Source organism: Occultella kanbiaonis, from assembly GCF_009708215.1.
Lineage (GTDB): Bacteria > Actinomycetota > Actinomycetes > Actinomycetales > Beutenbergiaceae > Occultella > Occultella kanbiaonis.
The window spans coordinates 3,254,716-3,309,119 of the sequence record NZ_CP046175.1; the positions used below are offsets into that span (position 1 = coordinate 3,254,716).

Below are 54,404 nucleotides of genomic sequence, written 5' to 3' on the forward strand. Positions count from 1 at the left end.
GTCGTTGGGGAACGGGTCGTCGGTCAGCTGGGTGTCCTCGCCACCCGCGGCCGGCAGCGTGAACACGTTCGTGGTGACGGCGCCGTCCTCCGCGACGAGCATGCCGATGTACGCGAGGGTCGAACCGTCCGGGGATACGCCATGCAGGTAGTGGCGGAAGTCGGTGCCGTGGTCGTTGGAGACCCGGCGTGGCAGACCGGTCGCGAACGGGATCGCGTAGAGGTGGCCGTCGTTGGCCGAGACGTACACGGTCTCGCCGTCGGGGCTGAGCACGTGGTCGTTGTTGATCGGCGGGATCTCGCCGAGCGGGACCTCCGCGAGGTCGCCGCCCTCGACCGGGATCCGGTACAGCCAACCGTCTCCGTTGACGAGCAGGTGCATGCCATCGGGTGTCCAGTTCGGTGCCTCGAACAGCACCGTGGGGCTCTCGTGCACGAGTGTCCGTTCGCCGGTGTCGACATCGACGATGTACAGCTCGGCGTGCTGGCCCGGGCGCAGCGCGCGGGAGGGACTTCGCATGGGTGATCACTCCTGGTGACGGAAGGCGGGTACCGGCGTCCTACTGTCCACGACGTCCCGACGCGTCACAACCCGTCGGCCGTCCGAACCAGAGCCACAGGACGCGCATCGTGACGAGGATGAACGCGGCGAACGCGGTCTGGCTCACGACTCCGAAGAGGGCAAGGCCGCCAACGGTGGCGAACACGGTCCAGTTCACCGCGATGGCGGCGAGGATCACCGCAGCGCCGAGAACGATGCCGGCGCGCAGCCGCAGCACGATCAGAACGGCGGTGACCGCATCCAGCACCGTCAGGGACGTCCAGAACAGGCGGACCCCGGTCGGAAAGCCCTCGTAGGCGCCCGTCCCGCCGGCCACGAGGTCCGCCACGTGGGTGCCGGTGCCGATCAGGAATCCGACGATCCACACGCCCTGCACGACTCTGAGCACCAGTACGGACGGGGTACGGATGCTCACCCGCTCATCCTATGAAGGCGGGTCGCCTCGGATCAGCCGACGGCGGTTCCCTCGAGCTCGACCACCTGGCCGGGGATCGCCAACCTCGTGACACCGAGCATCGTCGTGGTGGGTGCCACCCGGGCGGCGCCCAACCGTGCCGCCAGGACGCCGTAGTGCGGGAACAGCGCGTCGACGTCGGTGGTGTAGACGTTGAGCCGGACGAGGTTCGCGAGGGTCATGCCGGCCTCGCCGAGCACGGCCTCGAGGTTGTCCAGGCTCAGCGCCAGCTGCGCCGCCACATCACCATCATGCTGGGGCCGGCCGTCGGCACTCATCGCCGTCTGCCCCGAGATGTACAGGGTCCGGGTGTGCCCGGAGACGACCTCGCCCTGGTTGAACCCCAGCTCCAGCGACCACGTCACCGGGTTGACTGCCGTTCGTTCGATTGCCATATCTGCTCCATCCGATCGTTGGGTGCGTGCGTCCATCGGGCCAGAACTGCCTGCTCTGACGCGGTGAGACGAGCCTGGCGACTAATCACGACATCCTTGGTCATGTATTCGGATACGGTTCACGCATGCGCGCCGACCGGTTGGTCTCGCTGGTGCTGCTGCTGCGCCAGCGCGGGCGGCTGACGGCGGACACGCTCGCCCGCGAGCTGGAGGTCTCCACCCGCACCGTGCTACGGGACATCGAGGCGCTGTCCGCGGCCGGGGTCCCGGTCTACGCCGAACGTGGCCGGCACGGCGGGTTCGCTCTGCTGCCGGGGTTCCGCACCGAGCTCACCGGGCTGAACCACGACGAGGCGCTGGCGTTGCTGACCGCCGGTACGGGTCATGCCGAGCAGGTCTTCGGCCTCGGCTCGGCCCTTGCCTCGGCCATGCGCAAGGTGGTCGACGCGCTGCCCGAGGGCCATCGGGCCACCGTGAGCGACGCGACCCAGCGATTCCTCGTCGAGCCGCAGACGGACCTTCTCTCCCGGCGGCAGGTCACCGAGGACGTGCCCGATGCCACGATGAGCGAGGTTCGGCGGGCCGTGCTCGCCGGGCACAAGCTCCGGATCCACTATGCGGCCACCGGCCATGCACCGACCTGGCGCACGGTGGACCCCGTCGGCCTGGTCACGGTGCGCGACCGGGCGTACCTGCTGGCCACGAGATCGGGAGCGGACCGCACCTACCGGCTGTCGCGGATGCTGGCCGTCGAGGAACTTCCCGAGCGGGCGCAGCGACAAGATCAGGTCGATCTCGACCGGATCTGGCGGGAGCGCTGCGCGCAGTTCCTGTCCGACGGCCACCTCAGCGTGCTGGTCCGCGTGAGGCCGGCCAGGCGGGAGGACCTGCTGACGACCGCAGTCGCCGTCCGGGCTGAGGAACCCGAGCCGGACGGCTGGCTGCGGCTCGAGGTCACCTACCAGGACCAGTGGCACGCGGAGTGGGCGCTGTGGCAGCTCGGCACGGACGCGGAAGCCCTTGGCCCGGCGTCGTTGCGCACGTCACTGCGCGAGCGCGCCGCAGCCGTTGCCGCGCGTTACGCCGAATCCTCCTGAAGCCGTGCCCGGGTGCTTCCGCGGAAGCGCCGTCCGCTCACCCCTGGAACAGACTCGTGACAGACCGCGGCAGGCGCTTCCGCGGAAGCTCCGCCCGCCTGTTCAGGTGCTTGCCCGGGCCGATCACGGCCCGGAACCGGTGCAGATGGCTGTCGAAGCAGCGCCGCATCCAGGAGTGCCTGTCGCTGCTCCGGGGTCGCATGCACCCACCGTGGCCGCCAACGCGCGCCCGCCCTCAGCGGCTGAGCACCGCCCGCAGCGACGCGACCGCGCCCGTCTCGGCGTCGTGGATCGCGGCCAGCTGCGTGCTCATCGTGGTGCGGATCGAGGCCAGCCGCTCCTCGTCCAGCGGCGACGCGTCCGCGTGCTCGGCCCGCAGTCGCCACAGCCGATCGGCGGCCGCTTCCCGCTCCGCGGATGCGGCGTCCCCCGCGGCGACGGCGCCGGTCACCGTCGCGGTCAGCTCCCGGAGCCGGACGATCGCCGGCACGTCGTCCGGCAGCGCGGTCTCGGCGAGCAGATGCCACCGCTGCCCGATCTCCCGCCACCGCTGCGCCTCGTCCGCGAGCGCCGGCTCATCGAGGACGGCAGCGGCCTGCGCGAGTCCGTCCGCGAACAGGCCGCGAAGGTGCCCACCGTCCATCCCGGCGGGCTCGACCGCCTCCCACACTCCGGCCAGTGCCCGCAGCAGACCACGCCGGTCGGCGAACACGGTCGGCCAGCCCTTCGCCGCACGCTGGTCGACCAGCATCCGCGACCACTTGCGCCACGCGGGCAGAGCGAACGACGTCGACGAGCCGGCCAGGTGGTCGCCCGTCGCGGCCAGCCCGTCCCGCACGGCGGCGCGCAGCCGGTCGGCCGGAACCACGGTGTCCGAGGACTGCACGACGAGCATCGTGTTCTTGTAACTGCCCACCCGGGCGCGCGCCCGGTCCAACACGGCGGTGGGCACAGTCAGCGGTGCCAGCGTGCGGTCGTCGACGTGCACGCGGTCGTCCGAGCCGGCATAGGCGACGACGGGGTGGCCGCCCTGGCCGTCGAGGAACTCGGGCAGGTTCCAGTAGCCGACCTGGTAGCGGTCCGGCCAGACGATGGCCGGGTCGCCCGCCTCCAGCGTCGAGGCCAGCGCCCGGGCCGCGGCGACGGACCCACCGGTCCGGGACCACCTCACGTCCAGCCCGAGCCGGTCGACCGTCGCGGCCAGCCGCCGGTCGAAGTACTGCCAGGAGTGCGTGAAGCCGAGGGTGACGACGCGGCTGTCGTCGTGCGTGAACTCCCACAGGATGTAGCCGGCACCGAGTCCGCCGCCGACGACGAGCAACAGCGGCTCGGTCAGCGGCCCGTCCGGGCCGACGACCCCGCGGTGCGCGAGCACGTTGGCCAGCGCGGCGGTGTCCGGATCGGTACCTCCACGCAGCGTCCACCCGGCGTCGACGACGGGCCCTCCCCCGCCGCTCGCTCCCCGGACCTGCCCCTGCTCACCAGTTGCCATGTCGGACCCTCCGGATTCTCAATCCCCACGCGCGCGGGTGACTCCAGGCTAGGTCGCCCCAGCCCGACGCGGACCCGGGCCGGGAACCAGGTTCAGCGCACCAGCGTGATCGCCTCGAGCAGCTGCGCGAACGCCGCCCGGCGGGGCAGATGGGTCAGGAGGTGCGTGACGCTGCGCGCGGTGAAGTCGCGCTCCGCCGCTTCGGTGCGCCCCGCCGTCGTCATCGCCGCACTGTGGGCGTCGAGGGCGGCGTCCACCTGACCGCCCACGTAGTTGCACATGCTCATCGCGAACCCGCGGAACGCGGCCTCGTCGAGGTTCGGGACGCCGTCGGCCACCGCGGCGTACCCCTCGACCAGCGCCCGCGCACCCGCAACGTTGACCGCACCGCTCGGGTCGATCGTCCAGTTCGCGAGCACGTCGGCCAGCTCCCACGCAGGCGGCTGCCCACCGGCATGCTCCCAGCCGACGACGACGAGGCTCCCGTCGCGCTCGCGCCGCACCTTCGCCGGGCCCATCGAGTTGTGCGTGAGGACCGCGGTCGAGGCGTCGACCGGTGCCGAGCCGAGGTCCGCGAGCCGCTCGAGTTCGCCGACGGCGGCGTCGAAGGCATCCGCCCACGGCACGCCGGCCTCGCGGGCCCGAACGGCGACCTGCGCCCACGGTTCGTCCGAGAACCGGGCCGCGTGCCACGGGCTGATGCGGTCGACCTCGAAGCGGAGGCCGTGGACCGTCGCCAGGATGGCGCCGACCTTGGCCGTGATCCGCGCCGCCACCGGCGCGGCGAGCGGCGGACCGGAGTGCCGCCACTGGGTCACCCGCCACGGCGCGCCGTCGATCTCCTCGACGACGGCGCCGGTCCGGCTCCGCACCGGGCGCGGGAGCTGCACGCCGGCCGCCGCGGCGGCCTCCTGGAGCTCGACATCGCGGTCGGCCTCGACGATCGGCCACCAGTTCTCGACCGAGCTCGCCGACCAGCGTCCTCGGTCGGTGTCGAGCAACCAGCGGCGCCCGAGGTCGTCGGATCGTTGCACCGAACGCAACTGCCCGGTCACGGCGCCGAGGTCGTAGCGCTGCGCGATCGCCGCCGCCAGGGAGGACGGTGCGACGTCCTCCGCGCCGCGGCGGGCCTCGACCTCCGCCTTCAGGGCCGGCCAGGTGCGGAACCCGTACTGCTGCGCGAGCGCGGCCTGGGCGTCGGCGAGCGACGTCGTCGGTTCGCCATCGCGCAGACCCGCCAGCAGGTCCTTCGCCTGGCGGCGCAGGTGGTCGAGGTTCGGGGAGTCGGGAAGGATCTTCATGTCGGAAACACCTCGCTCGTGGCCCGGACTCGCACGGGCTGAGCATCGGTAGGTGTCCGCAAACAGTTCACCCACGGCATCGGGGTGGCTTCGAGCCTTCCGGCGAGTCTCGGCGCGATCCCGCTCGCGCTATTCGCGACAGTAGACCCGCGCGAGAAGGTCGTCAACGGAACGCTGACGGTTCGAGCCGGCGCCGCGAGCGCGCGGGCGGCACGCGCTCGAAGCCACCCCCGCTGTCGGGCGTTGCCGCACAAGGGCCTCGCAGCCCCAGGGCGTGTCTCCTTAGTCGCACGGCCGCGATGTTGCAGCGTGCGGGTGTGGATCGTGGACGGGAGTTGCCGGTGGTGCTCGCCGCTCTCCTCCACTGGGTCGAGAACTGACGCGAGTACCTTTCCCTCATGGACTCGGTCGATGATCCGCTCGCGCCTTGGAGAACACTGGAGGCACAGCGCGCAGCTCTACCGCTCGAGGACCAGGCAATCTTCATCCTCGTCTGCGTCGAGAGCATCTTGTCGATGCGCCCGGCACGAGGTGCCGCGGGCCAGGAATATCTCCACGCCATCTGGGACGCGATCGGCGCAGACCGTTCGAAGCTGTCGACGATCGCCGAGGCCCTCGATCAGCGCCCAGACATCGACGACCATGATGAACTGGCCGCCCTTCTTCATGCGGTCGAGACCCTTCGCGGATCCCACGACGCCGCGGCATGGGGCGCCCGCCGCCTTCTCGCCGACGCCTATGAACGCATTCCCAGAGACGGCAGCGACGACTTCTTCCCACCGCTTGCCGATGACACGGCGCACGAAACCGTTCAGGACGAGCTCCGCTGGCAACGCTCAGTCCTCGCATCACTGAGCGCCAACGACCACGCAGCGCGAATCGCGCACCTGCGCGAGCAAGCACGCACTCGCGGCGAAGCCAGTCACTAGGGAGACACGCCCAATCCTAGGCAGGATCGCCGGACGGGTTGCTGATCCCGCGCCGCCGGCTAGGCAGGACGGCGACGTGAGGCCGCGAGCAGGACCGCGCCGACGAGGGCGAGCACGGCCCCGAGGACCAGCACACCCAGCGGCTGCGCGCCGGTTGCCGGCAGGTCCGGACCGGCACCGGGCCCGGGGCCAGGTCCCGGTGCGGGCCCGGGCGCAGGTCCCGGACCCGGCCCCGGTCCGGGTGGCTCCTGCTGCACCGTGACCTCGACCGACGCCGTGTTGTTCTCCACGATCTCCTCGGGGGACGTCGTGGACACGGTCGCGACGTTCGTGTGCGGACCCGGCACCTCACCCACGGCGCTCACCTGCACGACGACCTCGTCGCCGACCACGAGATCGCCGAGGTCACACGTCAGGTCCTGCCCGCCGAGAGTGCAGCCGTCGCCCAGGTCGGGCGACGCCGACGCGGAGACCGGCCGGACGCCGTCGGGGAACGCGTCGGTGAGAACCACGCCGTCAGCGTCGCCCGGTCCACCGACCGTAACGACGATCGTGAAAACGAACTCACCGCCGACCGGCACGGACGACGGCGTCGCCTCCTTGGTCACGGCCACGTCCGTCGGGGGGAACTGGGCCACCACGACCGCGGTGGCGGCGTTGTTGGTCGGATCGGGGTCGAACGGGAACGACTCCGCGCGGTCGGATGCGGCGGTGTTCTCCCAGGTGCCGGCCTCCGCGACGAGCGCCACGATCGTCAGCGTCGCCTGCGCTCCGACCGTCCTCGGCTGTCGGTCATGGGGCACCAGATCACCGACCGTCCACACCCCGGTGACCGCGTCGTAGGTGCCGATGGACGCCACGGACGAGACGTACGTCAATCCGGCCGGAAGCAGGTCGTCCACCGTCACGTCGGTGGCGAGGTCGGGGCCGTCGTTGGTGACCGCGACCGTGAAGGTGACCTCGTCGCCCACGTACGGGGCGCCGTCGCTCACCGCCTTCTCGACGACGATGTCCGCGACCGGGACGAACAGGGTGGCGAACGCACGGTTGTTGTCGAGGTTCGGGTCCGGCAGGCGCGCCTGGGAGATGAGTACTTCGTTGCGGAACGTGCCACCGGCGTCGCTGACCAGCACCTCGACCGTGAGCGTCTCCACCTGCCCCTCGGCCAGTTGCCCGACCGTCCAACGACGGGCCTCGACGTCGAACGTGGTGGCCCCGGACGCGGTCGATCCGGTGATGTTCGCCGTGATCGGCAACGGATCCACGACTTCGATGTTCTCGTCGTCGTTCGGCCCGAGGTTCGTGATCGTGATCGTGTAGGTCACCGTGTCACCGGGCTGGGCGACTGGCTGGTCGACGACCTTCGTGACCTCGAGGTCCGCTTCCTCGACGACGGTGATGCTCGCGGTCGCGTTGTTGTTCGTCGGGTTGGAGTCGCGCTGGTCGAGGGATACCAGGGAAACGCTGTTGGTCTGGAGCCCGACGGCGTCGGCGCGCGCCTGGATCTCGCACGTCACGGTGGCGAGGGCCACGATCTCCGGCACCGTCCAGCGACCGGTCGCCTCGTCGAAGCTGCCGTCGCAAGCTCCCGTGCTCACCCAGGTGAGTCCGGTCGGCAGGATGTCGGTCAGGATGACGTTGGTCGCGAGCGCACCGGGGGCCGCAGGATCGTCGAAGTTCGTCGCGGAGAGCGTGAACGTCACGGTCTCCCCGAGCGGGACGGCGTCATCGGGCTCGCCGCTGTCCACGACGACGCTCTTCTCCACACCGATGTCCAGCGGTGCGACATCGGTGACGACGGTCGCGGAGTCGACGTTGTTCTCGGGCGTCGGATCGAGGAGGCTCGGCGAGTCGACCGTGGCGGTATTGACGTGCGTGCCCGGGGCGTCAACGGTCGCGGTGATGATGGCGATCGCAGTGGCGCCCGGGGCCAGGGTCCCGATGTCCCACCGGGTGGCCCCGGCATCGATCGTGCCCTGATCTGCCTCCGCGTCCACGACGGTGATGCCGTCCGGGCCGGAGTCGGTCACGAAGACGTCGTGCACCGTCTCGGGTCCGAGGTTCGTCACGGTTGCGCTGTACGTCACCGTGTCACCGACGAACGCCTCCTCGGGGAGCACACCCTTGGCGATCGCCAGGTCGGCGATCGGGGCACGCACCGTCACGGTGGCATCGGCCTGGTTGTTGCCCGGGTTCGTGTCACCTGGGCTGACCGTGTCGAGTGAGGCGATGTTGGTGTAGCGCCCGAGTTCCTGCGGCTGCACAAGCATCTCGAGGGTGACGACGCCATCGACCGGCAGCGCCCCGATGGTCCAGATCCCGGTCGCGGCGTCGAAGGTTCCCTGGCTCGGTGTGGCCGAGACCAGCGTGACGCTCGTGGGTAGGGTGTCCCGCAGTGTCAGTCCGGTCGCCGGATACGGCCCGTTGTTCGTCGCGGTCACCGTGTAGGAGGTCGTGGACCCGAGCGGGACGTCGGCGTCGGCCGCCGACTTCTGTACGGCGATGTCCGTGGACGGCGTGATCGGGTTGAGCGTGACGGACGCGCTGTCGTTCGCGGCGTTGATGTCCGTCTGCGTCATGGTCGTCCGGGTGGCGCTGTTCGCCACCTCGCTGTTCGTGTCCACGGTAGCGACCAGGGTGAGTGTCGCGGAACTGCCGACGGCGAGCTCCGGGATCCGCCACAGCCCGTCCTCCTGCGTGTAGGTGCCCGAGGTGGTGGCGGCACTCACGAACGTCAGGCGGCCGGCGGGGAGCCGGTCGGAGAGGACGACGTTCGTCGCGAGGCTCGGGCCGTTGTTGGTCGCGGTCACCGTGAACGTGACGTTCTGGCCGACGAGCGGGGCCTGGTCGTTCACCGTCTTCGTCACGCCGACGTCCGTGAACACCGGGATCTGCGCCTGCGCCTGGTTCGAGACCACGGTCTGCCCGATCGGCGTGGTGCCGCGCGCGGTCGCGACGTTGCGGACGTACCCATCCGGATCGACGTGGCCAGACTGCACGGTGTACTGGGCGGTGCAGGTGGTCGATTCGTCCGGTGCGAGGACGTCCGTCGCGCAGACCACGGTCGGGACCCGGTTGTCGATGACGTTCACGGTGCTCAGCGTCGTGCCGCCGGTGTTGGTGACCGTGTACCCGTAGGTCACCTGCTGGCCCACGGCATAGGGCCCGGGTGTCGTCACGGTCTTGGTGAGCGCGAGCTCGGAGACGAGCGGAACCGTGACCGTCGCCTCGTTGGACACGACGTCACCGGCGATCGGCGTGGTGCCCGACGCCGTGGCGACGTTGGTGATGGCCTCCGCCGCGACGTCGTCGGCGGTCACGGTGTATGTGGCACGGCAGACGGTGGTCGACCCGGGCGCCGGCGCCGGTTGCAACGTCGTCGCCTCGCAGGTGATCGGACCGGTGATGGTGTCATCGGCGATCTCGAGCGCGGAGACCACCTCCTCGCCGGCGTTCGTCACGGTGTACAGGTACGGGATCGGCGTGCCGGCGGTGATCACCGGGGGCAGCGGCGCGCCGGCGCGATCGATCTGCTTCTCGAGCTGGAGCGCGGCCAGCGGGACGATCGTGTCGGTGACGTTGCGAACCAGGTGCACGTCGTTGCTGCCACCGGTCGACGCGGACAGCCCGAACTTGTAGGTGCTCGGCGTGCCCGGAGGCGCCGCGACGTCCAGTTCGGTGATCCACGGCCCGGTGGCGGAGTACCGGACCTGGACGATGATGCGCGGGTTCGGGGCCGGCGTGACCTGGACGTTGACCCTGCGCACCGCAGTCGCCGGGTTCTGCGTGTTCACGCGGAGCTGTCCGTCCAGGGTGGACACCGGCTGCGCCACCACGGACACGACGGTCGCGCCCTGCCAGCAGTAACCCCGCAGCCCGACACCCGGACCGCGCACCGTGATGATGTTCGGAGCGTTCGCTCCCGACGCGCGCTGCGGCGACTGCTGGTCGGCCGGGCACCCGGAGCCCCGGCTCTCCCCGTCACCGTAGAAGTTGCCGAACGCGTCCAGCCCGACACCGACGTAGCCGCCCTCGACCCCCGGCTCCGCATCCCGCTGGGCGTACCCGAGGCTGCCGCCGAGCCCGCCCGTCGCGTTGAGGTTGGTCGAGCCGTCGACCAGGAAGAACCCGATGCCGTCGGCGCCGTTGCCGCCGTACTGGTACTGGTCGAACGTGATCGAGACGCCGGCGGTCGCCGGGATCGGCCGGTTGTAGAGCAGGCTGCCGGCCCTGTTCCCGGCGGTGTCCGTGAGCTGGAGATAGCCCGGTGTGACACCCATGGCGGGCACCGGGCCGCTGCGATGGGCGGCACAGCTAGGGATGACGCCCGTTCCGCCGGTGGCGGGCCGACCCGTGAGGCAACCGTCCCCGAGTGGCTGCCACGCCGCGTCCGTCACCGAGGCGCCCGTGAACGTCTCGCTGACGATCGTCGTGCCGGTGGTCGGCGGGTCCGCGAACGCTTCCTGCGCTGTCGGCGTCGCGAACGTGACTCCCAGGGCGCACAGCACCGTCACAAGCGCCGCACCCAGGACACGCTTCGCACGCACGAAATGCTCCCTTGCTCCTCCGTGGTCCTCGCGGGCCCACTATCGAGGATGCCTACCGACCTTGGCAAGGGTGCGGAGCCAACCCGATGCGCCCGGAGCAGCCCCGCCGTCGGGCATTCGCACTACGACTGCGGGCTGTGCGGCCCGGACCAGTCGAGCACGCCGTCCACGAGCGCGTCCGCGTACTGCTGCCGGCCCGCCTCGCTGCTCATCAGCTCGGACTCGGCCGGGTTGCGCATCTCCCCCAGCTCCAGCATCACCGTCGGCCGGCGCGAGAAGTTCAGGGTGGCGAGGTCGGCGCGCTGGGACAGCGCCTCCTCGTAGATCGTGCTCGGGGTGAAACCACCGTCGGTGAGCGCGGTGATCATCGTCTCGGCGAGCTCGAGGCTCGGCAGCCCCTGGGACTCCGAGAGCGGCGGGTCCGCGATGATCGCGAAGAACCCGGCGATCGCGGGGTCGGTGGAGCCGTTCGCGTGGATCGAGAGCATCAGGTCCACGTCGCTATCCTCGGCGAACGTGCCGCGCACGTCCACGCACGGGCCGACGCCGTCGTTGTTCTCGCGCGTCATCACCACGGTGGCGCCGAGGGCCTCGAGTGCCTCCCGCGTGCGCAGCGAGACGTCCAGGGTGAACTCGTGCTCCGGGTAGCCGGTGAGCGCCGTGGTGCCGGTGGTGTTGCACTGCTTCCAGCCGCCACGGCCGTCCGCGACCTGCTGATTGATTGCGATCACATTGGTGGCGTTGCCGCCGTTGTGACCGGGGTCGAGGCCGATCGTCCACCCGGCCAGGGGCTGGCTGGTGGTGTGCGCCTTGACCTTGGCGGCGACGTCGTCCTCATCGTCGCGGGGGACGGCGGAAGTCGGGGCCGGGCCTGCGGCCGCGGGGCCGACGGCGGGGATCACCAGGGCGAGGGCCGTCACCAGGGCGGCGCCGGCCAGGGTCCCCCGTCGTCGGGGTGATCGCTTGGCCATCTCGCCTCTTCCGATGTGTCGTGTCACCGCCCCGCTCGCGCGCGGCTGACGTTGCGGACCGGCCTGCCCAACCGGTCCTTCTCGTTTCGTCCTGTGTTCTGCTGTGGTGCCTGCTCAGTCCTCGTCCTTGCGGCTGCCGGGATCGTCGCTCTCGTTCCAGGCCCGATCCTCGTCCTCCCACTTCGCGTTCCGGTTCCGCGCCGTCTCCAGCGCCTTCGCAGCTTCCTCGCGGGTGGCGTAGGGGCCCATCCGGGACGTCCAGTCGCTGACGAGACCTTCCTCGACCGCTCCGGTTTCGAGATTGTAGTAGAAGGACTTTGGCTGCGGGGAGGTCTCAGACATTGTCGGTTCCTTTCGCTGACTCCTCGATTGTGGCACGTCGCACCGGGCGCAGTGTCGGCCTCTAGACTCTTCCCGATGCCGTCGCTCCGCACGCGCGGGGCCAGGCGCCGACACACCTCGAAGCGGAGATTCCGACAGCCATGGCCAAGAACGTGAGTGATCTGACCCTCGCCGACGTGCACGAGAACGACGTCGGGTTCGGCATCGACATCGGTGGCTCCGGCATCAAGGCAGCCCCGGTGCACCTGCGCACCGGCGAGCTCCTGGGCAAGCGGTTCCGGCTGGACACTCCCGAGGAGTCCAGCCCGGAGGCCGTCGGCGAGGTGCTCGGCAAGGTGGTCGCGCACTTCGGGGACCTGCCGGACTCGACCCCGGTCGGGCTCACGTTCCCGGGTGTCATCCTCAACGACGTGACGATCACCTCGGCGAACATGGACAAGCGCTGGATCGGCACCGACGTCGGCGAGGTGGCCCGCCGGTTCACCGGGCATGACGCGCACGTGGTCAACGACGCCGACGCCGCCGGCTACGCCGAGGCCCGCTACGGCGCCGGCCTCGGGCAGGACGGCACGGTGCTCGTGATGACGCTCGGCACCGGCATCGGCAGCGCCCTCATCCACGACGGCGTCCTGGTGCCGAACCTCGAGCTCGGGCACCTCGAGCTCGACGGCCACGACGCCGAGACGCGCGCCGCCTCCTCCGTCAAGGACAAGGAGGGCCTCAGCTACGCCAAGTGGGCCGAGCGGCTGCAGCGGTACTTCGCGCACGTGGAGTTCCTGTTCTCCCCCGACCTGTTCATCGTCGGCGGCGGGGTGTCCAAGGACCACGAGAAGTTCCTGCCGCTGCTGGAGCTGCGCGCGCCGATCGTGCCCGCGAAGCTGCGCAACACCGCCGGCATCGTCGGTGCCGCGGCGCTGGCGGCGCGGGACCGCTAGTCCCCGGCGCGCCGGCGCAGGTGCAGGCCGACCAGGAACCAGGCGAGCCCGGCCTGCCCCTCGGTGGCGATCCAGGTGATGACGGTCGCGGCCGTGCCTCCCACGGCCAGGCCGAGCCCGACCCCGGCCAGTAGCAGCGGCAGTCCGCAGACCAGCGGCACCGAGACGAGGCGCGGCAGGGCGCCGGGCCTCAGGCAGGCGATGCCGAGCACGGTCGCTCCGAGGTACATCAGGTGCGCCAGCGACCAGGCCGGGATGCCGATCACGGCCACCGCCGCGGCGGCGTCGCCGGGCAGCAGCGGGCCGACCAGGTTCACGAGGTAGCCCAGGACCGTGGCCAGCAGGCCGAACCGGATCAGGCCGATGCCCCAGGCGCCCAGCCTGCCCAGGACCGCCCGGTAGCGGCGGTGGAACGCGCCGAACCCGGCCAGGACGAATGCGATGGCGATCAGGCCCGCCACGTTCGAGACCGTGTAGGCCGCGGTGCCGGACGGCTCGCCGGCGAGGTATCCGGCGGCTGCGAACACGGCCGCGCCGGCCATCATCGCCGCGCCGGCGAGCCGGGTCCGTGGCGCTGCCGGGCCGTCCACTTCTGCGGTCTTGAGGATGGGCGAGGTCTGCATCGTCACTGTTCTCCTACTGACATCGGGCGAGGCCCGCCGTCCGGCGATCCCTACACCCCATGCTGCCGGTGCCGCGACATGGCCGCACTCCCCCGGACGGGCCGAGGCTCTCCCCCGAGCGAGGGATCGTGCGGCGACCGGACGGCGCGCGCTCGGTCACAATTGCAGCCGGTAGCCGACGCCCGCCTCGGTGATCAGGTGCCGGGGTCGCGCGGGATCGGGCTCGAGCTTTCGACGCAGTTGCGCCATGTACACCCGCAGGTAGTGCGTCTCGACATCAAGGTTCGGGCCGCGCAGCTCCTGGAGCAGCTCGCGCCGCCCGACGATCTTGCCGACGTTGCGGGTGAGCAGCTCGAGCAGGTGCCACTCGGTCGGCGTCAGCCGCACGGTCTCCCCCGACGCGAGCACCACGCGCCGAAGGGCCAGGTCAACCGTGAACGCCCCGGCGCGCACCACGGGTGGGTCCTCCTCCGCCGGGCGGCGCCGGACGGCGGCCCTGATCCGGGCGAGCAGCTCGTCCGTCCCGAACGGCTTGGTCACGTAGTCGTCCGCGCCGGCGTCCAGCGCTTCGACCTTGTCGTCGCTGGTCTGGCGCGCGGAGAGCACCACGATCGGAAGGGTCGACCAGCTGCGGATCGCGCGCAGCACGTCCATGCCGTCCAGGTCGGGCAGCCCCAGGTCCAGGACGACGACGTCCGGGTGCCAGTCGGTGACCGCCTGGACGGCCGCCGCGCCGGTCGTGGCCACCTGGGCCTCGTACCGGTTCGCCCGGAACACGACCGCGAGTGCCCGGGCCAGGGCGGGCTCGTCGTCAACGATCAGTACGCGCGTCATGGTGCATCCGCTGGCAGGGGCAGGGTCGCGATCATCGTAAGGCCGCCGCCCGGGGTGTCCTCGGCCTCCAGGGTGCCGCCGTTGGCCTCGATGAAACCCCGCGCGACGGCGAGTCCGAGGCCGAGGCCGTGTCCCTGGGGCACGTCGCCGAGGCGCTGGAACGCCGCGAACATCTGCTCCTTGCGCTCGTCCGGCACCCCGGGACCGCGGTCGACGACGCGGATCATCAGCGAGCCGCCGACCTGCTCCGCGACCACCCGGACCCGCGTTCCTGGAGCGGTGTGACGGACCGCGTTCTCGATGACGTTCGCGAGCGCCCGCTCGAGCAGGCCCGCGTCCGCGCGCAGCAGCGGCAGGTTCTCCGGCACGTCGATCTCGATCGCCGAGACGCCGACGGCGCCGGCCGCGAGGGGCACGACCTCATCGAGTGCCACGGGGTCCAGGTGGGGGGTCACCACGCCGGCGTCGATGCGGCTCATATCGAGCAGGTTGTCGATCAGGGACTGCAGCCGGTCGGTCTGTTCCTCGACGTCGGCCAGGAGGGTCCGCCGGTCCTCGGGCGCGATCTGCGTGGACGAGCGCAGCGCGGTGATCGCCGCCTTGATCGAGGTCAGCGGCGTGCGCAGGTCGTGCGAGACCGCGGCGAGGAGCGCGGTGCGGGTCGCGTCGCGTTCGCGTGCGATGCGGGCCGAACGCGCCTGGGCGCGCAGGTGCTCCCGCTCCAGCAGCGAGTTCAGGTACTGCCCGACGGCGCCCACGAACCGGACCTGCCCGGGCGAGAGGGTGCCGCCACGCAACGCGAGCGAGAGGTCCTCGTCGATCTGGATGGTCGAGGACGCCTGCTCCGGCGTGCTCGGCGGCTCACCGGACGAGGTCTCCAGGATCTGCCACGCCGACCCGGCGCCCGTGCGGACCAGCGCCACCCCGCCGACGCCCAGCGTCTCCCGCAGTTGCTCGAGCACGGCGGGCACGGCGTCGGTGGCCCGGACCACGGCACCGGCGATCGAGGTCAACGCGTCGGCCTCGGCCCGGGCCCGCGCGGCCTCCAGGGTGCGGCGGGCGGCGAGGTCGACGACCGTCGAGACGCCCACCGCCACCGCCAGCAGGATCCCGATGGCGAGCGCGTGCTGCGGCTGCGCGATCGTCAGGGTGCGCACCGGTGGCGCGAACAGGAAGTTGCTGAGCAGGCCGCCGAGCACCGCGCTGAACAGCGCGGGGCGCAGCCCGCCGACCAGCGCAACCCCGACGGTGAGGCTGAGGAACAGCATCAGGGCCGTCGGGAGGGAGTCCAGATCGCCCGCCACGGTGCAGATCCAGGACAGCACCGGTGGGCCGGCCAGTGCCATGGACCACGCCAGGACGGTGCGGCGCCGGGTCAGCACGCCCCGTGGCGGTCGGCGGCGGGTACCGCCCCTGGCCCCCTCGTGCGGGACCACGAGCACGTCGATGTCACCGGATCCGTCGATCACCCGCGCCGCCACCCCGGGCGCGAGGGCGCCGGCGACGCGACTCCTGCGGGTGACGCCGAGCAGGATCTGGTTGGCGTTGACGCCGCGGGCGAAGTCGAGGACGGCGCCGGGCACGTCGTCGCTGAGCACGGTGTGCCAACTGCCGCCGAGTGACTCGACCAGGGTGCGGTGCTTCCCGAGCGAGTCCGGTGCGACCCCGGTGAGGCCGTCGCTGCGGAGCACGTGGATGGCCAGGAACTCGGCGCGGCTGCCGCGCTGGGCGATCCGGGCGGCCCGCCGCACCAGGGTCTCGGTCTCGGTGCCGCCGGTGACGGCGACGACCAGGCGCTCCCTAGCCGGCCATGGCTCGGCGATGTCGTGGTCCCTGCGGTAGGCCTCCAGCGCCTCGTCGACCCGGTCCGCGGTCCACAGCAGCGCGAGCTCACGCAGCGCGGTCAGGTTCCCGACCCGGAAGTAGTTCGACATGGCGGCGTCGATCTTCTCGGCCGGGTAGACGTTGCCGTGGGAGAGCCGACGGCGCAGCGACTCCGGGCTCATGTCGACGAGTTCGATCTGGTCGGCTCGCCGGACGATCTCGTCCGGGATCGTCTCCTGCTGCCGGACCCCGGTGATCGACGCCACGACGTCGTTCAGGCTCTCCAGGTGCTGGATGTTGACGGTCGTGACGACGTCGATGCCGGCGTCGAGCAGTTCCTCGACGTCCTCCCAGCGCTTGGCGTTGCGGCTGCCCGGGACGTTGGTGTGGGCGAGCTCGTCGACCAGGGCGACCTGCGGCGCTCGGGCCAGGACGGCGTCCAGGTCCATCTCGGTGAAGTCGGCGCCGCGGTGCCCCAGCTCGCGTCGCGGGACGATCTCGAGGCCGTCCAGGAGCGCCGCCGTGTGGGCGCGGCCGTGCGTCTCGACGAGCCCGACGACGACGTCGACGCCGCGACCGATCCGGCGGCGCCCCTCGTCGAGCATCGCGTAGGTCTTCCCGACGCCCGCCGAGGCGCCGAGGTAGACCCGCAGGCGCCCACGGTGACCGGCGCCGTCGGGCTTGTCGTGCTCCGTCATGCGCTCAGCCTGTCACTGCTCCAGCGCGAGGAGCGCCGCGTTCAGTTCGACGACGTTCACGCGGGGGGCGCCGAGGAAGCCGAGCTCGGGGGTGGTGGTCGCCTGGGCGAGGAGTTCGCGGACGACGGCGTCGCTGAGGCCACGCTCCCGGGCCACCCTCGCGACCTGCAGGTCGGCGTACTCGGGTGAGATGTGCGGGTCGAGGCCGGAGCCGGAGGCGGTGACGGCATCGACGGGAACCAGATCAGGGTCGACACCCTCGCGCTCGGCGACCTCGGCGCGCCGTGCCTGCACGCCTGCGAGCAGCTCGGGGTTCTCCGGGCCGAGGTTCGAGGCACCAGAGGCGAGCGGGTCGTACCCGTCCCCGGCGACCGACGGCCGGGACCGGAACCACTCGTCGCCGTCGAAGGTCTGGCCGATCAGGCTCGACCCGACGGTCTCGCCGTCGACGACGACCAAGGACCCGTTCGCCCGGGCGGGCATCAGGGCGCCGACGCCGAAGACGGCGAGGGGGTAGCCGAGTCCGAGGATGACGGTCATCACGAGCAGGACCCGCAGGCCGGCGAGGGACTGTTTGAGGAATGCGGACATGGTGCAGTGCTCCAGTCGAGGGTTCAGAAGCCCGGTAGCAGGGAGACGACGAGGTCGATGAGCTTGATGCCGACGAACGGGGCGATCAGTCCCCCGAGGCCGTAGACGAGCAGGTTGCCGCGCAGCATCGCGGAGGCTCCGCGGGGGCGGTACCGCACGCCGCGCAACGCGACCGGGATGAGGGCGACGATGATCAGCGCGTTGAAGATGACCGCGGACAGCATCGCCGACTCCGGTGAGGACAGCCCCATCAGGTTGATACGGTCGAGCTGCGGGTACAGGCCCGCGAACATGGCCGGGATGATCGCGAAGTACTTCGCGACGTCGTTCGCGATCGAGAACGTGGTGAGCGCGCCGCGGGTGATCAGCAGTTGCTTGCCGATCGCGACGACCTCGATGAGCTTCGTGGGGTTGGAGTCCAGGTCCACCATGTTTCCGGCCTCCTTCGCGGCCGAGGTCCCGGTGTTCATCGCGACGCCGACGTCCGCCTGGGCCAGGGCAGGGGCGTCGTTCGTGCCGTCGCCGGTCATGGCAACCATCCGCCCGGCGGCCTGCTCGGACTTGATGAGCGCCATCTTGTCCTCGGGCTTGGCCTCGGCGAGGTAGTCGTCGACGCCGGCCTCGGCCGCGATGGCGCGCGCGGTGAGCGCGTTGTCGCCGGTGATCATCACCGTGCGGATCCCCATCCTGCGGAGCTCGTCGAACCGCTCCCGCAGACCGGACTTGACGACGTCCTTGAGGTGGATGACGCCGAGCGCGCGGGCCGGGGCGTCACCGCGCTGCTCGGCCACCACCAGCGGGGTCCCGCCCGATGCGCTGATCGAGTCGACGCTCTCGCCGACGTCCGCGGTCGGGTGACCGCCGTTCTCGCGCACCCAGGCCATCACCGCCGACGCGGCGCCCTTGCGGATCCGCCGGATGCCGGAGTGCGTCTGCACGTCCACACCGCTCATCCGGGTCTGGGCGGTGAACGGGACGAACGTCGCGGTCGGGAGCTGGTCGTGGAACAGCAGGCGCATGTCGTAGCGCTCCTTGGCGAGCACCACGACGGAGCGCCCCTCGGGGGTCTCGTCCGCGAGGCTGGACATCTGCGCGGCCTCGGCGAGCTCGACCTCGGTCACCTGCCCGGCGGGGAGGACCTCGACGGCCTGCCGGTTGCCGAGCGTGATCGTGCCGGTCTTGTCCAGCAGCAGCACGTCGACGTCACCGGCGGCCTCGACGGCGCGGCCGGACAGCGCCATCACGTTGCGCTGGATCAGCCGGTCCATGCCCGCGATACCGATCGCGGACAGCAGCGCGCCGATCGTGGTCGGGATCAGGCAGACGAGCAGGGCGACGAGCACGATCAGCGGCTGGGCCTGCCCGGAGTAGACCGCGAACGGCTGCAGGGTCACCACGGCGAGCAGGAAGATCAGCGTGAGGCTGGCCAGCAGCAGGTTCAGCGCGATCTCGTTGGGCGTCTTCTGCCGTGCGGAGCCCTCGACCAGCGAGATCATCCGGTCCAGGAACGTCTCGCCGGCCTTGGCGGTGATGCGCACCACGATGCGGTCCGAGAGGACCTTGGTGCCGCCGGTGACCGACGAGCGGTCACCGCCCGACTCCCGGATGACGGGCGCCGACTCCCCGGTGACGGCCGACTCGTCGACGGAAGCGACGCCGTCGACCACGTCTCCGTCGCTGGGGATCACCTCACCGGCCTCGACGACGACGAGGTCTCCGACCTCGAGTGCCGTGCCCGGCACCGATTCCTCGGTGTCGTCACCGCGGAGGCGGCGGGCCATCGCGGTGGTGCGCGCCTTGCGCAGCGAGTCGGCCTGGGCCTTGCCGCGGCCCTCGGCGACGGACTCGGCGAGGTTGGCGAACACGACCGTGGCCCAGAGCCACACGGTGATCGACCAGGCGAACAGGGACGGGTGCACGACGGCCAGGACGGTCGTGGCCACCGCGCCGACCCAGACGACGAACATCACCGGATAGCGGATCTGGTGCCGCGGATCGAGCTTGCGCAGGGCGTCCGGAAGGGACCGCAGCAGCTGCCGCGGGTGGAACGCGCCGGCCCGGACCCGTGTGGCAGGAGCGTGGTCGGTCTCGGGGGTGGTGGTGGTCAGGGTGGTCACAGCAGAGCCTCCGAAAGAGGAGCGAGAGCAAGAGCGGGGAAGAAGGTCAGTCCGGCGACGATCAGCACCACGAAGCCGAGCAGACCGACGAAGACGGGCCCGTGGGTGGGCAGGGTTCCGGTGGTCTCGGAGACCTTCCGCTGGCTGGCGAGCGATCCCGCCAGAGCCAGCACCAGGACGATCGGGACGAACCGGCCGAACAGCATGGCCAGACCGAGGGCGGTGTTCTGGTACGGCGTGTTGGCACCGAAGCCGGCGAACGCCGAGCCGTTGTTGTTCACGGTCGAGGCGTAGGCGTAGAGGATCTCGGAGAGCCCGTGCGGTCCGCTCTCCTGCACGGAGGCGTCGACGAGAGCGGGGCTCGCGGCGGTGATGGCGGCGCCGGCGAGCAGCAGGGTCGGCATGGTGAGGATGTAGAGGGCCACCAGTGTGACCTGCTTCCGGCCGATCTTCTTGCCGAGGTACTCGGGCGTGCGGCCGACCATCAGTCCGGCCAGGAACACCGCGAGCACGGCCATCACGAGCATCCCGTACAGGCCGGCGCCGACACCACCGGGCGCCACCTCGCCGAGCATCATGTTCAGCAGCGTGACGCCGCCGCCGAGGCCGGTGTAGGAGTCGTGGAAGCTGTTCACCGATCCGGTCGAGGTCCCGGTCGTCGAAGCGCCGAACAGCGCGGATGCCGCAGGCCCGAACCGGAGTTCCTTGCCCTCCATGGCGCCGCCGGCGGCGCCGGGCACGGTGCCGAACCCGCGCATCTCAGCCCACGTGGTGATGGTGACGGCGGCGAGCCAGAGCGTGGCCATCACGGAGACGATCGCCGTGCCCTGCCGCTGGTTGCCGGCCATCCGCCCGAAGGTGCGCGGCAGGCTGAACGGGATGACCAGCAGCAGGAAGATCTCGACCAGGTTGGTCCACGCCGTCGGGTTCTCGAACGGGTGCGCACTGTTGGCGTTGAAGAACCCGCCACCGTTGGTGCCGAGGTTCTTGATCGCCTCCTGGGACGCGATCGGGCCGCCGATGATGCTCTGGTCGTCGCCGGTGATCGTGGTGATCTCGCGGGCGCCGTCGAAGTTCTGGACGACACCACCGATGACGAGCACGATCGCGGCGAGGAAGGCGATCGGCAGCAGGATCCGCACGGTGCCCCGGACCAGGTCGACCCAGAAGTTGCCGATGCGGTCGGTGCCCTGCCGGGCGAAGCCGCGCACCAGCGCGATCGCGACGGCGATCCCCACCGCGGCGGAGAGGAAGTTCTGCACGGCCAGGCCACCCATCTGGGCGAGGTGGCCCATGGCGGACTCACCGGAGTACCACTGCCAGTTCGTGTTCGTGACGAACGAGACGGCGGTGTTCCAGGCTCCGTCCGGGGCGAGGCCGGTCATGCCGAGCGAGAGCGGCAGGTACGCCTGCAGGCGCAGGAGCAGGTAGAGCACGAGGATGCTGACGGCGGAGAACGCGAGCAGCGACCGGGTGTAGACCGACCAGTGCTGGTCGGAGTCCGGGTCGATCCCGCCGATCCGGTAGACGGCCCGTTCGGCCCGCAGGTGGCGGGTGCCCGAGTAGACGCCCGCCATGTAGTTGCCGAGCGGAACGTGGACCGCGGCGAGGAGCAGGACGAGGAACCCGACCTGCAGCACGGCGGCCAGCGCGAGGGACATCAGAATTTCTCCGGGTGCAGCAGGGCCCACAGCAGGTAGCCGGCGAGCGCGAGTGCGAGCACCAGTGCGACGACAGACTCCACGCTCACGGCTTCGACACCCCCCGCGCCAGCAACGCCAGCAGGAGGAACCCCGCACAGGTCAGGGCCACGAAGGCGAGATCAGCCACAGCGAACTCCAGGTCGGAATGCGACATGCCGGCAGGCACGTCGAGCGGTCCGGACGACCGCCGTGATCCATTCAGCACCCGGAAATCGGCCCGGAGGGCGTTCCTGACGGAACCCGGACGCCCGGCCGGTGGATCCGGACGCCTCCCTGACGCCGGTGCCCACGCCGAGCACCCACCGCGTCCGGGCGGGCATCGTTCACCGGCAATTGACGCGCTGTTCGCCTCGCTCCGGTTGCCCGCGGTGCGCCGCCGCCGTTGGCTGGTGCCCACCCACCCTGGAGGAACCGTGAAGCGCACGACCGCCACAGCCCTGCTCGCAACGATCGGCCTCATCGGCGCCAGTACCGCCGCCAGCGCCGCACCACCCGCGCCGGTGGACCTGGGCGACCCGCTCGACGCCGCCCACGCGCACAACGACTACGAGCACGAGCGGCCCCTGTTCGACGCACTCTCCCACGGCTGCACCAGCGTCGAGGCGGACGTGTGGCTGGTCGACGGTGAGCTGCTCGTCGCCCACGACCTGGCGGACGTCGACTCCGACCGCACGCTGGAGAGCCTCTACCTCGACCCGCTCACGGACCTGATCCGCAGCGGCCAGGGCCGGTCGGTCTACCCGGACTGGGACGGCAGCCTGCAGCTGCTGATCGACATCAAGTCCGAGTCGGAGTCCACCTGGGCCGCCATCGAGGCCGCGCTCGCCGAGCACCGACAGCTCGTGACCCGGTATGTGCGCGGTCGGGTCCTGCCCGGCCCGGTCACCGCCGTGATCAGCGGGAACCGGCCGCTGGAGACGATGGCCGCGGCCGAGCACCGGTTCAGCTTCTACGACGGCCGGGCCACCGACCTCACCTCGGGCCTGCCCGCCGCCCTGATGCCGTTGGTCAGCCACAACTGGACCCAGTTGTTCTCCTGGAGCGGTGTCGGCGAGATGCCGGCGGACGAACGCGCCGAACTGCACGCGTACGTCGCGACCGCGCACGCGGCCGGCTACCGGGTCCGGTTCTGGGCCACCCCGGACGTGGCGGGTCCCGAGCGCGACGCCGTCTGGGCCGAACTGGTCGCCGCCGGAGTGGATCACATCAACACCGACGACCTCGCCGCTCTGGAGACGTTCCTTTCGCGATAGCGCCCGACGGCGCAGGCGGGCCCGGTCTGCCGGGCCCGCCTCTGCGCGGCGTGCGGTGGGCGCGACCCCGCGGCCGAGGTGCGACCCCGGTGCCGGGGTATGTTCGGCACGTGAGGGAACCGACCCACCATCGCACCTAGGAGCACGCCATGGCGTGGAGTACGCGTGAGCTCGCCGACCTCGCGGGGACGACCGTGAACACGGTGCGGCACTACCACCGGCTCGGCCTGATCGACGAGCCCGATCGCGGCTACAACGGATACAAGCAGTACACGGTGCCCGACCTGGTCCGCCTGCTGCGGATCCGGCGCCTCACCGAGCTCGGCGTGCCGCTGTCGCAGATCGGCGAGGTCGAGGCGGCCGGCGACGCCACCCCCGAGGCACTGCGCGAGGTCGACGCGCAGCTCGCGGCGCAGATCGAACAGCTGCACCGGGCCCGGGCGGACATCGCGGCCATCCTGCGCGACCAGGCACCGGCCGACGTCCCACCGGGCTTCGAGTCCGTCGCTGCCCGCCTGTCCGAGGCCGACAGCTCGATCCTGCACATCTACCGCAAGCTCTTCGACGAGGGCGCGATGGCGGACCTGCGCCGCATGGTCGAGGCCGACCCCGAGGACCTCGGCGACGAGCTCAACTCGCTGCCTGCGGACGCGGACGAGGCCACCCGGCAGCGGCTCGCGGAGTCGCTCGCGCTGACCCTCGCGCAGAACCTGCGGGACTACCCCTGGCTGAGTGATCCGGTGGGCCATCTGTCGAAGAGCTCGCGGGTCACGCAGACGACGTTCATCGAGGCGATCGTCGAGCTTTACAACCCCGCGCAGCGCGACGTCCTCGGCCGTGCGGGCCTCCTCGCGCAGGAACTGCTGAGCGCCGAGCGGGAGGCGGGCGTCGACGCGGACTGAGAGTCGCGTCACACCGGCTTGACCCTGTTCCTAGAACACGGACTCTACTGACGGTCCTGGCCCAGAACGGGCTCGGAATCCCTGACACGAGGAGTCCTACCGTGAATCCCATCGCGGATCTGATCCGCACCTTCCAGGAGCTGGTCGCCCAGGTCCCGGAGTTCCTGCAACCGTTCATCGTCCTGCTCGGCGGCATGGTCCCCTTCATCGAGGGGGACGCCGGCGGCATCATCGGCGTGCTTGGCGGCATCAACCCGATCGTGGCCGGAGTGGCCGCGGCGACCGGGAACTTCCTCGCCGTCACCGCCGTCGTGTTCGTCAGTTCGCGAGCCCGCACCGCGGTCGTCGCCAGCCGCTCGGGCGGAGGGGTCCAGACCCTCGAGGAGCCCAAGCCCCAGTCGAAGGGACGCCAGCGCGTCCAGAGGTGGCTGGTCCGGTTCGGTGTCCCCGGAGCGAGCCTGCTCGCGCCGGTCGCGATCCCGACGCACTTCACCGCCGCCATGTTCGTCGCGTCCGGGGCGCCACGCGGCTGGGTCCTGCTCTGGCAGGCCGTGGCGATCGTCGGTTGGACCACCCTGACCACGACGCTGATCTGGGTCGGGCTGAACACGGTGCTGATGTGACCACACCACAGCGACCCAACCTCGCCGAAGACCTTCTGCTCCTGCTGTTCCAGCCGAACTCCGGCTTCCAGCGCACCGGGTCCATCGCCGGGGAGAACACCCTGTTCTACGTCCTCGCCGGTGCCGTGCTCGCCGATCTCGGCCTCGGCGAGCACGTGCGCACCGCCACCGGCCGGCTCGGTGGCACCATCGTGGAGGCGGTCGAGAACAACCCGCCCGCCGACGAGATCCTGCGCTCGGCGTGGGACTACGTCGCCGAGAAGCCCAGGGGCATCCAGACGGTCCTCGCGGCGGTCGGCCCGAGACTGCGCGAACCGCTGCTGGACCGGCTGATCGAGCGCGGCGACATCCAGCGGGGTACCCGCAGGACCCTCGGCCTGTTCGACACGAAGGTCCTGGAGGGCACCGGCGGCGAGCGCCGGGCCGCCCTCCTCGCGGACGTGCGTGCGGTCCTCGTCGACGGCGTCGAGCCGCAGCCCCGGGTCGCCGCGCTCGCCGCACTGATCTCGGGCAGCGGGACGCTTCCGCAGTTCCACCGGGACATCCCCTGGACCTCCCCCGTGATCACCAGGGCCAAGGAGCTCGAGCAGGGCAACTGGGGAGCCGAAGCAGCCGCCGAGGCAGTGGCCCGCACCGTCACCGCGGTGATCGTCAACAACGTGGTCATCGCGGCGGCCGTGCTGCCCAAGGCCTAGGGCGGTGGGGATGGCTCAGCAGTGGACAGCAACACGGACCTCACGCGCGGAGCAGGGCGTCCTCGGACACCTCGCGCCGCTCGTAGGCGAGGTCGGCGTCCCGAGTGATGGCGCCAAGGGTCCGGTGCAGCCGGTCCGTGACGTTCACCGCGACGAGCCGGGTCACGCCGGCGTTGCCGGCGGAGGTCACCAGGGCCGAGATGGCGGCCGGCGTGGCGTTCGACTCGGGTCCCCCGTGCAGCACGAGGGTGTCCGGGCGCCTCGCTCCGGCTCGGCGCAGCGTGGCCGCGACGAGCAGGCGGGCCGAGTTCGTCGTGGCGAGCTGGCCGGGCAGCACGGCCACTGCGATCTCTCGGGTCATGTTGGTGTTCGACATCGTGTGCTCCCTTCTCGAGCATGGTTGGTTGATGCAGGCTTGTGGCCCGGCCAACGAGCAGCTGCTCGCCGGCCGGGCCATCCGAGGGCGGTCAGCCCTTCACGCACAGGACCGTGCGCAGGCGGGCGACCACCTCGACCAGGTCCGACTGCGCCGCGATCACGGACTCGAGGTCCTTGTAGGCGCCGGGGATCTCGTCGACCACCCCGGCGTCCTTGCGGCACTCGACGCCCGCGGTCTGGGCGGCCAGATCGTCGACGGTGAACGTCTTCCTCGCCTGGTTCCGGGACATGCGTCGCCCTGCCCCGTGGGATGCGGAGTAGAACGACTCCGGGTTGCCCAGGCCGCGCACGATGTACGACCCGGTGCCCATCGATCCCGGGATCAGTCCCAGTTCGCCGGATCCGGCCCGGATCGCCCCCTTGCGGGTCACGACCAGGTCCTCGCCGTCGATCTGCTCGTGTGCCACGTAGTTGTGGTGCACGTTGGCGACTTCGGTGAAACTGACGTCCCGGTCGGTGAAGTGCCTGCGCACGACGTCGACCATCAGGGTCATCATCACCGCACGGGACCGGGCGGCGTACTCCTGTGCCCAGTGCAGGTCGCGCAGGTAGGCGTCCATCTGCGGGGTGCCCATGAGGAACACCGCGAGGTCACGGTCAACCAGACCCTGGTTGTGGTCCAGGTCCTTGGCGATCGCGACGTGACGCTCGGCCAGCTCCTTGCCGATGTTCCGGGAACCGGAGTGCAGCTGGAGCCAGACGGCACCGTCGGTGTCGACGCAGAGCTCGAGGAAGTGGTTCCCACCGCCGAGGGTGCCGAGCTGCTTGCGCGCTCGACCCTCAAGCCGCTGGACGTCGTCGTGCAACCCACCGAAGCGGTCCCAGAACGCCCCGTCGCCGCGCAGCCGGTCCGCTCCCCCGGTGCCGGTGATCGGCCGGATCCGACGCAGGTCCACCTGCTCGTCGTGGGAGTGGAACCCGACCGGGATGGTCGCCTCGATCGCCGCGCGCAGGCCGGACAGGTCGTCCGGCAGGTCGGATGCGGTCAGCGACGTCCTGACGCCGATCATCCCGCAGCCGATGTCCACGCCCACGGCGTTCGGGGAGACCGCGTCCCGCATCGCGATGACCGATCCGACGGTCGCGCCCTTGCCGAGGTGGACGTCCGGCATCACGCGCACCCCGGCGACCCAGGGCAGTGCTGCGATGTTGCGGAGCTGCTGCAGTGCCTGCGCCTCGACCTCGTCCTCATGCGCCCACATGAGGGTGGGCGCCATGGCACCGGTGAGCGGAACGGGGTACTGGGTGTTCATGCTGGCCTCCTTCCGGGAGGTGCTGAGGGTAGGTCTGGTAACTGGGTGAGGGCTGATGCCCGACGGCGTTGTGTCCGGTCCGTCGGCATGGTCGACTTCGGGGATGGATGAGGACGCCGCACGGGTCGGGCTGCTCGCGCTGCGTGCGGAGGCGCTGACGCGGCTGGCGGACCTCGGCATCAGCCGCGACGACGTCGTCCAGGCCTCCCAGGGCGCCAACATCGACGACGAGCACGACCCGGAGGGCTCGACCATCGCCTACGAACGTGCGCTGCTGGAAGCGCTGGCAGCAAGCGCGCGAGCACGGATCGCCGATGCCGACGCAGCCTTGGAACGCCTCACCGCCGGCACCTACGGGATCTGCGAGGTGTGCGGGGAGCCGATCGGTGCGGAGCGTCTCGCAGCACGTCCGATCGCGTCCCGGTGCCTGCAGCATTCCTGAACGTCTGGCCGATGGCCGGGCCGCGCGGCCGCGGCGCGGTGGTGCCTTCGGCCGGACTCGAACCGGCGACCTTCCGCTTCGGAGGCGGACGCGCTGTCCACTGCGCTACGAAGGCCTGCGCCCCCAATCCGGTCACGCCGGTCCGGTTGACTCTGCGAGGCGGAGGACGAGGGATTCGACCCCCCGCGGGTATGACCCCGACCGCTGTTTTCTGGACAGGTGCAATGGCCGCTCTGCCAGTCCTCCATGGGTGTCCGACGGGAGGTGAACCCGCGCGGACCGGTTCGGTCCGCCGTCGTGGCCTCCGAGGGACTCGAACCCTCACACCCATCGGGAACGCGGCTCTGAGCCGCGCGCGTCTACCAGTTCCGCCAGAAGGCCAAGGTGGTCGCGGCACCCGAGGGTGCTCACCGTGTGCGACCGGCACGGTTGGTGCCTTCGGCAGGACTCGAACCTGCAACCTCCTGATTCGTAGTCAGGTGCTCTGTCCGTTGAGCTACGAGGGCGAGTGCCGGATGAGCTCCGGCAGCGTGGTCGTGCTGAGAGCGAGCGGCCGGATTCGAACCGGCGTCGACTGCTTGGAAGGCAGTGGTCCTGGGCCACTGGACGACGCTCGCGAGATCGGGCATCCCTTCGCCTGCTCGACCCGGCGGTACTTCGGCCGCTGGGTGTCGACGTCTCGGTGGGGGTCGCCCGAACTCGGGCGGGGATGCTACCCCGCCCGGTGTTGCTGTCCACTGTTGAGGTTTCAAGGTGCCCCTGAGGGCTCGAGGGCTCCACCTGCGGGTGGGCCCTTGCTCGCCGTGCCGTGGCCGGCGACCCGCAGGTCGTCCCACCGCACAACGGAAACGGGGCCACCTGACTGGTGACCCCGTGGAGGTTCGGACCCTGGCCCGACCCTGCCGCGGTTATCCGCTGCTCGGGTGGGCTGGTGTCCTCATCAGGTGGCGCGAGCCGGGCTCGCTGTCCCCACGGGGCTGGGCCACAGATAGTGGTGGCCGATGGGCTCGGAATCAAACTGCTTCGACCGAGCCCGCATGGATCGGGTCGGTCGCAGTCGTTCCGCCGCCGTCGCACTCGCCGAGCCGAGTCCGCGCAGCACGACGACGTCGAAGGCGGTGGCCCTCTTGGTCGTGATGAGGCGCGCAGACATGATGCTCCTTGGGCGGGTGGGTGTCGCTCTGTGCAACGAACGCTACGTGTGGATTCTTCCCCTGGCCAAGGAATACTCGCGAGCTCCCTTGAGTGGACACCCGACGTCGCCCGACCTGGCCCCGCCCGATGCATGCATAGTTCATGAAGTGCGGCTAGTATGGCTGCATGAGCACCGAGATCCTGCAGGTCCGCGACGTCCCTTCGGAGGATGCGCAGGTCCTGCGCGCACGCGCCGCGGCCCGAAACATGTCGCTGTCGAGTTACCTGCGGGAACTGATGCACGAGGATGCCTCGAGCCCGGCGATGAGCGAGGTCCTGGCGCGGATCGCCTCACGCGAGAGTGTCGAGGCGAGCGGCGACGAGGTCAGGGCACTCATGACCGAAGACCAGCGTTGACGTGACCGTCGTCGATGCCTCGATCGTCGTGCGACTCCTGCAGAACCGGCGAGGCGATTCCGCACTCCGGGATCAGTTCGGCCGTCAACGGCACGTCTATGCACCAACGCTTGTCGATGCCGAGGTGACGTCGGCGATCCGCGGGCTGTTGCTGACGTCGAAGCCCTCGATCCGGATCAGCCCCTACCGAGCGGAACAGATGCTCGACGACTTCGCGGATCTGCCGCTCATCCGCTATCCGATGCAGCCCTACCAGCGGCGGGCGCTGGCGCTGCGGGACACCTTCACCGCCTACGAAGCCTTCTATCTGGCGTTGGCCGAATCGTTGGGAATGCCGTTGCTCACCGACGACAGGAAGTTCGCACGAGCCCCGGCGCAGACAACGCCGATAGAGACCTGGTCGTAGGACCCTCATGCATGCGGCTGGCTGGGGTGTGGATGAGCCGGCCGATGTCGCAGGTCACAACCCGGTCTCGGTCGGCCGATCCGAGGGGTGGGCGCCGACGAACCGCCATACGATTTCCTCGTCCCGGCAAACCGTCGTCCGGGCGCGCACCACCTGCATCAGGAGGAACGCCATGAACCGCAGGACGACTCGCACCCCCTGGCCCGGCAGGCTTGCCTCGATCGTTGCACTGGCGGCGACGACGGCCCTGCTCGCGGCCTGCGGCGGCTCCGGAGGGGAGGATGAGACCGACGGCGAGGCGGCCGGTCTCGAACTCGTCACCGAGGGCACCCTGACCGTGTGCTCCGACATCCCCTATCCCCCGTTCGAGGTCGAGGACGCGTCGGCCGAGAGCGGCTACAGCGGTTTCGACATGGACATCATGCAGGAGATCGCCGACCGGCTCGAACTCACCCTGAGCGTCCAGGACGTCTCGTTCGACGCGCTGCAGTCCGGTGCGGTGCTCGGGGCCGGTCAGTGCGACCTCGGCGCGTCGGCGATGACGATCACCCCGGAGCGCGCCGAGAACCTCGACTTCTCAGACCCCTACTACGACTCGCTGCAGTCGCTGCTGGTGCCTGCCGCAAGTGGCGTCACCAGCCTCGCGACCTTCACCGGCGCCCTCGGCGTGCAGCAGGGCACAACCGGCCAGGCGTTCGCGGAGGAGAACGCCCCCGACGGTGTCCAACTCGTCGAGTTCCCCTCCGACGGCGAACTGTGGCCGGCACTGCAGGGCGACACGATCCAGGGCATCCTGCAGGACCTCCCGGTGAACGTCGAACACGTACGGACCGACTCCAGCTACGTCGTCGTCGAGGAGTTCCAAACCGACGAGAGCTACGGCTTCGCGTTCGCCAAGGGGGAGCGGCCGAACCTGCTGGCCGCCGTCAACGAGCACCTGCAGGCCATGCGCGACGACGGCACCTACGAGACGATCTACGACCGCTACTTCTCCACCGAGGGCTGAGCCGAGGCCGGGCGGGAGACCTCACGTGAGGCTGCGTCGCACCACGCGCCGCAGGTTGGTGCGCGGCGCACTGTACGCAGCGTTCGTCGCCGCCCTCATCGTGGTCGTTCTCGCGGCGGACTGGCAACGGTTCGCGCAGTACTTCCTCCAGTGGGACATCGCGCGGGAACAGTTCCCCGAGATCATCACGATCGCCCTCAAGAACACGCTGGTGTTCACAGTCGTGTCGTTCGTCGGGGGGCTGCTCGTGGGCACCCTGATGGCGCTGATGAAACTGTCGAGCATCCGCCCCTACCGCTGGTTCGCGACGGCCTACATCGAGTTGTTCCGAGGGCTGCCGGCGCTGCTGACGATCTTCGCGTTCGCGTACATGCTGCCGATCGCGTTCGGTGTCAAACTGCCGTTCGCACCGGTCGGCGCCGGCCTGCTCGGTCTGATCGTCGTGGCGGGCGCCTACATGGCCGAGGTGATCCGGGCGGGCATCCAGGCGGTGCCGAAGGGGCAGACCGAGGCGTCGCGCTCGCTGGGCATGTCCCCGCTGAAGACGACGTTCTTCGTGATCCTGCCGCAAGGGTTGCGGATCATCATCCCGCCGCTGACCAACGAGTTCGTCCTGCTGCTGAAGGACACGTCGCTGTTGTTCATCGCGGGCTCCACGATCTTCACGAAGGAGCTGACCACGTTCGCGCGCGACGCCACCACGACCAACAGCAACGGCACGGTGCTCGTGATGGCAGCCATGCTCTACCTGCTGGTGACGATCCCGCTGACCCGGGTCGTCGCCTACCTCGAGCGACGGATGGCGAGGGCACGATGACCGGCTCAGCCACGCCGTCGGGCAGCGAACCGATGCTGCCGGTGCGGCCCGACGCACCGGCGATCGAGATCATCGACCTGCACAAGTCCTTCGGCGACAACGAGGTGCTCAAGGGCATCTCGCTGACGGTCCGACCGGGCGAGGTCGTCTGCGTGATCGGGCCATCGGGGTCCGGGAAGTCCACACTGCTGCGGTCGGTCAACCTGCTCGAGGCGCCCACGGACGGGCAGATCCTCATCGAGGGCATCCCCATCCTCGATCCCGAGGTGGACGTCGACAGGGTCCGCACCCGGATCGGGATGGTGTTCCAGCAGTTCAACCTGTTCCCGCACATGACGGTGCTCGGCAACCTGTGCCTGGCCCAGCAGCGGGTGCTCGGCCGCAAGCGGGCCGAGGCCGAGTCGGTTGCGCGCGAGAACCTCGCGAAGGTCGGCCTCGCCGACCGCGAGGATGCCTACCCGGCGCACCTGTCCGGCGGCCAGCAGCAGCGGGTCGCGATCGCGCGGTCGCTGTCGATGAACCCGGACATGATGCTCTTCGACGAGCCGACCTCGGCGCTGGACCCCGAACTGGTGGGTGACGTGCTCGCGGTGATGCGGACGCTGGCGGACGAGGGGATGACGATGATGGTCGTGACCCACGAGATGGGCTTCGCCCGCGAGGTCGGCAACCGACTGATCTTCATGGACGACGGCATGATCGTCGAGGAGGGCGACCCCCGCGAGGTGCTCACCAGCCCGCGCGAGCCGCGCACCCAGACCTTCCTGTCGAAGGTCCTCTGACGCCACGGTGCCACCGGAGCGTCAGGTCGGCACCGGCCCGGGTGGTGGATGAGCCGGCCGATACGCCGGGTTCTGTCCCGGACCGCGTGCGATCCGGGGGCGGCCATCCATCTACGACGTACGTTGCCGCACGCCTCCAGCGACCTACCCGGAAGCTCGGGCGAGCAGCCCTCGAACGCTTCCTGTCTGGTCTTGCTCCGGGTGGGGTTTACCTAGCCGCTTCGGTCACCCGATGCGCTGGTGGTCTCTTACACCACCGTTTCACCCTTACCGCTCCGGCGAACCGGGGCGGCGGTCTACTTTCTGTGGCACTGTCCCGCGGGTCACCCCGGGTGGGCGTTACCCACCACCCTGCCCTGTGGAGCCCGGACGTTCCTCGGCACGGATCACTCCGTGACGCGACCGCCTGGCCGACTCATCCGTGTGCGAGTCTAGCCCGCGGCGCGCCTACCCTGGGTCCGTGCTCATCCTGCTTCCCCCGTCCGAGGGCAAGACCTCACCCGCACGCGGCACGCCCGTGGATCTCACGTCCCTCAGCCACCCCGAGCTGTCCGAGCACCGCGAGCGGCTGCTCGACCTGGTGATCGATGCCAGCGCCCGCCCGGATGCCGCCCGGGTCCTCGACATCCCGCCGACCCTGACCGCCGAGATCGAGCACAACACGACGCTGCGGTCGGCGCCGGCGGCGCCCGCGGCGAAGGTCTACACGGGCGTTCTCTATGCGGCCGCCGGTCTGGACGCCCTGACCGGGACCGCCCGACGGCGGGCGAACCGTTCCGTACGGATCGTGTCCGGACTGTGGGGGGTGCTGGCGCCGACTGACCGGATCCCGGCGTATCGCACCTCCATCTGTGCGAAACTGCCCGGCATCGGCGAGCTGACCCAGTACTGGGCGCCCGCACTCAAGCAGACCCTCGGGGAGGACTGGGGCGTGGTGATCGACTCCCGGTCCTCCAGCTACCTGCCCACCTGGCGGCCGCCGTCGGGCCTGCCGTGGCTCACGGTGCGGGTGGTGCAGATCCGCGACGGCAAGCCGTCCGTGGTCTCCCACTTCGCCAAGCACACCCGCGGCGTGCTCACCCACCACCTGCTCACCCGGCCCGGCGCCCCGCCGCGCACCCCGGCGCAGGTGCTCGCCGCGGCGCAGGAACTGATCCCGACCGTGCTGCGTGAGGCGAGCCTGCTCCCCCGCGCCGGCCGGACCGGCCCGGACACCCTGGAGCTCGTCCTGGCGTGACCCGCCGGCGATCGTGATCGGGCAGGTCAGCGGGTCCGGTAGTGCGCGTAGATCAGCCCGCTGGCGAACGCGCGCTCCTCGACCAGGTCGAGATCAAGGCGTACGCCGTCGGGGAAGAACCGCTTGCCGCCGCCGACCACGCTCGTGGTGATGAACAGGTGATACTCATCCACCAGGCCCGCCGCGATCGCCTGGGCCGCGAGGTTCGGACCGTCGACGCTGAGGTCGTGATCGGACTCGGCCTTGAGCGTGCGCACCGCGTCCGGATCGAAGCTCCGCTCGATCCTGGTCCTCTCGCTGGAGACCGACTCCAGCGTCGTGGAGTACACGACCTTCTCCGCGGCCTGCCAGTCGCGGGCGTACTGCAGGATGTGCGGCGGCACCTCGGGCAACTCGTGCGCCGTCTCCCAGAAGACCATCGTCTCGTACATCCGCCGGCCGTAGAGGAACGTGCCCACGTCGCGGAAGGTGTCGCCGATGAAGGTGTGCACCTCCTCGTCCTCGGCCCCGGTGCCGAGCGTGCCCTCCGCCGCCTCGGCATAGCCGTCGAGCGAGGTGATCATCGAGTAGATGAGCTTGGCCATGTCCACTCCTTCGAGTTGTGGTGAGTCGAGCGACTCACCACAAGTGAACGTACCTTCTCGGTAGAGGTGAGTCAAGCAACTCACCTTGCTGGCATACTGGGAGCATGCCCCGTGAACTCTCCGCCTACCACCGACAGGTCGCGGCAACCAACCGTGTCGCGATCCTTGACGCGGCCGCAGACCTGTTCCTCGAACTCGGCTACGACCGGACCCCGCTGGCGCGCGTCGCCGAGAGCGCCGGGGTCTCCAAGGCGACGCTGTTCAAACAGTTCCCGACCAAGGCGGAACTCTTCGAAGCAACGGTGCTCGCGGCGGGTGGCACACCCGACCGCGAGCTCGCGGACCCGCCGCCCGGAGACTTCCACGCGGGACTGGTTGCCTTGGGTCTCGCGTACGCGGACCTGCTGTCCCGTCCTCGGGTCGAGGACCTGATGCGGACCTTGATCGCCGAGGCACCGAGGTTCCCGGACCTGCGCGCGCGGACCTTCGACTTCGGCACGCTGCCCGTGCTCGCGGCACTCAAGCGCTACCTACTGGCGGAGACCGGGTCGGGAGACGCCCACGTCGATGACCCGGACGTGGCGGCACCGCAGTTCCTCGGGATGATCTCGACCGTCGTCTTCTGGCCCCGCCTGGTCCACGGGAACTGGTCGCTCACCGACGAGGAGACCCTCCACGTGGTGGACGAGGCGGCTCGGACGATGGTGGCCCGCTACGGCGCGCGGGTGAGTCTCTAGGTGGCCACCGGTGCAGGACCCCGACGCCGGGAATCCTCCTTCCGGATGAGCCGGGCGACGACGCGCCCTTGTTACCGTGGGCTGTCATGAACCCACTGGCGGGCAGACGCGGCAAGGCCTACGTCCTGGACTGCGTGGGCTACCTGGGTATCGCCGCCGCGACCGTGCCGTTCGGCCTGCTCGCCCGGAACGCCGGCTGGGGCCAGGAGCCGACCCTGGTGTTCGCCATGAGCGCGGTTCCCCCGGTCCTCGCGACCCTGCTCGCCGCCCGCCGTGAGTCCGGCCCCGACGCGGCCACCTGGGGCAAGCGACGATTCGGCCTCCGGGTGAGCGCCGCCGACGGCGCCGGTGTTCCGTTCGGGCGGGCGCTGCTGCGCAACACGCTGAAGATCGCGATCCCGTGGCAGCTCGGGCACGCGGTCGCCGTCGGTGCCGCGTTCGGAGGCTACGCCGACGCCGACCCCGTCACGATCGCCGCGACGGCCCTGACGTACCCGGTCATCGGCGTGATGGTCGCCGGGGTCCTGATCGGCCGGGGCCGCACGGTCCACGACCGGATCGCCGGCACCGTCGTCGAGGCCACCGCGGCCGACGTGCTCGAAACTGCCCGCTAGTCGAGCAACCCGGCCACGAGCACCTTCGCGAGCCCATCCGGGTACACCTGGATCACGCTCACCGAGCCCGACTGCAACCGCAGCCGCCACCAGCCGCCGGGCGGCGCGAGCAGGCACTGCCCGATGACGCTACGGATCGTCACCGCGTGCGCCACCACCACCACGGTGGACCCGGCGTGCTCGGCGAGCAGGTCGAGCAGCAGGGCGTGGGTCCGTTCGCCGACCTGGGCGATGGACTCCCCACCCGGGGGAAGCGTGGTGCCGGTGGTGTGCCAGGCGTCGAGCTCCCCGGGCCACCGGGCGTCGATCTCGTCCTCCTTGAGGCCCTCCCACTCGCCGAAGTTGCACTCCTTCGCGCGGTCGTCCACGAGCGCGGAGAGCCCGAAGTGGGCCGCGATCACCTCCGCGGTCTCACGGGTGCGCACCATCGGAGAGGTGATCAGCGTCGTCGGCGGCGGGACGTCGTCGAACAGGTCGGACCCGAGCCGGCCAAGGATCGTCGCGGCCCGCGCCGCCTCCACGCGGCCCGCCTCGCTCAGCGGCGGGCCGGGCACCCCGGACCCGGAGTAGGCGCCGGTGGGCGTCATGGGTGTCTCGCCGTGGCGGACCAGCGCCACCGTGACGGGCTCCCCCACCCCGGTGACGCCCCGGCCCGCGACGTCCGCGTGCATGCTCATGAACGACCCTTCGTCTTCACACCCGCACCAGGATGTAGCCGTACTCCTCGGACTGGATGACGTCCTCCGGCGGGGCGTCGCGGATGGCGGCGCGCTCGGTGAGGCTGAGCGTGAGGTTCACGCCCTCGGTGGTCTCGCCGCGCAGCGCCACCGCCGCGAGCCCGCCGGTCTGGGACCGGACCCGCTCGTACAGCGCGAGCAGATTGGCGTCGATCCCCTCGACGGCGGCGGCCCGTTCGGCCTGCGCCTGCGCGATGGCCTCGTCGAGCTGGCCGAACGCGGCGTCCCGCTCGGCCTCGAGCCGCTCGGCGTCGGCCCGCAGTGCCTCCGCCTGCGCGGTGACCGCCGTGACCTCCCCCTCGGCGGCCTCGAGCCGCTCCATCACCTCGAGCTCGACCTCCTCCAGCGCGGCCTTGCGGCGGCCGAGGGACTCGAGCTCGTGCGTCATGGCCTGCAGGTCCTTCGCCGACCCGGCGCCGCTGTCCAGCCGCTGCTGGTCCCGGGCGGCCCGGTTGGCGACCTGCTCCACGTCGGTCTCGGCCTTTGCCAGCTCACGGCGGGTGTCGCTGACCACCACGGCCGTCTCCGCCCGGACCCGCTCCAGGTCCTGGGCACGCTTGGAGAACTCGCCGAGCGTCGCCAGGCTCGGGTGGGATCGGCGCTGGTGGGCCAGCTGGGCCAGGCGGGTGTCGATGGCCTGCACGTCCAGCAGGCGTTGCTGATCGGCGACGGGGGCAGTGCTCACAGATGTCCTCCGGGGTATCGAGTGACGCTCAGCCTAATCGTCGTCGGCGCCGGCGTGACCACGGGGAACCTCGAAGCTCTCCAGCCGCACGTCGCCCGCGGCGACCTGCTCCCAGCCGCCGCCGAACCGCAGCACCGCAAGGGCCGCCGTCGGGAACTTCTCGGCGATGTGCTCGGTGACCTCCGACGGCTGCGCGACGTCGAGGATGAACTCGGCGAGCGTCGGCTCGTGCCCGATCACCAGGGCCGTGCTCGCGGTCGCCGGGAGGTCGCGGACGAGCCGGATCACGTCGTCGGGATCCGCGCCGTACAGGGCACCGGCGTAGCGCACGTCCGCGCACCGGGCCCCGGCTCGTTCGGCCCGCAACCAGGTCATCCGGGCGCGGGTGGCCGTCGAGCAGAGCACCACGTCGAGGTCGTGCCCGGCGAGCACCCGGCCGGCGGCGACGCCGTCACGCAGCCCGCGCGGCGCCAGCGGGCGCAGGTGGTCCGGCTCGCCGGTGTCCCACGCGGACTTCGCGTGCCGCAGGACGATCAGGGTCCGGTCGGACATCGGCTCCACCTCTCCTCATCGACAGGTGGGGCCATCAAACACCCGTGGCGCCCGTGCGTCCATCAGTGTCCCCGGCGGAGGCGAGCCGATCGGTCCACGGGTCGGTGACGCGCGTGCTGACTCCCGTCACGAGGCCGGTGTCGGCGGCCAGGTCCGCGGCCGCGACCGGCAGCCACGGCCACTCGCTGGCCCAGTGCGCCACGTCGATCAGGGCGGGCGCGCCCGACTCGGCGAGCGCCTCGCTCGCGCGGTGGTGGCGCAGGTCCGCGGTCACGTAGACGTCGGCACCGGCGACCGCGGCCGCGTCGAGGTAGGCGTCGCCGCTGCCGCCGCTGACGGCGACCGTCCGCACCACCGACCCGGGTGCGCCGGCCACCCGGACGCCGTGCGCCGTCGCCGGCAGTGCCCGGGCCACCGCCTGCGCGAAGTCCGCGAGCGTGGCCGGCGCGCTGAGCTCGCCGATCCGGCCGCTGCCGGTGGGGCCCGACGGCGTCCGCGTGGGCAGGAAGGAGAACGCCGGCTCCTCGTAGGGGTGCGCCGCCCGCAGCGCGGCCAGCACGCGCTCGCGTGCCGGCGTGGGCACCACCATCTCGAGGCGGGTCTCGGCCAGTCGTTCGTGGGCGCCGACCTGCCCGACGGCGGGGCTCGCCCCGGGCTTCGGCGTGAACTCCCCGGCGCCGGTCACCGACCAGGCGCAGCCCTCGTAGTCGCCGATCGCGCCCGCGCCGGCGGCCGCGAGCGCGCGCCGGACCGGCTCCGCCGACGCCACGGGCGCGTAGGTGACGAGCAGGTCGTGCGCGGGAGCGGGGGCCGGCACGAGCGGGCGGGTGCCGGTCAGGCCGAGGGCCGCGGCGAGGGCGTCGTTGACGCCACCGGCGGCGATGTCGGCATTCGTGTGCGCCACGTACAGGGCGATCCCGGCCCGGATCAGCCGGTGCACCAGGCGACCCTTGGCGCCGGTCGCGGCTACCGAGGTGACGCCGCGCAGGTACAGCGGGTGATGGGTGACGAGCAGGTCCACGCCGCGCTCGATCGCCTCGTCCACCACGGTCTCGACCGGGTCGATCGCGAACAGCACCGCAGCCACCCGGGCATCGGGCTCACCGACCACCAGACCGACGGCGTCCCAGTCCTCCGCGGTCCCCGGTGGGTACCGCCGTTCCAGGGCCGCGACCACGTCGAGAAGTGCGAGATCCATGCCCCGAACCTACCCGCCCCCTTGAGAGCGCCGTGGTGGTTGCCGCAGCAGCCGTCCTGGCTGGCAGGCGCCGCCATCTCACGTGGTGAGCGGCACCGTCGTCGCCACTCGCCCAGGCACCGGTCCGGTGGGATGCTGGCGACCGCGCCCTGTGTAGCCTTCCTACGCATATCCGTGGCGAACCCCTTCTCCGGAGGCATCATGAGAACCCGCACGACCACCCGACGAGGCCTGACCGCCGTCGCCGCCCTCTCCCTGGCCGCCGTCGCCCTGGTCGCCTGCAGCCCGGAGGAGGAGGGCACCGACGGCGACGGTTCCGGCGACGAGTCGTCCGCCTACCAGGAGCTGCTGGACGGCGGCATCGTCGCCGACGACGCCACCGTCGAGGCCAACGAGTGGGCCAGCGGCGTGCGCGAGGCCGGCGTGCTGACCGTGGGCGGCACCGAGACCTCGGAACTGTTCTCGTTGCTCGACCCGACCACCGGCGTGGCCACCGGCTTCGACGCCGCGCTGTCCCAGCTGCTGTCCCGGTACATCCTCGGCGAGGTGAACACCGACCTGCAGCAGGTCACCGTGGACACCCGTGAGGACCTACTCGAGACCGGCGCGGTGGACACCATCTTCGCGACGTACTCGATCACCCCCGAGCGCGCCGCGCGGGTCGCGTTCGCGGGCCCGTACTACTCCTCGCAGAGCGGCATCCTGGTCCCGATCGACTCCGACATCACCGGCCTGGACGACCTCGACGGCGCCACGGTCGCCACGCAGGCCGCCTCCACCGGCGTGACCGTGCTCGAGGAGTTCGCGCCCGGCGCGACCGTGCTGGAACTGCCCGACCACGCCCAGGCGCTCGCCGCCGTGCAGCAGGGCAACGCCGACGCCTACGTGATCGACCAGAGCCTGCTGCTCAACGCCGTCGTCACCAACGACGACGTGCAGATCGTCGGAGAGCCCTTCGGCCCCGGCGACAACTACGGCATCGGCCTGCCCAAGGACTCCGATGCGCAGGACTTCGTCAACGAATGGCTGCAGCAGGTCATCGACGACGGCACCTGGGCCGAGCTGTGGCAGATCACCATCGGTGACCGCGCCGACATCGACACCGCCCCCGAGCCCCCGGTGATCGGTTCCGTCGAAGGGTCCTGACCGACCACGACTCGCTCGGCCGGCGCCCGGCGAGCGGGCGCCGGGCGGGTGCGCAGCGAGGAGGCGCGGGTGCAGATCATCCTGACCGAGTACCTTGGCACGCTGTTGCGTGGTCTGGGGACGACGGCGGTGCTCACCGTCGTCGCGTTCGTCGCCTCCGTCGCGGGTGGCCTACTGATGGCCACGTTCCGGATCAGCCCGATCCCGCCGCTGCGGGTGGCGGGTGCGGTGTACGTGGAGATCTTCCGCAACGTGCCGCTGGTGAGCCTGCTGATCGTGGTGGTCTACGGGCTGCCGGAGATCAACCTGAACCCCGGTTTCGTGCCCGGGGTGATCATCGCGATGACGCTGGTCGGCACCGCGTTCGCCTGCGAGACGTTCCGCACCGGCATCAACGCGATCGGCGCCGGGCAGATCGAGGCGGCCCGCTCGATCGGGCTGACGTTCGGCGGCATCGTCCGCGAGCTGATCCTGCCGCAGGCCACCCGCACCGTGATCGGGCCGACCGTGACCCTGTTCATCGGGATCATGCTCAGCTCGTCGCTGGCCACCGTGGTGGGCGTGCGTGACCTGACCGGCACCGTCTCCTACATCAACAACAGGGAGGCGCTGGGGATCACCACGTTCCTCGTCGCGGCCGTGCTGTACGCGGCCATCTCCCTGGGCGCGGCGGCCTTCGGTGCCCGCATGGAGACACGGTTGCGGGTGCTGCGATGAGCATGCAGCACGCGCTGTTCGACACGGTCGGGCCGAGGGCGCGCCGCCGGGTCGCCGTCGTCACCGTGATCTCCCTGGTGGCCATCGCCGGCCTGCTCGGCCTCGCCTACTACCAGTTCTATGCCAGCGGCCAGCTGGCGCCGTCGAAGTGGCGTGAGCTCCTGCAGCCGGCCACGATGCGCTACCTCGCCCGAGCCCTGGGCAACACCGGCCTGGCCGCCCTGGGCGCGGCCGCCATCGGACTGCCGCTCGGGTTGCTCCTCGCCGTCGGGCGGCTCTCCCACCGGGCGTGGTTCCGTTGGCCGGCGACCGCGGTGATCGAGGCGTTCCGGGCCGTGCCGGTGCTGCTCATCATCTACATCTTCATGTTCGCCCTGCCCCAGTACGGCATCAACCCGGACGTGTATTGGAAGCTCGTGATCCCGATCGGGCTGTGCGCGGCGGCCACCCTCGCCGAGGTGTTCCGGGCCGGCGTGCTCGCGCTGCCGCGGGGGCAGGGCGAGGCCGCGGCCGCCGTCGGGATGACCGGGCCGCAGGCGTTCCGGCTGGTGATCTTCCCGCAGGCGCTGCGGGTGGTCATCCCGGCGCTGGTGGCGCAGGCCGTGATCGTCGTCAAGGACACCGCGTTCGGGTACGTGGTCAGCTACAGCGAGCTGATGCAGAGCGGGCGGGTGCTGGTCGCGAACACCGGTGACCTGATCCAGACGTACCTGGTCATCACGGTCATCTACGTCATCGTGAACATCATCATTTCCCGGCTCGCCCAACGCCTCGACAGCGTGCTGGCCCGCAAGCGCGCCGGCGGCGGACGCCGGTTCACCGCACTGATCCCCGGGCGGTCCGCGATCCAGTAGCCGGTCGCCGATGGGGAGGTCGCCCCATAGCGCCCGGTCGGCCATTCTCGTAGCCTCTATGACGTCACGCCCGCCGCCGCTGGAACAGGGGAGCCAACCGAATGCCCAATGAGGACCTGGATCGAGTCGCGGATCTGCGCGACTCGATGGATCGGATGAGTCAACGGATCGAGGCGACCCAGGGCAACCTCGGCGCCTCTCGGGGCCAGGACCAGGCCGGTGTCGTCACGGTTCGCCTGAACGACGACGGAATGTTCCTCGACGTGGCCGTGCTCGAGGCCTGGTCGGACGAGTACGAGGCCGACCAGCTGGGCGCCGCCGTCGTCTCCGCCTATGTGGCCGCGACCCTGGGACGGATCGAGCAGTGGTCCACCGGGATCGACGAGCAGGACGAACAACCGGAGCCACGCACCCGCCCGATGCGACCGCGGCACGAGGAGCTCGCCGCCCAGCTCGACGAGCTCGTCGGTGGCGAGTCCGACATCGACGCCACGGCGGCCACCCGGGGTCTGATCGCCCACCTCCAGGAGTTCCAGGGCATCCTGAGCTCCGCGGTGACCGCGATCGAGGCGCGGTCCCAGGAGCGGATCGTCGGCCACGACGGCCAGCGGCGGGTCGAGGTCGTCGTGGATGGCGCCGGCGGCATCGCCGAGGTGAACATCGATCCGGACTTCGCGGAGGACTCGCACGCCTTCAACATCTCGCGAGCGGTCACGGAGGCGATCAAGAACGCCCTCGCCGCGTCCGCCGCACAGTCGGCCGTCGCTCTGGCGCCGGTGGACGATCTGAACGCCATGGTCGCCAAGCTCAACGACCCGCGGGGCATGGCAGCCATCCTCAAGCCCGACACCTACAGCTGAAGGAGCACGAACCATGACTCTCGAGGTCGCACTGGAGAACCTCGCCGCGGACACGGACACGTGGGCGTCGGCAGCGGACACGATCACCACGATGTCGTCCTCGCTCGGTGGCCTCACCCTCGGTGAGTTCGTCTTCACGGGCAGGGGCTACGCGGCGGGTGTGGCGTACGAGGAGGTTCGGGCACATATGGAGAGCCTCACCTCCGACGGCGGGACCGAACTGAACGACACGGTGAGCACACTGCGCAAGATCCACGCCGACTACGCGGACAACGAGGCGGCCGCAACCGCCAGGTACAACGGCATGTGGACCTACGACGGCTGACCCGACCGGCCCCGTAGCCACTCCGCACACTTCAGAAAGGCACTCCCCATGAATCTCATCGATGAAATCCTGAACCTGGTCCAAGAGATCCAGAACACGTGGCAACGCTTCGTCAACCTCGTCAACGGCGCCCTGTCCTCCGTGCCGGTGTTCCTCCAGTGGGTGATCGACAGCGTCAACCGGTTGTGGGAGCAGGTCGTGCAGATGTGGAACGACTTCTGGGAGGGCGTGAGCGACTTCCTGAGCCGGTTCGGGGACCCGGGCGCGGTCGCGACGGCCAGCGCGGGCTGGACCAGCATGGTCTCGCAGCCGGCCGGCGAGGTCGCCGCAACGGTGACCACCGGACAGCTGTCCGCGGACGACGACGCCTGGTCCGGCGACGCCGCCACCAAGTACCGAACCCGGGCCGGTGAGCAGCAGGCCACGATCTCCGCGATCCGCGACGAGGTGGCGACGAAGGTGGTCGCCGCGCTGGACGGCATGAAGCTCGCGATGTTCGTGTTCTACGGCGCCCTGATCGCGGCGATCCTCGCACTGATCGGTGCGATCATCGGCGGCCTCGCCTCGTCGGCGACAATCGTCGGGATCCCCGCCGGGATCGTGATCATCATCGGAGCCGGTGCCATCGCGATCGGTGCGATCGTCGTGGCCGGCATGGTCTTCAGCGGGACCGCCGATCAGCGGGCCGGCGAGATGCGCTCGGCGATCACGAGCGCCAAGGTGACCAGTTGGCCGGAGTTCGTGGTCTGACGTGATCTCGCTCCGGGCGGCCGGGATCGCCTACGCCGTCCTCGCCCTCACGATTGCAGCCGCGTCACTCTGGCTGCGGACGTTCCCCACCCCGCGAAGCAACGACGCGGACCAGCTCATCAGCATCATCGTCGCGGTCATCGCCGTCTCGGCGGCGGTGGCCGCGGTGGTGCTGTTGCTGGTCCTCGGTGCCGGGGCCAAGCCGAGCAACAGCGGCGTGGTCATCCTGGTGGCCGGAACCCACGGGGCGGTGACGCTGGTCTGCGTGATCCTGCTCGTGTTCGCCTTCATGCAGGGCGCCACGGCGACCGGGATCGGCGTGATCGCGATCGTCATGAACGCCGGCAGCATCCTGCTGACCGTCCTCGCGACGCGTGGGCAGATGGGTCGCAACCGTCGGGCGATGGCCACGAGCCAGCAGCCCGGACCGCCGCGGCAGCAGCCCCCACGCGGCTGACCGACCCACGCCCCGCCGTCGGGCATCGAACCCGATGTAAGGAAGTACGTCGCGCCGTCAGCGGGCCCGGTTGTGCGCGAGCGCGACCTCGAGCCACTCGGACAGCGCGGCCGCGGTGTCGAGGTGCGACGCGGAGACCGAGATCCAGCCCGGTCCCATCGTGCGTCCGGCGCCCATCTCCGCCTGCTCCGCGCCCGGCCTGGCGAGCAGCTCGTCGTGCCGCTCCGCGGGGACGCGGACCAGCAGGTCACCCGGTTTCAGGGCGCTGACGACCATCGCGTCGTTCACCATGAACGACCGGCCCCCGAACATGGCGACCTCGCGGGTCGACGGCTCACCGGCGAGCAGGTCGCGGAGGCGGTCGATCAGCTCTGACTGGGGCGAATCACTCACGGTTCTCCTCCGACTCGACTTCGGCGCCGTGCCGCGTCGCACAACGACCATCCGTACCTAGGATGCCGCGTCAACGCCCTCCGGGCCCGGTCGGGTCGAACTTCGCCGGGTCGGTGCGCTCGCCGGAGCGGAACAGCTCAAGGGCGGCGCCCGGTTCGACCGACGACGCATAGAACATGACCGACTCGTCGGCAGCCACGAACAGCGAGACCCCACCGCGCACGGGCTGGACCAGCAGGACGGCGTCTTCATCGGTCAACGCGAACGTCCGCAACGCGATCCCGGGCCACACCCGGTGCAGCAGCGCGGTACCGACCGCGACCAGGCGCCGCTGCGCGGGCGTGGCCGCGCCCTCCGAGAGTTCCAGCCGGGTCATCGGCCCGGCTCCGCCACCACGGTGTCCCCCACCCGCAGCCGCCCGCCGCCGAGCGGGACCAGCCGGGTGCCGAACCAGGTCGCACGGTCCCACCGGCGGTGCCGGGCCAGGGTCCGGATCGGCTCCTTGCCACCGGCGAGGGTCACCGGGTCGATCGTCGTCATCACGCACCTGTCACAGATCTCCGAGGTCCGGAACTCGACGTCACCGATCCGCACCGTCGGCCAATCGTCCTCGGCGAACGGCTCCTCGCCGTCGATGACGACGTTCGGCCGGAACCGCAGCATGCTCAGCGGCGCGGCGACCGTGCGCGTGAGCGTGGCGAGGACTCCCGGCCCACTGACGTCGTCGGGGTCGAGTCCGGCGGGATCCGGCTCCCCGACCTCGGCGTCGATCCAGTCCTGCAGCTGCGCCAGCGAAGCCTCCGACGTCAGCAGCAGCGGGCCGGCGTCGGCCAGGGTGAGCGAGTCCCCGGGGCGCCCGCCGTGCTCGTCGTCGATCGAGCGCACCGTCGGGTCTTCTTGCCAGACGAGTCGCACCGGCCGGCCCACCCGGGCGCTGATCCAGTCGCTCGCGCAGGCCTTCGCCGGTACGGCGAGTCCCTGCCTGGCGTGGCTGACCGGTACCGGTGTGGCGCCGCGTGGGCTCTGCACGGCGATGCTCCCGTAGTCCGCGTGGATCCGGATCGCGTCCGCCCCGATCGCCTCGGCGCGCAGTCCGAGCAGGGCGCGCAGCTCGCGGGCCGTGACCTTCTTCCCGGCCTCGTCGACGATGCCCCAGCGCCGATCTCCCGCCAGGCCCCACGGCTCGACCCGGGCCTCGGACACCGTCTGGCCGCCGAGGGACTTCACCGGGTAGACGCGCAACTGGGTGACCCGCATGGGCCGATCCTCCCCCATCGCCGGCCCGGAGCGCCACGGTCGCGCCGGTCGTCCCACATGGCACCCGGCCCCGCGAGCCGGCCCACGGGGGTCAGGGGTCGCGGCGGATGAATCGGACGGCACCTAGGGTCCCGATCGCGACGAGCCAGGCGAGGGCCACGAGCGGGCCGGTCGCCGCCGTCAGCAACGTGTCCGTGTCGGCGTACAACTGCGACGCGGCCCGGTCCGGGAGCCAGCGCGCATGCTCGGTGAGACCGGCTGCCACGGGCGAGATGATCACCAGCAGGGCGATCATCGCGACCAGCGCGGGCACGAGGTGCCGCAACGCCACGGCGACGGCGTGGGCGAGCAGGCCGATCACGGCGAGGTAAGCGATCGCACCGGCCAGGCGCCACGGGGCGCGCTCCGCCGTCAGGGTCACGTCGGTGGCGGTTGCCGCGATCGCGGCGGTAGCGAGCGCCGCGCCGATGCTCAGCGCCGCACCGATGCCGACGATGGCGGCAGCGGCCATGGTCTTGCCGGCCAGGGCGCGCGCACGGTCGGGTACCGCGACGAGCGTCGTGGCGATCTGGCGCCCGTCGTACTCATGGCCGGCCGGCAGCACACCGAGCAGGATGATCCCGACCTGCACGAACGGGACCGCGGCCAGGACGAGCTCGACGACGGACGACGGCGTGCCCTGGGCCGCCGCGGACGCGGCGAGCGCGGCGGCGATGACGACCCCGGTGACGACCGTGCCGATGAGTGTGACCGCGATGACCGGCAGCGTCCGGAGCTTGTCCAGTTCCGCGGCCAGGACCCGTGCGCCCATCACGCGTCGCGGCGGCGGAAGACGATGGCCGCGACCGCCAGGAGCAGCACGGTCCACGCGGCCATGACGAGCGCACCGGGGCCGGCGGCCAACCCACCGTCGACGGTGTCCACACCGGCGAACAGTCGTCGGCCGGCGAGGTCGGGCAGCCAGTGCGCCAGTGGGGTGAGGTTGGTCAGCAGCAGGGAGACCGACACCACCGAGCTGTTCGCGATCAGCACGATCGGCGCGATCAGCCCGCTGCGGGTCAGCAGGGTGACGGCAACGGCGATGAGCCCGGTGAGCGTCCAGTAGAGGGCGCCGCCGAGGCCGCGCAGCAGCGCCTGCTCGGGCGTCACCGTCTCGGTCGCGGCGCTGCCGATGACCGCGTTCGCGATCCCCACGGTGGTGGGCAGCGTGACGGCGGCGACGGCGATCACGAGCAGGACGAGCACCGTCACCTTCGCGGCGAGCAGGCTCACCCGGCGTGGCATCGCGGTCAGGGTGGCCGTGATCTGCCGCCCGGCGCCGGCGTCGGCGGCGTTCGCGGCGTACTCGCTGCTGATCATGACGACGCCGAGGACGACCGCACCGACGGTGCCGAGCGGCATCGCGGCGAACGCGGCCTCGAACGCCGACGTGTTCGCCACCCGCTCCGGCGTGCCGGCGTCGATCGCGGACCGGGTCGTCACGGCATTGAGCACCGTGATAGCGATCGAGCCGAGCACCGCGACGCCGATACCCGCCCAGGCTGCGGGCAGCGTCACGGTCTTGCGCAGTTCCGCCGCGAGCAGGCCGGCCACCCTCATCGGTGCGCTCCCCCGTCGCCACCGGTGAGGGCGAAGAACGCGTCCTCGAGCCGGTCGTACCCGGCGGTGAGCTCGGCGAGGGTCCCGGTCGCCGCGATCCGCCCGCCCGCGATGACCACGAGGTCGTCCGCGACGTCGGCGACCTCGGCCATCAGGTGGCTGGAGAGCAGCACGGTGCCACCCGCGGCGGCCTGGTCACGCAGCAGAGCGCGCATCCAACGGATGCCCTCCGGATCCAGCCCGTTGACAGGCTCGTCCAGGACGAGTGCTCGCGGCTCACCGAGCAGAGCCGCCGCGAGCCCGAGCCGCTGTCCCATGCCCAGCGAGAGCCGCCCGACCCGGACCCTGGCGGAGGACGCGAGCCCGACCTGGTCCAGCACCTCACCGACCCGGCGGCGGTCGATGCCGTTGCTGCGGGCCAGCCAGGCCAGATGGTCGCGCGCCGTCCGGGCGCGGTGCGCCCCGGAGCCGTCGAGCATCGACCCGACCGTGCGGAGCGGGTCGCGCAGGCTCCGGTACGGACGGCCGCCGACCAGGGCGGATCCGCCGTCGGGCCGGTCGAGCCCGAGCAGGATCCGCAGGGTGGAGGACTTGCCGGCGCCGTTCGCGCCCAGGAACGCGGTGACGCGGCCCGGGCGGGCCTCGAAGCCGACGTGATCGAGCACGGTCCTGGTGCCGTGACGTTTGACGAGTTGATCGATGAGGAGCATGCCCACCATCCGATCGCGGGCGCTCCCGGCCGGCATCGGCCCGTGGTCCGGACGTGGCCGGCCCGCCTCGGACCCCGGTCCGTCAGACCCGGGTCCGATGTGCGAGCGCGACGGGGAACCTAGACTCGGCCGGGTGCCCCAGACCGACCGCCCCGTGCTGCGCTCGCGCGTCTGGCTGGTCGCCGGTGGCGTGATCGTGGCGCTGGTGCTCGTGCTCTCGACGGTCGGCGTCGATCCGCCGTTCGGCGCGATGGCGGTCCTGCTCGGCGCCGCCGTGTTCGCCGCCGCCGTGCTCGCCTGGGCCCTGTGGCGAGCCCGGCAGGAGCGACGCGCCTTCGAGGACGAACTGACCGCGTGGGCCGCCGAACGCGCCGCCCAGGCCGAGCGCCTGCGAATCGCCCGCGACCTGCACGATCTGGCCTCCCATGGGCTCGGCCTGATCACCGTCCGCGCCGCCGCGGCCCGCACCGTCACCGGTCCGACCATGGCGACCGAACGGGCCGCGGCCCTGGCGGACATCGAACGGACCGCCCGCGGTGCCACGACCGAGCTGCGCCGGATGCTCTCGGTGCTGCGCACGCCCGGAGAGGGCGCCCCGCTACGGCCTGCGGAGACCCTCGCCGACCTGCCGCGGATCGTGGCCGCGGCCCGGGCCGGCGGGGTCGAGGCCGTGCTCGAGGTCGCCGACCTCGGCGAGGTCTCGGCCGGGACCCAGCTCACCGTGTGCGCGATCGTGCGCGAGGGCCTGACGAACACCGTCCGGCACGCCGGCCCGACGGCGGCGCGCGTCCTGGTCGTGCGCGCCGGCGACGAGGTGCTCGCCACGGTCACCGATGACGGCCCGGCAGCCGGGTGGGCGCCGCATCCCGGCGCGGGCGCGGGGATCGCGGGTCTACGCGAGCGCGTCGACGCCCTCGGTGGCACGCTGCTCGGTGAGCGCGTCGGTGACGGCTACCGGCTGACCGCCCGGCTGCCCGAGCGTCTCGGGCCGGCAGGCACACCGTGACCGGGCCGGTGCGGGTTCTCGTCGTCGACGACCAGCCGCTGATCCGGCACAGCCTGCGGCTCATCGTCGACGGCGCCCCGGACCTGACCGTCGTCGGCGAGGCGGGCACCGGCGCCGGTGCCCTCGAGCAGACTCGCGAGCTGCGGCCGGACATCGTGCTCATGGACCTCCGGATGCCCGGCGGCGACGGCATCGAGGCGACCCGCCGCATCGCCGCCGACCCCGCGCTCGACCGCACCCGGGTGCTGGTCCTGACCATGTTCGAGCTCGACGAGTACGTCCATGCGGCCCTGGGCGCCGGCGCGAGCGGGTTCCTCCTCAAGGACGCCGAACCGGCCCGGCTCGTCGACGCGATCCGGCGCACCCACGCCGGCGAGTCACTCTTCGCGCCGAGCGTCCTGGCCCGGCTCGTCGAGAACTACCTGAGCCGGTCCGCACCCGCGAGCGCGCCCGCATCGCTCACCGGCCGGGAGGCGCAGGTGCTCACCCTCGTCGGCCGCGGGCTGTCCAACACCGAGATCACCCAGGCCCTCACGATCTCGATGGGCACGGTCAAGACGCACATCGGCAGCCTGCTGTCCAAGCTGCACGCCCGGGACCGCGCCCAGCTCGTCATCGCCGCGTACGAGCACGGCCTGGTCGGCGCCGGCTCGGCCGCACGAGCGCCGCGCTGACTTTCCCGTACGGAAAGTCAGGGTTAGAGTTTCTTCCATGGAGAGTGATGCCGCCGCCGCACGTGAGGCGCTCGATGCCGTGAACACGACCAGGGAGCTCAACGCCGAGCGGCTCCGGCGCCCGAGTCGGTACTGGATCATGATCGGGCTGATGCTCTCCGTGTTCGCGCTCCTGCCGTACGCGGCCGGCTGGCCACCGCTGCTGCAGATCCTCGTTCCGCCGGTACTGATCGCGCTCATCGCGGTCGCCCTCGGGCGGAAGCAACCGACCGCGGTGCGCAGGCTCCGGCTGTCCGGGCGGATGGGGCTCCAGCTCCTCGGGTTCGCGATCCTCGCGGGCGTCGTGGTTGCGGTCAGCCGAGCGGTCCACCTCGAGCAAGGCTGGTGGTGGGCGCCCCTGGTCGCGGCGGTGCTCCTGTTCGCCTTCGTCGCCACGGTCGGGCCGCGAATGGATCGCTCCTGGGCGCGCCGAGCGAGCCGCAACGAGGAGTGACGGCACCGTGCTCGCCGCCCTCGACCCGGTGATCCACCCGATCCAGCGCCTGCGGATCTGCGCCCTGCTCGACCCGGTCACGGAGGAGGAGTTCGCCGCGCTCCGCGATCTGCTCGAGACGAGCGACTCGGCTCTCAGCAAGCAGCTCTCGGCCCTCACCGAGGCCGGCTACGCCTCCCAGCGCCGCGCCGCCCGGGGCGGGCGGAGCCGCGTCTGGGTGCAGCTCACGCCGGCCGGACGGCGGGCGTTCCACGGCCACGTGGCCGCCCTGACCGCCCTGGCGAGCCACGGCGGCGGCCCCGAGTGAGACGTCAGGTGCGCGTGAGGACGACGACGGGAGTGTGCGGTCGCGCCGCGGCGTAGGTGCGGACGTCGCCCCAGCCGCGGTAGTCGTCGAACCGGGCCAGGAGCCGGTCCCGCTCGGCCCCGGTGACCTCCCGGCCCCGCACGCCCACGGCGCCGTCCGCGGTGTCCACCTCGACGTCGGGCCGTGCCTGCAGGTTCAGCCACCACGCCGGGTGGCTCGGTGCCCAGCCGTTCATCGCCAGGGTGACGAAGTCCTCGCCGTCGAGGAAGTAACACAGCATGACGGCGCGCGGCTCGCCGGTGCGGCGACCGACGGTGCGCAGCCGCAGGATGCCGGCTTTGCGCCCGGGCGCGGGGCGGGCCAGGCCGAGCCGCGTGGTCCGGTACAGGAGCCGGTGCCCGGCCCACGCGGACCGGATGAACCATCGTGGCGGCAGCGGGGGTGCCGGGTTCTGGATCGACATGTCATCGCCTTCTCACTGGAGTTCGCGGTCTCTACACCGTAGACCTACAGCGTAGGCCTACGGTGTAGTCACGTCAATGCTCCTGGCCTAGACTGTCCGGCAATGACCAGTCAGCAGCCCCGGACCGCCCCGGCCGGACTCACCCCGGACGGCATCGTCACCGTCGCCATCGGCGTCGCGGACGCCGACGGGCTGGCAGCCGTCAGCATGCGCCGGGTCGCGCAGGAACTCGGGGTGGACCCGATGTCGCTCTACCGGCACGTCGGCACCAAGCACGGGCTCCTCGACCTGATGACCGACGCCGTGGTGAGCGACATCGACCCCGTGGCGACGCCGTCGGGCGACTGGGTCGCGGACGCGCGCGCACTGATGCTCTCCGCGCGAGGCACCATGCTCGCCCACCCGTGGACTGCCGCCGCGATCAAGGACCGGCGCGAGCCCACCCCCGCGACCCTGCGCCACCTGAACGCGCTGCTCGAGATCCTGCGCACCGGTGGCCTGGACGTGGCCCTGACCCACCATGCGCTGCACGTCCTGGGCAGCCGGGTGCTGGGCTTCAGCGACGATCTGTTCGACGATGCCGCAGCAGAGCAGCCGGCACCGGAGGTCGCCGCGGCGCAGCTGGCGTTCTTCACGCGGGAGTTGCCTCGGCTCGCCGAACTGGCCGTCGCGGCCACGCACGAGGGTGGTCTCGGCGGCTGCGACGACGACGAGGAGTTCGCGTTCTCGATCGATCTGATGCTCGCCGGGCTGGAACGGCGTCGGCAGGGTCTCGCCTGAGGCCGCCTACGCGTCGGCGACCGGCTGGCGCAGGATCGTGCGCTGCTTCTCCGGCGGTGTCCGGCGGTTGTCGGTGAGGTAGATCTCGTGGTGGGTGCCGGCCATGCGCAGCCCGCTCGCGGGGATGAACTCGTGGTGCAGCTCACGCAGCACGGCAGCCTCCTCGTCGAACGGCCCGAGGTGCAGGGTCTGCACGCACCGGCCCTCGCCGAGGGTCTCCAGGCGCACCTCACCGAGCCGGGTCGGCGGCCCCTTCGTGCCGACCTGCGCCACGGCGGCCGCGAACATGTTCGCGTCGATCCAGTCCGGGACCATGATCATGAGCGTCCAGTCCCACTGCGACTTGTCCCGGGCGGCCGTGAACGCGTCCATGTCACGTGCCCACCACAGTCCCTCAAGCGGCATCACGACATAGTCCCGGCCGAGGCCGGTCTTGCTCGCGAACTTGAGCTTGTAGGCAACCGGGTACAGCGCCTCGAGCGCGCCGACGAACTGCGGCGAGGTGTTCGGGTCCCCGTGCCCGTCGATCATCAGGTACTGCAGGTCCGGCACGTCGAGGATCCGGAACTGCCCGCGCTTGGCCCGGTAGGCGTCGAGGGTCTTCTTGAAGTCGGTCTTCTCCGTCATCGGCGCACCACGGCCCATGGGCGGGCCTCGACCTTCCTGCTCGGCTGTTCGCGATTGTAGGAGAGTGGGCCGGTTCGCCCGGTGTGGCGCCGATCCGGCGGACCGGCGCCACACCGACGAGTCGGTGGCCTACGTCCGCGTTATGGTGCTCTGGTAGCCGCCGCCCCCGGGGTAGACCCAGTCGCCGGCCATCTCCGAGTCGCCCGCCGTGAACGTGCCCCGGAAGTAGGCGGGGCTGCCCTTGGCGCCGGCCCAGATGGTCAGGGTGTCGCCGGCCAGGTCGTACACGTAGTCGAACGTGTTCCCCATCGAGTCGTAGAACCGGGAGGACACGTCCTCGCCGACCGGCTCCCCGAACGGGTGCAGATGTCCGATCACCTCGAAGCCGGTGACCGCCTGCCCGTACTGCTCCAGTTCGACGTGCTGGATGAGGAAATGTCCGCCGAGCATCCACTCGTAGCGGACGGTGCCCTCGGCTCCGCCGGTCACGGCCCAGGTGCCGACGAGCCGGTCGAGCGCGCGGACGGCCTCGCTCGGCTGTGGCAGCGCCTCCTGCTCGGACGCCTCGGTGCCCGTCGCCTGGTCGTTGATGTCGGTGTTCATGAGGTGTTCCCTTCGTCCGGAGCGTCCTCGGTGGCCGCTCTCACCCGGTACCTCGGAGCCGTCCCAAGCTTCTCGACATGCGCCGCGAGACATTCGTGAGGAGATTTCCGACGGCGGATGTCGAGACCGCGGGTCCGGCTCCGTGGTAGCGGTGTGCGTCGCCCGACCGGGGCGGCCCAGATCCGAAAGCCCGGAGGACATCATGAGCACCACCACCACCGCAGCACTGGCCCGGTCCGGACGGGACGGCCGGCCTGCGCCCACCGTTCGCGTATCGACTCGCGTCCTGACCACCACGGCGGCTCTCGCCGGCCCCTTCTTCTTCGCGTCATCGGCCGTCCAGGCACTGGCGCGGGACGGCTTCGACATCCGGATCCACCCACTCAGCCAACTCGCCACAGGCGATCTCGGATGGATCCAGGCGGTCACCTTCGTTCTGACCGGCCTCGGCGCGGTGGGCCTCGCCGTCGCCCACCGGCGACTGGTCAGATCGGGTGCCGGGTCGCGGATCATCCCGATCTTCCTCGCCGTGTTCGCCGGTGCGTTCGTCGTGGCAGGACTGTTCCCGATGGATCCGGAGAACGGGTTTCCGATCGGCGCGCCGGACGGCCCGGTGGCGATGTCGTGGCACTCGATCGTGCACTCGGCGGCGGCCGCCGTGTCCTTCACGGCCCTCGCCGGTGCCTGCATCGCCGCGCTGGTCCGGTCCGTCCGGCATCGCCGGGTCCCAGCCTGGATCGGTCACGGTCTCGTCGCGGTCGTGCTGCTCGTGCCCGCCCAGCCGACCTGGTGGACCGTGCAACTCGCCATCACGAGCGTGATCGCGTTCACCTGGGTGAGCCTGACCGCCCTGCGTCTGCGGAAGGGCGTGTGACACGATGCCGGATCTGCCTGATCTGCCTGATGGACCGATCCGTTCCGGGAGGACGACGATGAAGTTCCTGCTGCTGGGCTACACACCCGCCGAATCGTGGGATGCCGAGACCGCCGACACCCCGAGCGAGGAGGCACTCGCCGCGTTCGCCGTCTACTCCGCGTTCGAGGCCGAGCTGCGCGAGTCCGGGGAGCTCGTGCACACCGAGGGGCTCGGCCACCCCGCCGTCACCACCACCGTCCGCAAGACCGACGCCGGCGTGATCGCCACCGACGGCCCGTTCGCCGAGTTGAAGGAGGTCCTGGCCAGCTTCGCGGTCATCGAGTGCTCGAGCCTCGAGCGCGCCCGTGACATCGTCGCCCGCATGGTCGACGTCCTCGGTGAGCCGATCGAGATCCGGCCGATCATGGGTGACGACTTCGCCTGATGGTCGACGACGACGCCGACGCGGCCGACCCAGGCTCCGAGCGTTCGAGCATCGAGCACGTGCTGCGGACCGAGACGCCGCACGTGCTCGGTGCGCTGGTGCGACGGTTCGGCCGCTTCGAGCTCGCCGAGGACGCCGTCCAGGAGGCGCTCCTGGTCGCGCACCGGCGCTGGACGCAGGACCGGATCCCGGACGAGCCCCGCAGTTGGCTCATCCGGGTCGGCTACCGCAAGATGATCGACCAGCTCCGCTCCGAGCAGGCCGCGCGGCGCCGGGAGGCCGATTCGGCCCGTGCCGACCCCGTGCTGGTCGACCCGACCCAGCCCGGGCCCGCCGTCGTCGGCCACGACGACAGCCTCGACCTGCTGCTGCTGTGCTGCCACCCGGCCCTGAGCGAGGCCTCCCAGGTCGCGCTCACCCTCCGCGCGGTCGGCGGCCTCACGACGGCCGAGATCGCGCATGCCTACGGCACCACCGAGACCACGATGGGCACCCGGATCAGCCGCGCCAAGCAGGCACTGCGGCGCGCCGGCGCCCGCTTCGAGATCCGCGACGCCGACGACGCCCTGGCCCGGACCACGGCCGTGATGCGGGTGCTCTACCTGATCTACAACGAGGGCTACACGGCCACGTCGGGTGAGCACCTCACCCGCACCGATCTGAGCTCCGAGGCGATCCGGTTGGCCCGGATGCTGCGCGCCCTCCTGCCCGCCGATCCCGAGGCGACCGGGCTCCTCGCGCTGATGCTCCTGACCGAGGCCCGCCGCCAGGCACGGACCGACCCCGAGGCAGAACTCGTCCTGCTCGCCGATCAGGACCGCTCGCGATGGGACGTCCGGCAGATCGCCGAAGGACGGGACCTGATCGAGGGTGCCTGGGCGCTGAGTCGGGTCGGTCCCTACCAGCTGCAGGCCGCGATCGCGGCCGTCCACGTGCAGTCACCGAGTGCCACGGAGACGGACTGGCCCCAGATCGCCGCGCTCTACCTCTGGCTCGAGCACCTCCAGCCCACCGCACCCGTGCGCCTGAGCCGCGTGGTCGCCGTCGGGCAGGCGTTCGGGCCGCGCCGCGGCCTCGCACTGCTCGACGAGCTCCACCGGGAGCACGCGCTCGGCGACGACCCGCTCGTCACCCACCGTGCCCACGCGGTGCGGGC

Annotated in this window: 62 protein-coding genes, 5 tRNA genes and 1 other RNA gene (2 of these 68 only partly in view); 31 read left to right on the forward strand and 37 right to left on the reverse strand. The window is 71.1% G+C overall.

Translation table 11 applies throughout. The features are described from left to right. The 3 genes in view from GKS42_RS14960 to GKS42_RS14970 are tightly spaced (at most 40 nt apart) and all read right to left on the reverse strand, a layout consistent with a single transcriptional unit that may run on beyond the window. A protein-coding gene (locus GKS42_RS14960) for a TolB family protein (protein WP_154794556.1) crosses the window boundary here: on the reverse strand, positions 1-519 show its 5' portion. Its footprint begins 369 nt before the window's first position; 519 of the gene's 888 nt are visible here — the first part of the coding sequence; it begins with the start codon at positions 517-519; its stop codon lies beyond the left edge, outside the window. A 40-nt stretch (positions 520-559) separates the two neighbouring features. After that, the gene (locus GKS42_RS14965; RefSeq protein ID WP_154794557.1) at positions 560-976 is read right to left on the reverse strand and encodes a hypothetical protein; all 417 of its coding nucleotides are present in this window, start codon (positions 974-976) and stop codon (positions 560-562) included. A gap of 32 nt (positions 977-1,008) precedes the next feature. Continuing rightward, positions 1,009-1,404 carry a RidA family protein gene (locus GKS42_RS14970; protein ID WP_174791154.1) on the reverse strand — a complete coding sequence of 132 codons (396 nt, stop codon included), beginning with the start codon at positions 1,402-1,404 and terminating at the stop codon, positions 1,009-1,011. 131 nt (positions 1,405-1,535) lie between these two features. Between GKS42_RS14970 and GKS42_RS14975 the strand changes: the two genes are divergently transcribed. Beyond that, positions 1,536-2,507, forward strand: a complete 972-nt coding sequence (locus tag GKS42_RS14975) for a helix-turn-helix transcriptional regulator (protein ID WP_154794559.1) — start codon at positions 1,536-1,538, stop codon at positions 2,505-2,507. Between the two features lie 235 nt (positions 2,508-2,742). Here the strand turns inward: GKS42_RS14975 and GKS42_RS14980 are convergent, their stop codons facing one another. Both GKS42_RS14980 and GKS42_RS14985 read right to left on the reverse strand, forming a co-directional pair. Next, complete coding sequence (locus tag GKS42_RS14980) at positions 2,743-3,999, reverse strand: BtrH N-terminal domain-containing protein (RefSeq protein ID WP_154794560.1); 1,257 nt, start codon at positions 3,997-3,999, stop codon at positions 2,743-2,745. A 92-nt stretch (positions 4,000-4,091) separates the two neighbouring features. Next, positions 4,092-5,300 carry a phosphotransferase gene (locus GKS42_RS14985; RefSeq protein WP_154794561.1) on the reverse strand — a complete coding sequence of 403 codons (1,209 nt, stop codon included), beginning with the start codon at positions 5,298-5,300 and terminating at the stop codon, positions 4,092-4,094. 398 nt (positions 5,301-5,698) lie between these two features. Between GKS42_RS14985 and GKS42_RS14990 the strand changes: the two genes are divergently transcribed. Beyond that, entirely contained in the window at positions 5,699-6,229 is a 531-nt protein-coding gene (locus tag GKS42_RS14990; RefSeq protein WP_154794562.1) for a hypothetical protein, read from the forward strand. Positions 6,230-6,288: 59 nt separating this feature from the next. Here the strand turns inward: GKS42_RS14990 and GKS42_RS14995 are convergent, their stop codons facing one another. The 3 genes from GKS42_RS14995 to GKS42_RS15005 form a co-directional block, all read right to left on the reverse strand. Beyond that, positions 6,289-10,776 carry a DUF7507 domain-containing protein gene (locus GKS42_RS14995; protein ID WP_154794563.1) on the reverse strand — a complete coding sequence of 1,496 codons (4,488 nt, stop codon included), beginning with the start codon at positions 10,774-10,776 and terminating at the stop codon, positions 6,289-6,291. A gap of 122 nt (positions 10,777-10,898) precedes the next feature. After that, complete coding sequence (locus tag GKS42_RS15000; protein ID WP_154794564.1) at positions 10,899-11,747, reverse strand: N-acetylmuramoyl-L-alanine amidase; 849 nt, start codon at positions 11,745-11,747, stop codon at positions 10,899-10,901. A 114-nt stretch (positions 11,748-11,861) separates the two neighbouring features. Continuing rightward, entirely contained in the window at positions 11,862-12,089 is a 228-nt protein-coding gene (locus GKS42_RS15005; RefSeq protein WP_154794565.1) for an SPOR domain-containing protein, read from the reverse strand. A 140-nt stretch (positions 12,090-12,229) separates the two neighbouring features. On the opposite strand from GKS42_RS15005, the gene ppgK reads away from it, so the two are divergent. Then, entirely contained in the window at positions 12,230-13,024 is a 795-nt protein-coding gene (gene ppgK / locus GKS42_RS15010) for a polyphosphate--glucose phosphotransferase (RefSeq protein WP_154794566.1), read from the forward strand. On the opposite strand, the gene GKS42_RS15015 is transcribed toward ppgK, so the two are convergent. The 7 genes from GKS42_RS15015 to kdpF all read right to left on the reverse strand — a co-directional run bounded on the left by GKS42_RS15015 (position 13,021) and on the right by kdpF (position 21,461). Beyond that, on the reverse strand, positions 13,021-13,647 hold the full coding sequence (locus GKS42_RS15015; RefSeq protein ID WP_154794567.1) for a hypothetical protein: 627 nt from the start codon (positions 13,645-13,647) through the stop codon (positions 13,021-13,023). The two genes, ppgK and GKS42_RS15015, sit on opposite strands and share 4 nt — an antisense overlap. Before the next feature lie 156 nt (positions 13,648-13,803). After that, complete coding sequence (locus GKS42_RS15020) at positions 13,804-14,481, reverse strand: response regulator (protein ID WP_154794568.1); 678 nt, start codon at positions 14,479-14,481, stop codon at positions 13,804-13,806. Then, positions 14,478-17,003, reverse strand: coding sequence for a sensor histidine kinase (locus GKS42_RS15025; protein WP_154794569.1), 2,526 nt, complete (start codon positions 17,001-17,003; stop codon positions 14,478-14,480). The genes GKS42_RS15020 and GKS42_RS15025 overlap by 4 nt, the downstream gene beginning before the upstream one ends. Before the next feature lie 12 nt (positions 17,004-17,015). Next, positions 17,016-17,594, reverse strand: a complete 579-nt coding sequence (gene kdpC / locus GKS42_RS15030; RefSeq protein ID WP_154794570.1) for a potassium-transporting ATPase subunit KdpC — start codon at positions 17,592-17,594, stop codon at positions 17,016-17,018. Positions 17,595-17,617: 23 nt separating this feature from the next. Further along, complete coding sequence (gene kdpB, locus GKS42_RS15035) at positions 17,618-19,711, reverse strand: potassium-transporting ATPase subunit KdpB (protein WP_154794571.1); 2,094 nt, start codon at positions 19,709-19,711, stop codon at positions 17,618-17,620. Next, the gene (gene kdpA / locus GKS42_RS15040) at positions 19,708-21,372 is read right to left on the reverse strand and encodes a potassium-transporting ATPase subunit KdpA (protein ID WP_154794572.1); all 1,665 of its coding nucleotides are present in this window, start codon (positions 21,370-21,372) and stop codon (positions 19,708-19,710) included. The genes kdpB and kdpA overlap by 4 nt, the downstream gene beginning before the upstream one ends. Further along, on the reverse strand, positions 21,372-21,461 hold the full coding sequence (gene kdpF / locus GKS42_RS15045; RefSeq protein ID WP_154794573.1) for a K(+)-transporting ATPase subunit F: 90 nt from the start codon (positions 21,459-21,461) through the stop codon (positions 21,372-21,374). Before kdpF ends, kdpA begins: the two co-directional genes overlap by 1 nt. 366 nt (positions 21,462-21,827) lie before the next feature. On the opposite strand from kdpF, the gene GKS42_RS15050 reads away from it, so the two are divergent. The 4 genes from GKS42_RS15050 (at position 21,828) to GKS42_RS15065 (ending at position 24,887) form a co-directional block, all read left to right on the forward strand. Next, positions 21,828-22,667, forward strand: coding sequence for a phosphatidylinositol-specific phospholipase C/glycerophosphodiester phosphodiesterase family protein (locus GKS42_RS15050; protein ID WP_232847683.1), 840 nt, complete (start codon positions 21,828-21,830; stop codon positions 22,665-22,667). Between the two features lie 149 nt (positions 22,668-22,816). After that, positions 22,817-23,569, forward strand: a complete 753-nt coding sequence (locus GKS42_RS15055; protein WP_154794575.1) for a MerR family transcriptional regulator — start codon at positions 22,817-22,819, stop codon at positions 23,567-23,569. Positions 23,570-23,670: 101 nt separating this feature from the next. After that, positions 23,671-24,192, forward strand: a complete 522-nt coding sequence (locus tag GKS42_RS15060; RefSeq protein WP_154794576.1) for a small multidrug efflux protein — start codon at positions 23,671-23,673, stop codon at positions 24,190-24,192. Continuing rightward, positions 24,189-24,887: a GOLPH3/VPS74 family protein gene (locus GKS42_RS15065; RefSeq protein ID WP_154794577.1), complete on the forward strand. Its 699-nt coding sequence runs from the start codon at positions 24,189-24,191 to the stop codon at positions 24,885-24,887. The genes GKS42_RS15060 and GKS42_RS15065 overlap by 4 nt, the downstream gene beginning before the upstream one ends. A gap of 40 nt (positions 24,888-24,927) precedes the next feature. On the opposite strand, the gene GKS42_RS15070 is transcribed toward GKS42_RS15065, so the two are convergent. Together GKS42_RS15070 and GKS42_RS15075 are read right to left on the reverse strand one after the other, a co-directional pair. After that, the gene (locus tag GKS42_RS15070; protein ID WP_154794578.1) at positions 24,928-25,263 is read right to left on the reverse strand and encodes a hypothetical protein; all 336 of its coding nucleotides are present in this window, start codon (positions 25,261-25,263) and stop codon (positions 24,928-24,930) included. A 91-nt stretch (positions 25,264-25,354) separates the two neighbouring features. Further along, entirely contained in the window at positions 25,355-26,578 is a 1,224-nt protein-coding gene (locus GKS42_RS15075) for an RtcB family protein (RefSeq protein WP_154794579.1), read from the reverse strand. A gap of 103 nt (positions 26,579-26,681) precedes the next feature. Between GKS42_RS15075 and GKS42_RS15080 the strand changes: the two genes are divergently transcribed. Beyond that, a complete protein-coding gene (locus GKS42_RS15080) occupies positions 26,682-27,020 on the forward strand; it encodes a TraR/DksA family transcriptional regulator (RefSeq protein ID WP_154794580.1) in 339 nt (112 codons plus the stop codon). Positions 27,021-27,059: 39 nt separating this feature from the next. Here the strand turns inward: GKS42_RS15080 and GKS42_RS15085 are convergent. The 5 genes from GKS42_RS15085 to GKS42_RS15105 form a co-directional block, all read right to left on the reverse strand. Next, a tRNA-Arg gene (locus tag GKS42_RS15085) sits at positions 27,060-27,135 on the reverse strand. Between the two features lie 45 nt (positions 27,136-27,180). Further along, positions 27,181-27,266 (reverse strand) — tRNA-Ser (locus GKS42_RS15090). Positions 27,267-27,318: 52 nt separating this feature from the next. Next, a tRNA-Leu gene (locus GKS42_RS15095) sits at positions 27,319-27,401 on the reverse strand. A 49-nt stretch (positions 27,402-27,450) separates the two neighbouring features. Beyond that, a tRNA-Arg gene (locus tag GKS42_RS15100) sits at positions 27,451-27,526 on the reverse strand. Between the two features lie 38 nt (positions 27,527-27,564). Continuing rightward, positions 27,565-27,637 (reverse strand) — tRNA-Gly (locus GKS42_RS15105). Between the two features lie 703 nt (positions 27,638-28,340). Here GKS42_RS15105 and GKS42_RS15110 point away from each other — a divergent pair. The 5 genes from GKS42_RS15110 (at position 28,341) to GKS42_RS15130 (ending at position 31,582) form a co-directional block, all read left to right on the forward strand. Further along, on the forward strand, positions 28,341-28,571 hold the full coding sequence (locus GKS42_RS15110) for a hypothetical protein (protein ID WP_154794581.1): 231 nt from the start codon (positions 28,341-28,343) through the stop codon (positions 28,569-28,571). A gap of 1 nt (position 28,572) precedes the next feature. Beyond that, a complete protein-coding gene (locus GKS42_RS15115) occupies positions 28,573-28,977 on the forward strand; it encodes a type II toxin-antitoxin system VapC family toxin (protein ID WP_154794582.1) in 405 nt (134 codons plus the stop codon). Between the two features lie 172 nt (positions 28,978-29,149). Next, positions 29,150-29,983, forward strand: coding sequence for a transporter substrate-binding domain-containing protein (locus tag GKS42_RS15120; RefSeq protein WP_154794583.1), 834 nt, complete (start codon positions 29,150-29,152; stop codon positions 29,981-29,983). Positions 29,984-30,008: 25 nt separating this feature from the next. Beyond that, entirely contained in the window at positions 30,009-30,800 is a 792-nt protein-coding gene (locus GKS42_RS15125) for an amino acid ABC transporter permease (RefSeq protein ID WP_154794584.1), read from the forward strand. After that, entirely contained in the window at positions 30,797-31,582 is a 786-nt protein-coding gene (locus GKS42_RS15130; protein ID WP_168217854.1) for an amino acid ABC transporter ATP-binding protein, read from the forward strand. The genes GKS42_RS15125 and GKS42_RS15130 overlap by 4 nt, the downstream gene beginning before the upstream one ends. 45 nt (positions 31,583-31,627) lie before the next feature. Here GKS42_RS15130 and rnpB read toward each other — a convergent pair. Then, an RNA gene (rnpB, locus tag GKS42_RS15135) (RNase P RNA component class A) lies at positions 31,628-32,000 on the reverse strand. A gap of 42 nt (positions 32,001-32,042) precedes the next feature. Between rnpB and GKS42_RS15140 the strand changes: the two genes are divergently transcribed. Further along, positions 32,043-32,819 (forward strand): YaaA family protein, encoded by a 777-nt coding sequence (locus GKS42_RS15140; RefSeq protein ID WP_154794585.1) that lies wholly within the window; start codon positions 32,043-32,045, stop codon positions 32,817-32,819. A gap of 26 nt (positions 32,820-32,845) precedes the next feature. Here the strand turns inward: GKS42_RS15140 and GKS42_RS15145 are convergent, their stop codons facing one another. Continuing rightward, entirely contained in the window at positions 32,846-33,403 is a 558-nt protein-coding gene (locus tag GKS42_RS15145; protein ID WP_154794586.1) for a dihydrofolate reductase family protein, read from the reverse strand. Positions 33,404-33,507: 104 nt separating this feature from the next. Here GKS42_RS15145 and GKS42_RS15150 point away from each other — a divergent pair, with 104 nt between their 5' ends. Both GKS42_RS15150 and GKS42_RS15155 read left to right on the forward strand, forming a co-directional pair. Next, a complete protein-coding gene (locus tag GKS42_RS15150) occupies positions 33,508-34,140 on the forward strand; it encodes a TetR/AcrR family transcriptional regulator (protein WP_154794587.1) in 633 nt (210 codons plus the stop codon). An 86-nt stretch (positions 34,141-34,226) separates the two neighbouring features. Next, complete coding sequence (locus tag GKS42_RS15155) at positions 34,227-34,754, forward strand: RDD family protein (RefSeq protein WP_154794588.1); 528 nt, start codon at positions 34,227-34,229, stop codon at positions 34,752-34,754. Here GKS42_RS15155 and GKS42_RS15160 read toward each other — a convergent pair. From GKS42_RS15160 to GKS42_RS15175, 4 genes are read right to left on the reverse strand one after another with little or no spacing between them, the layout of a single operon-like run. Next, positions 34,751-35,431 (reverse strand): histidine phosphatase family protein, encoded by a 681-nt coding sequence (locus tag GKS42_RS15160; protein ID WP_232847684.1) that lies wholly within the window; start codon positions 35,429-35,431, stop codon positions 34,751-34,753. The two genes, GKS42_RS15155 and GKS42_RS15160, sit on opposite strands and share 4 nt — an antisense overlap. A gap of 16 nt (positions 35,432-35,447) precedes the next feature. Continuing rightward, the gene (locus GKS42_RS15165; RefSeq protein ID WP_154794589.1) at positions 35,448-36,176 is read right to left on the reverse strand and encodes a zinc ribbon domain-containing protein; all 729 of its coding nucleotides are present in this window, start codon (positions 36,174-36,176) and stop codon (positions 35,448-35,450) included. 33 nt (positions 36,177-36,209) lie between these two features. Beyond that, positions 36,210-36,728, reverse strand: coding sequence for a SixA phosphatase family protein (locus tag GKS42_RS15170; RefSeq protein ID WP_154794590.1), 519 nt, complete (start codon positions 36,726-36,728; stop codon positions 36,210-36,212). A gap of 34 nt (positions 36,729-36,762) precedes the next feature. Then, positions 36,763-37,926, reverse strand: a complete 1,164-nt coding sequence (locus tag GKS42_RS15175; RefSeq protein WP_154794591.1) for a Nif3-like dinuclear metal center hexameric protein — start codon at positions 37,924-37,926, stop codon at positions 36,763-36,765. A 201-nt stretch (positions 37,927-38,127) separates the two neighbouring features. On the opposite strand from GKS42_RS15175, the gene GKS42_RS15180 reads away from it, so the two are divergent. The 7 genes from GKS42_RS15180 to GKS42_RS15210 all read left to right on the forward strand — a co-directional run bounded on the left by GKS42_RS15180 (position 38,128) and on the right by GKS42_RS15210 (position 43,035). Then, on the forward strand, positions 38,128-39,072 hold the full coding sequence (locus GKS42_RS15180) for a transporter substrate-binding domain-containing protein (protein WP_154794592.1): 945 nt from the start codon (positions 38,128-38,130) through the stop codon (positions 39,070-39,072). A 69-nt stretch (positions 39,073-39,141) separates the two neighbouring features. Next, positions 39,142-39,789: an amino acid ABC transporter permease gene (locus GKS42_RS15185; protein ID WP_168217855.1), complete on the forward strand. Its 648-nt coding sequence runs from the start codon at positions 39,142-39,144 to the stop codon at positions 39,787-39,789. Further along, positions 39,786-40,643 (forward strand): amino acid ABC transporter permease, encoded by an 858-nt coding sequence (locus tag GKS42_RS15190; RefSeq protein WP_154794594.1) that lies wholly within the window; start codon positions 39,786-39,788, stop codon positions 40,641-40,643. Before GKS42_RS15185 ends, GKS42_RS15190 begins: the two co-directional genes overlap by 4 nt. A 155-nt stretch (positions 40,644-40,798) precedes the next feature. Then, a complete protein-coding gene (locus tag GKS42_RS15195) occupies positions 40,799-41,503 on the forward strand; it encodes a YbaB/EbfC family nucleoid-associated protein (protein WP_154794595.1) in 705 nt (234 codons plus the stop codon). A 13-nt stretch (positions 41,504-41,516) separates the two neighbouring features. Beyond that, complete coding sequence (locus GKS42_RS15200) at positions 41,517-41,828, forward strand: hypothetical protein (protein ID WP_154794596.1); 312 nt, start codon at positions 41,517-41,519, stop codon at positions 41,826-41,828. Between the two features lie 48 nt (positions 41,829-41,876). Beyond that, positions 41,877-42,578: a hypothetical protein gene (locus GKS42_RS15205; RefSeq protein WP_154794597.1), complete on the forward strand. Its 702-nt coding sequence runs from the start codon at positions 41,877-41,879 to the stop codon at positions 42,576-42,578. Between the two features lies 1 nt (position 42,579). Further along, positions 42,580-43,035 (forward strand): hypothetical protein, encoded by a 456-nt coding sequence (locus tag GKS42_RS15210; RefSeq protein WP_154794598.1) that lies wholly within the window; start codon positions 42,580-42,582, stop codon positions 43,033-43,035. Between the two features lie 57 nt (positions 43,036-43,092). Here the strand turns inward: GKS42_RS15210 and GKS42_RS15215 are convergent, their stop codons facing one another. The 6 genes from GKS42_RS15215 to GKS42_RS15240 all read right to left on the reverse strand — a co-directional run bounded on the left by GKS42_RS15215 (position 43,093) and on the right by GKS42_RS15240 (position 46,994). After that, a complete protein-coding gene (locus GKS42_RS15215; protein ID WP_232847685.1) occupies positions 43,093-43,428 on the reverse strand; it encodes a TfoX/Sxy family protein in 336 nt (111 codons plus the stop codon). 70 nt (positions 43,429-43,498) lie between these two features. After that, the gene (locus GKS42_RS15220) at positions 43,499-43,804 is read right to left on the reverse strand and encodes a hypothetical protein (RefSeq protein WP_154794600.1); all 306 of its coding nucleotides are present in this window, start codon (positions 43,802-43,804) and stop codon (positions 43,499-43,501) included. After that, positions 43,801-44,685 (reverse strand): MOSC domain-containing protein, encoded by an 885-nt coding sequence (locus tag GKS42_RS15225; RefSeq protein ID WP_154794601.1) that lies wholly within the window; start codon positions 44,683-44,685, stop codon positions 43,801-43,803. The genes GKS42_RS15220 and GKS42_RS15225 overlap by 4 nt, the downstream gene beginning before the upstream one ends. Before the next feature lie 91 nt (positions 44,686-44,776). Next, entirely contained in the window at positions 44,777-45,496 is a 720-nt protein-coding gene (locus GKS42_RS15230; protein WP_154794602.1) for an ABC transporter permease, read from the reverse strand. Beyond that, complete coding sequence (locus GKS42_RS15235; protein ID WP_154794603.1) at positions 45,496-46,284, reverse strand: ABC transporter permease; 789 nt, start codon at positions 46,282-46,284, stop codon at positions 45,496-45,498. Before GKS42_RS15235 ends, GKS42_RS15230 begins: the two co-directional genes overlap by 1 nt. Beyond that, positions 46,281-46,994, reverse strand: a complete 714-nt coding sequence (locus GKS42_RS15240; RefSeq protein ID WP_154794604.1) for an ABC transporter ATP-binding protein — start codon at positions 46,992-46,994, stop codon at positions 46,281-46,283. The genes GKS42_RS15235 and GKS42_RS15240 overlap by 4 nt, the downstream gene beginning before the upstream one ends. 133 nt (positions 46,995-47,127) lie before the next feature. Between GKS42_RS15240 and GKS42_RS15245 the strand changes: the two genes are divergently transcribed. The 4 genes from GKS42_RS15245 to GKS42_RS15260 are packed head-to-tail and all read left to right on the forward strand — an operon-like array spanning position 47,128 to position 49,474. Beyond that, positions 47,128-48,000, forward strand: coding sequence for a sensor histidine kinase (locus GKS42_RS15245; protein ID WP_210769195.1), 873 nt, complete (start codon positions 47,128-47,130; stop codon positions 47,998-48,000). Next, positions 47,997-48,674, forward strand: coding sequence for a response regulator (locus GKS42_RS15250; protein ID WP_154794606.1), 678 nt, complete (start codon positions 47,997-47,999; stop codon positions 48,672-48,674). Before GKS42_RS15245 ends, GKS42_RS15250 begins: the two co-directional genes overlap by 4 nt. 37 nt (positions 48,675-48,711) lie before the next feature. Further along, positions 48,712-49,167: a hypothetical protein gene (locus GKS42_RS15255; protein ID WP_154794607.1), complete on the forward strand. Its 456-nt coding sequence runs from the start codon at positions 48,712-48,714 to the stop codon at positions 49,165-49,167. Positions 49,168-49,174: 7 nt separating this feature from the next. Then, the gene (locus GKS42_RS15260; RefSeq protein ID WP_154794608.1) at positions 49,175-49,474 is read left to right on the forward strand and encodes a transcriptional regulator; all 300 of its coding nucleotides are present in this window, start codon (positions 49,175-49,177) and stop codon (positions 49,472-49,474) included. Between the two features lie 4 nt (positions 49,475-49,478). On the opposite strand, the gene GKS42_RS15265 is transcribed toward GKS42_RS15260, so the two are convergent. Then, a complete protein-coding gene (locus tag GKS42_RS15265; protein ID WP_154794609.1) occupies positions 49,479-49,937 on the reverse strand; it encodes a nitroreductase/quinone reductase family protein in 459 nt (152 codons plus the stop codon). A 102-nt stretch (positions 49,938-50,039) separates the two neighbouring features. On the opposite strand from GKS42_RS15265, the gene GKS42_RS15270 reads away from it, so the two are divergent. Next, entirely contained in the window at positions 50,040-50,717 is a 678-nt protein-coding gene (locus GKS42_RS15270) for a TetR/AcrR family transcriptional regulator (RefSeq protein ID WP_154794610.1), read from the forward strand. A gap of 6 nt (positions 50,718-50,723) precedes the next feature. Here GKS42_RS15270 and GKS42_RS15275 read toward each other — a convergent pair whose 3' ends face one another. Then, positions 50,724-51,344, reverse strand: coding sequence for a GyrI-like domain-containing protein (locus tag GKS42_RS15275; RefSeq protein ID WP_154794611.1), 621 nt, complete (start codon positions 51,342-51,344; stop codon positions 50,724-50,726). A gap of 129 nt (positions 51,345-51,473) precedes the next feature. Beyond that, entirely contained in the window at positions 51,474-51,947 is a 474-nt protein-coding gene (locus GKS42_RS15280) for a hypothetical protein (RefSeq protein WP_174791079.1), read from the reverse strand. Between the two features lie 202 nt (positions 51,948-52,149). Between GKS42_RS15280 and GKS42_RS15285 the strand changes: the two genes are divergently transcribed. The 3 genes in view from GKS42_RS15285 to GKS42_RS15295 are tightly spaced (at most 58 nt apart) and all read left to right on the forward strand, a layout consistent with a single transcriptional unit that may run on beyond the window. Then, positions 52,150-52,821, forward strand: a complete 672-nt coding sequence (locus tag GKS42_RS15285; protein ID WP_210769196.1) for a DUF998 domain-containing protein — start codon at positions 52,150-52,152, stop codon at positions 52,819-52,821. Positions 52,822-52,879: 58 nt separating this feature from the next. Next, entirely contained in the window at positions 52,880-53,248 is a 369-nt protein-coding gene (locus GKS42_RS15290; protein ID WP_154794613.1) for a YciI family protein, read from the forward strand. Beyond that, positions 53,248-54,404, forward strand: the 5' portion of a protein-coding gene (locus GKS42_RS15295; protein WP_154794614.1) for an RNA polymerase sigma factor. Its footprint extends 127 nt past the window's final position; 1,157 of the gene's 1,284 nt are visible here — the first part of the coding sequence; it begins with the start codon at positions 53,248-53,250; the stop codon falls past the right edge of the window. The genes GKS42_RS15290 and GKS42_RS15295 overlap by 1 nt, the downstream gene beginning before the upstream one ends.

Coding starts and splice junctions, on each gene's coding strand:
- GKS42_RS15205 (WP_154794597.1), top strand. CDS start 41,877: ATGAATCTCATCGATGAAATCCTGAACCTGGTCCAAGAGATCCAGAAC.
- GKS42_RS15015 (WP_154794567.1), bottom strand. CDS start 13,647: ATGCAGACCTCGCCCATCCTCAAGACCGCAGAAGTGGACGGCCCGGCA.
- GKS42_RS14985 (WP_154794561.1), bottom strand. CDS start 5,300: ATGAAGATCCTTCCCGACTCCCCGAACCTCGACCACCTGCGCCGCCAG.
- GKS42_RS15225 (WP_154794601.1), bottom strand. CDS start 44,685: ATGCGGGTCACCCAGTTGCGCGTCTACCCGGTGAAGTCCCTCGGCGGC.
- GKS42_RS14975 (WP_154794559.1), top strand. CDS start 1,536: ATGCGCGCCGACCGGTTGGTCTCGCTGGTGCTGCTGCTGCGCCAGCGC.
- GKS42_RS14980 (WP_154794560.1), bottom strand. CDS start 3,999: ATGGCAACTGGTGAGCAGGGGCAGGTCCGGGGAGCGAGCGGCGGGGGA.
- GKS42_RS15000 (WP_154794564.1), bottom strand. CDS start 11,747: ATGGCCAAGCGATCACCCCGACGACGGGGGACCCTGGCCGGCGCCGCC.
- GKS42_RS15020 (WP_154794568.1), bottom strand. CDS start 14,481: ATGACGCGCGTACTGATCGTTGACGACGAGCCCGCCCTGGCCCGGGCA.
- GKS42_RS15275 (WP_154794611.1), bottom strand. CDS start 51,344: ATGACGGAGAAGACCGACTTCAAGAAGACCCTCGACGCCTACCGGGCC.
- GKS42_RS15080 (WP_154794580.1), top strand. CDS start 26,682: ATGGATGAGGACGCCGCACGGGTCGGGCTGCTCGCGCTGCGTGCGGAG.
- GKS42_RS15255 (WP_154794607.1), top strand. CDS start 48,712: ATGGAGAGTGATGCCGCCGCCGCACGTGAGGCGCTCGATGCCGTGAAC.
- GKS42_RS15175 (WP_154794591.1), bottom strand. CDS start 37,926: ATGGATCTCGCACTTCTCGACGTGGTCGCGGCCCTGGAACGGCGGTAC.
- GKS42_RS15285 (WP_210769196.1), top strand. CDS start 52,150: ATGAGCACCACCACCACCGCAGCACTGGCCCGGTCCGGACGGGACGGC.
- GKS42_RS14990 (WP_154794562.1), top strand. CDS start 5,699: ATGGACTCGGTCGATGATCCGCTCGCGCCTTGGAGAACACTGGAGGCA.
- GKS42_RS15200 (WP_154794596.1), top strand. CDS start 41,517: ATGACTCTCGAGGTCGCACTGGAGAACCTCGCCGCGGACACGGACACG.
- GKS42_RS15120 (WP_154794583.1), top strand. CDS start 29,150: ATGAACCGCAGGACGACTCGCACCCCCTGGCCCGGCAGGCTTGCCTCG.
- ppgK (WP_154794566.1), top strand. CDS start 12,230: ATGGCCAAGAACGTGAGTGATCTGACCCTCGCCGACGTGCACGAGAAC.
- GKS42_RS15155 (WP_154794588.1), top strand. CDS start 34,227: ATGAACCCACTGGCGGGCAGACGCGGCAAGGCCTACGTCCTGGACTGC.
- GKS42_RS15180 (WP_154794592.1), top strand. CDS start 38,128: ATGAGAACCCGCACGACCACCCGACGAGGCCTGACCGCCGTCGCCGCC.
- GKS42_RS15235 (WP_154794603.1), bottom strand. CDS start 46,284: ATGAGGGTGGCCGGCCTGCTCGCGGCGGAACTGCGCAAGACCGTGACG.
- GKS42_RS15005 (WP_154794565.1), bottom strand. CDS start 12,089: ATGTCTGAGACCTCCCCGCAGCCAAAGTCCTTCTACTACAATCTCGAA.
- GKS42_RS15270 (WP_154794610.1), top strand. CDS start 50,040: ATGACCAGTCAGCAGCCCCGGACCGCCCCGGCCGGACTCACCCCGGAC.
- GKS42_RS15230 (WP_154794602.1), bottom strand. CDS start 45,496: ATGGGCGCACGGGTCCTGGCCGCGGAACTGGACAAGCTCCGGACGCTG.
- GKS42_RS15070 (WP_154794578.1), bottom strand. CDS start 25,263: ATGTCGAACACCAACATGACCCGAGAGATCGCAGTGGCCGTGCTGCCC.
- kdpC (WP_154794570.1), bottom strand. CDS start 17,594: ATGTCCGCATTCCTCAAACAGTCCCTCGCCGGCCTGCGGGTCCTGCTC.
- GKS42_RS15055 (WP_154794575.1), top strand. CDS start 22,817: ATGGCGTGGAGTACGCGTGAGCTCGCCGACCTCGCGGGGACGACCGTG.
- GKS42_RS15195 (WP_154794595.1), top strand. CDS start 40,799: ATGAGTCAACGGATCGAGGCGACCCAGGGCAACCTCGGCGCCTCTCGG.
- GKS42_RS15190 (WP_154794594.1), top strand. CDS start 39,786: ATGAGCATGCAGCACGCGCTGTTCGACACGGTCGGGCCGAGGGCGCGC.
- GKS42_RS15290 (WP_154794613.1), top strand. CDS start 52,880: ATGAAGTTCCTGCTGCTGGGCTACACACCCGCCGAATCGTGGGATGCC.
- GKS42_RS15110 (WP_154794581.1), top strand. CDS start 28,341: ATGAGCACCGAGATCCTGCAGGTCCGCGACGTCCCTTCGGAGGATGCG.
- GKS42_RS15025 (WP_154794569.1), bottom strand. CDS start 17,003: ATGACGGAGCACGACAAGCCCGACGGCGCCGGTCACCGTGGGCGCCTG.
- GKS42_RS15145 (WP_154794586.1), bottom strand. CDS start 33,403: ATGGCCAAGCTCATCTACTCGATGATCACCTCGCTCGACGGCTATGCC.
- GKS42_RS15150 (WP_154794587.1), top strand. CDS start 33,508: ATGCCCCGTGAACTCTCCGCCTACCACCGACAGGTCGCGGCAACCAAC.
- GKS42_RS15240 (WP_154794604.1), bottom strand. CDS start 46,994: ATGCTCCTCATCGATCAACTCGTCAAACGTCACGGCACCAGGACCGTG.
- kdpA (WP_154794572.1), bottom strand. CDS start 21,372: ATGTCCCTCGCGCTGGCCGCCGTGCTGCAGGTCGGGTTCCTCGTCCTG.
- GKS42_RS15160 (WP_232847684.1), bottom strand. CDS start 35,431: ATGAGCATGCACGCGGACGTCGCGGGCCGGGGCGTCACCGGGGTGGGG.
- GKS42_RS15170 (WP_154794590.1), bottom strand. CDS start 36,728: ATGTCCGACCGGACCCTGATCGTCCTGCGGCACGCGAAGTCCGCGTGG.
- GKS42_RS15220 (WP_154794600.1), bottom strand. CDS start 43,804: ATGACCCGGCTGGAACTCTCGGAGGGCGCGGCCACGCCCGCGCAGCGG.
- GKS42_RS15075 (WP_154794579.1), bottom strand. CDS start 26,578: ATGAACACCCAGTACCCCGTTCCGCTCACCGGTGCCATGGCGCCCACC.
- GKS42_RS15130 (WP_168217854.1), top strand. CDS start 30,797: ATGACCGGCTCAGCCACGCCGTCGGGCAGCGAACCGATGCTGCCGGTG.
- GKS42_RS15265 (WP_154794609.1), bottom strand. CDS start 49,937: ATGTCGATCCAGAACCCGGCACCCCCGCTGCCGCCACGATGGTTCATC.
- GKS42_RS15280 (WP_174791079.1), bottom strand. CDS start 51,947: ATGAACACCGACATCAACGACCAGGCGACGGGCACCGAGGCGTCCGAG.